Annotated in this window: 59 protein-coding genes, 1 tRNA gene and 2 pseudogenes (1 of these 62 only partly in view); 28 read left to right on the forward strand and 34 right to left on the reverse strand. The window is 66.1% G+C overall.

Going from position 1 to position 55,371, the window contains the following annotated elements:
• The first annotated feature begins 354 nt into the window (after positions 1-354).
• Entirely contained in the window at positions 355-555 is a 201-nt protein-coding gene (locus E3N94_RS15015; RefSeq protein WP_134415885.1) for a hypothetical protein, read from the forward strand.
• A 211-nt stretch (positions 556-766) separates the two neighbouring features.
• Here the strand turns inward: E3N94_RS15015 and E3N94_RS17345 are convergent, their stop codons facing one another.
• The 4 genes from E3N94_RS17345 to E3N94_RS15035 form a co-directional block, all read right to left on the reverse strand.
• Positions 767-1,024 (reverse strand): zinc-ribbon domain-containing protein, encoded by a 258-nt coding sequence (locus E3N94_RS17345; RefSeq protein ID WP_134570515.1) that lies wholly within the window; start codon positions 1,022-1,024, stop codon positions 767-769.
• 386 nt (positions 1,025-1,410) lie between these two features.
• A complete protein-coding gene (locus E3N94_RS15025; RefSeq protein ID WP_174776141.1) occupies positions 1,411-1,875 on the reverse strand; it encodes an SRPBCC family protein in 465 nt (154 codons plus the stop codon).
• A gap of 8 nt (positions 1,876-1,883) precedes the next feature.
• Entirely contained in the window at positions 1,884-3,365 is a 1,482-nt protein-coding gene (locus tag E3N94_RS15030; RefSeq protein WP_134570516.1) for an NAD(P)/FAD-dependent oxidoreductase, read from the reverse strand.
• Between the two features lie 409 nt (positions 3,366-3,774).
• Positions 3,775-4,587, reverse strand: a complete 813-nt coding sequence (locus E3N94_RS15035) for a bile acid:sodium symporter (RefSeq protein WP_241987150.1) — start codon at positions 4,585-4,587, stop codon at positions 3,775-3,777.
• Positions 4,588-4,709: 122 nt separating this feature from the next.
• Here E3N94_RS15035 and E3N94_RS15040 point away from each other — a divergent pair, with 122 nt between their 5' ends.
• The 4 genes and pseudogenes from E3N94_RS15040 to E3N94_RS15055 all read left to right on the forward strand — a co-directional run bounded on the left by E3N94_RS15040 (position 4,710) and on the right by E3N94_RS15055 (position 8,879).
• On the forward strand, positions 4,710-5,096 hold the full coding sequence (locus E3N94_RS15040; protein ID WP_134570518.1) for a metalloregulator ArsR/SmtB family transcription factor: 387 nt from the start codon (positions 4,710-4,712) through the stop codon (positions 5,094-5,096).
• Positions 5,093-7,045: a cation-translocating P-type ATPase gene (locus tag E3N94_RS15045; RefSeq protein WP_134570519.1), complete on the forward strand. Its 1,953-nt coding sequence runs from the start codon at positions 5,093-5,095 to the stop codon at positions 7,043-7,045. The genes E3N94_RS15040 and E3N94_RS15045 overlap by 4 nt, the downstream gene beginning before the upstream one ends.
• Before the next feature lie 212 nt (positions 7,046-7,257).
• Positions 7,258-7,643 (forward strand): annotated as a pseudogene (locus E3N94_RS15050) (metalloregulator ArsR/SmtB family transcription factor).
• Between the two features lie 141 nt (positions 7,644-7,784).
• Entirely contained in the window at positions 7,785-8,879 is a 1,095-nt protein-coding gene (locus E3N94_RS15055) for an MFS transporter (RefSeq protein WP_241987140.1), read from the forward strand.
• Positions 8,880-8,883: 4 nt separating this feature from the next.
• Here the strand turns inward: E3N94_RS15055 and E3N94_RS17350 are convergent, their stop codons facing one another.
• From E3N94_RS17350 to E3N94_RS17360, 3 genes are all read right to left on the reverse strand, one after another.
• On the reverse strand, positions 8,884-9,165 hold the full coding sequence (locus E3N94_RS17350; RefSeq protein WP_233191525.1) for a hypothetical protein: 282 nt from the start codon (positions 9,163-9,165) through the stop codon (positions 8,884-8,886).
• Positions 9,166-9,235: 70 nt separating this feature from the next.
• Entirely contained in the window at positions 9,236-9,424 is a 189-nt protein-coding gene (locus tag E3N94_RS17355) for a hypothetical protein (RefSeq protein WP_241987141.1), read from the reverse strand.
• A gap of 6 nt (positions 9,425-9,430) precedes the next feature.
• Positions 9,431-9,742, reverse strand: a complete 312-nt coding sequence (locus E3N94_RS17360; protein WP_241987142.1) for an FAD-dependent oxidoreductase — start codon at positions 9,740-9,742, stop codon at positions 9,431-9,433.
• Positions 9,743-9,877: 135 nt separating this feature from the next.
• Here E3N94_RS17360 and E3N94_RS17365 point away from each other — a divergent pair.
• The 3 genes and pseudogenes from E3N94_RS17365 to E3N94_RS17370 all read left to right on the forward strand — a co-directional run.
• Positions 9,878-9,970, forward strand: a pseudogene (locus E3N94_RS17365) (MerR family DNA-binding transcriptional regulator); the annotation flags it as partial.
• Between the two features lie 384 nt (positions 9,971-10,354).
• The gene (locus tag E3N94_RS15070) at positions 10,355-11,053 is read left to right on the forward strand and encodes a beta-propeller fold lactonase family protein (protein ID WP_241987143.1); all 699 of its coding nucleotides are present in this window, start codon (positions 10,355-10,357) and stop codon (positions 11,051-11,053) included.
• Positions 11,054-11,151: 98 nt separating this feature from the next.
• Entirely contained in the window at positions 11,152-11,412 is a 261-nt protein-coding gene (locus E3N94_RS17370; protein WP_241986119.1) for a hypothetical protein, read from the forward strand.
• On the opposite strand, the gene E3N94_RS15075 is transcribed toward E3N94_RS17370, so the two are convergent.
• Complete coding sequence (locus E3N94_RS15075; RefSeq protein WP_166785345.1) at positions 11,369-11,695, reverse strand: metal-sensitive transcriptional regulator; 327 nt, start codon at positions 11,693-11,695, stop codon at positions 11,369-11,371. The two genes, E3N94_RS17370 and E3N94_RS15075, sit on opposite strands and share 44 nt — an antisense overlap.
• 343 nt (positions 11,696-12,038) lie before the next feature.
• On the opposite strand from E3N94_RS15075, the gene E3N94_RS15080 reads away from it, so the two are divergent.
• The 5 genes from E3N94_RS15080 to E3N94_RS16680 all read left to right on the forward strand — a co-directional run bounded on the left by E3N94_RS15080 (position 12,039) and on the right by E3N94_RS16680 (position 16,174).
• The gene (locus E3N94_RS15080; RefSeq protein ID WP_134371658.1) at positions 12,039-12,260 is read left to right on the forward strand and encodes a cation transporter; all 222 of its coding nucleotides are present in this window, start codon (positions 12,039-12,041) and stop codon (positions 12,258-12,260) included.
• Positions 12,257-14,548, forward strand: coding sequence for a heavy metal translocating P-type ATPase (locus E3N94_RS15085; RefSeq protein ID WP_134419952.1), 2,292 nt, complete (start codon positions 12,257-12,259; stop codon positions 14,546-14,548). Before E3N94_RS15080 ends, E3N94_RS15085 begins: the two co-directional genes overlap by 4 nt.
• A 99-nt stretch (positions 14,549-14,647) precedes the next feature.
• The gene (locus tag E3N94_RS15090) at positions 14,648-15,109 is read left to right on the forward strand and encodes a hypothetical protein (protein ID WP_104102956.1); all 462 of its coding nucleotides are present in this window, start codon (positions 14,648-14,650) and stop codon (positions 15,107-15,109) included.
• A 95-nt stretch (positions 15,110-15,204) separates the two neighbouring features.
• Positions 15,205-15,810, forward strand: coding sequence for a DUF305 domain-containing protein (locus E3N94_RS15095; protein WP_198416301.1), 606 nt, complete (start codon positions 15,205-15,207; stop codon positions 15,808-15,810).
• 202 nt (positions 15,811-16,012) lie between these two features.
• Positions 16,013-16,174, forward strand: a complete 162-nt coding sequence (locus tag E3N94_RS16680; protein ID WP_158250306.1) for a hypothetical protein — start codon at positions 16,013-16,015, stop codon at positions 16,172-16,174.
• A gap of 56 nt (positions 16,175-16,230) precedes the next feature.
• Here E3N94_RS16680 and E3N94_RS15100 read toward each other — a convergent pair whose 3' ends face one another.
• Positions 16,231-16,428, reverse strand: a complete 198-nt coding sequence (locus E3N94_RS15100) for a hypothetical protein (protein ID WP_134371662.1) — start codon at positions 16,426-16,428, stop codon at positions 16,231-16,233.
• A gap of 83 nt (positions 16,429-16,511) precedes the next feature.
• Here E3N94_RS15100 and E3N94_RS15105 point away from each other — a divergent pair, with 83 nt between their 5' ends.
• The 6 genes from E3N94_RS15105 (at position 16,512) to E3N94_RS15130 (ending at position 20,213) form a co-directional block, all read left to right on the forward strand.
• Entirely contained in the window at positions 16,512-16,973 is a 462-nt protein-coding gene (locus E3N94_RS15105; RefSeq protein ID WP_134419946.1) for a hypothetical protein, read from the forward strand.
• 143 nt (positions 16,974-17,116) lie between these two features.
• Entirely contained in the window at positions 17,117-17,791 is a 675-nt protein-coding gene (locus E3N94_RS15110; protein ID WP_134512164.1) for a redoxin domain-containing protein, read from the forward strand.
• Positions 17,791-18,114, forward strand: a complete 324-nt coding sequence (locus E3N94_RS15115) for a thioredoxin family protein (protein ID WP_134570521.1) — start codon at positions 17,791-17,793, stop codon at positions 18,112-18,114. The genes E3N94_RS15110 and E3N94_RS15115 overlap by 1 nt, the downstream gene beginning before the upstream one ends.
• A 14-nt stretch (positions 18,115-18,128) precedes the next feature.
• Positions 18,129-18,767 carry a DUF3105 domain-containing protein gene (locus E3N94_RS15120; RefSeq protein ID WP_134419942.1) on the forward strand — a complete coding sequence of 213 codons (639 nt, stop codon included), beginning with the start codon at positions 18,129-18,131 and terminating at the stop codon, positions 18,765-18,767.
• 100 nt (positions 18,768-18,867) lie between these two features.
• Complete coding sequence (locus E3N94_RS15125; RefSeq protein ID WP_134419940.1) at positions 18,868-19,248, forward strand: BlaI/MecI/CopY family transcriptional regulator; 381 nt, start codon at positions 18,868-18,870, stop codon at positions 19,246-19,248.
• A complete protein-coding gene (locus E3N94_RS15130) occupies positions 19,245-20,213 on the forward strand; it encodes a M56 family metallopeptidase (protein WP_104102932.1) in 969 nt (322 codons plus the stop codon). Before E3N94_RS15125 ends, E3N94_RS15130 begins: the two co-directional genes overlap by 4 nt.
• 89 nt (positions 20,214-20,302) lie before the next feature.
• On the opposite strand, the gene E3N94_RS15135 is transcribed toward E3N94_RS15130, so the two are convergent.
• The 4 genes from E3N94_RS15135 to E3N94_RS15150 all read right to left on the reverse strand — a co-directional run bounded on the left by E3N94_RS15135 (position 20,303) and on the right by E3N94_RS15150 (position 22,669).
• On the reverse strand, positions 20,303-20,482 hold the full coding sequence (locus E3N94_RS15135; RefSeq protein ID WP_134341793.1) for a hypothetical protein: 180 nt from the start codon (positions 20,480-20,482) through the stop codon (positions 20,303-20,305).
• Positions 20,479-20,808 (reverse strand): hypothetical protein, encoded by a 330-nt coding sequence (locus E3N94_RS15140; RefSeq protein ID WP_104102926.1) that lies wholly within the window; start codon positions 20,806-20,808, stop codon positions 20,479-20,481. The genes E3N94_RS15135 and E3N94_RS15140 overlap by 4 nt, the downstream gene beginning before the upstream one ends.
• A gap of 104 nt (positions 20,809-20,912) precedes the next feature.
• Positions 20,913-22,421, reverse strand: coding sequence for a multicopper oxidase family protein (locus tag E3N94_RS15145; RefSeq protein WP_134570522.1), 1,509 nt, complete (start codon positions 22,419-22,421; stop codon positions 20,913-20,915).
• Positions 22,418-22,669: an SHOCT domain-containing protein gene (locus E3N94_RS15150; RefSeq protein ID WP_134341795.1), complete on the reverse strand. Its 252-nt coding sequence runs from the start codon at positions 22,667-22,669 to the stop codon at positions 22,418-22,420. The genes E3N94_RS15145 and E3N94_RS15150 overlap by 4 nt, the downstream gene beginning before the upstream one ends.
• Before the next feature lie 376 nt (positions 22,670-23,045).
• Here E3N94_RS15150 and E3N94_RS15155 point away from each other — a divergent pair, with 376 nt between their 5' ends.
• Positions 23,046-25,433 (forward strand): heavy metal translocating P-type ATPase, encoded by a 2,388-nt coding sequence (locus E3N94_RS15155; RefSeq protein WP_134570523.1) that lies wholly within the window; start codon positions 23,046-23,048, stop codon positions 25,431-25,433.
• On the opposite strand, the gene E3N94_RS15160 is transcribed toward E3N94_RS15155, so the two are convergent.
• The 5 genes from E3N94_RS15160 to E3N94_RS15185 form a co-directional block, all read right to left on the reverse strand.
• On the reverse strand, positions 25,425-26,543 hold the full coding sequence (locus E3N94_RS15160; protein WP_134570524.1) for a HAMP domain-containing sensor histidine kinase: 1,119 nt from the start codon (positions 26,541-26,543) through the stop codon (positions 25,425-25,427). The genes E3N94_RS15155 and E3N94_RS15160 overlap by 9 nt on opposite strands.
• Positions 26,540-27,232 (reverse strand): response regulator transcription factor, encoded by a 693-nt coding sequence (locus E3N94_RS15165; RefSeq protein WP_104102914.1) that lies wholly within the window; start codon positions 27,230-27,232, stop codon positions 26,540-26,542. Before E3N94_RS15165 ends, E3N94_RS15160 begins: the two co-directional genes overlap by 4 nt.
• A 1,450-nt stretch (positions 27,233-28,682) precedes the next feature.
• Positions 28,683-28,754: transfer RNA gene (locus tag E3N94_RS15175), tRNA-Gln, on the reverse strand.
• A 136-nt stretch (positions 28,755-28,890) separates the two neighbouring features.
• On the reverse strand, positions 28,891-30,411 hold the full coding sequence (gene gltX / locus E3N94_RS15180) for a glutamate--tRNA ligase (RefSeq protein ID WP_104102905.1): 1,521 nt from the start codon (positions 30,409-30,411) through the stop codon (positions 28,891-28,893).
• 11 nt (positions 30,412-30,422) lie between these two features.
• Entirely contained in the window at positions 30,423-31,409 is a 987-nt protein-coding gene (locus tag E3N94_RS15185; protein WP_241987146.1) for a LysR family transcriptional regulator, read from the reverse strand.
• An 81-nt stretch (positions 31,410-31,490) separates the two neighbouring features.
• Here E3N94_RS15185 and E3N94_RS15190 point away from each other — a divergent pair, with 81 nt between their 5' ends.
• The gene (locus E3N94_RS15190; protein ID WP_134570526.1) at positions 31,491-32,591 is read left to right on the forward strand and encodes an aminotransferase class V-fold PLP-dependent enzyme; all 1,101 of its coding nucleotides are present in this window, start codon (positions 31,491-31,493) and stop codon (positions 32,589-32,591) included.
• 61 nt (positions 32,592-32,652) lie between these two features.
• Here E3N94_RS15190 and E3N94_RS15195 read toward each other — a convergent pair whose 3' ends face one another.
• Both E3N94_RS15195 and E3N94_RS15200 read right to left on the reverse strand, forming a co-directional pair.
• The gene (locus E3N94_RS15195) at positions 32,653-33,360 is read right to left on the reverse strand and encodes a type 1 glutamine amidotransferase domain-containing protein (protein ID WP_134419932.1); all 708 of its coding nucleotides are present in this window, start codon (positions 33,358-33,360) and stop codon (positions 32,653-32,655) included.
• A gap of 48 nt (positions 33,361-33,408) precedes the next feature.
• The gene (locus tag E3N94_RS15200; RefSeq protein ID WP_104102898.1) at positions 33,409-34,434 is read right to left on the reverse strand and encodes an NADP-dependent oxidoreductase; all 1,026 of its coding nucleotides are present in this window, start codon (positions 34,432-34,434) and stop codon (positions 33,409-33,411) included.
• A 93-nt stretch (positions 34,435-34,527) separates the two neighbouring features.
• Here E3N94_RS15200 and E3N94_RS15205 point away from each other — a divergent pair, with 93 nt between their 5' ends.
• Positions 34,528-35,145 (forward strand): TetR/AcrR family transcriptional regulator, encoded by a 618-nt coding sequence (locus tag E3N94_RS15205; protein WP_104102896.1) that lies wholly within the window; start codon positions 34,528-34,530, stop codon positions 35,143-35,145.
• A gap of 3 nt (positions 35,146-35,148) precedes the next feature.
• Here the strand turns inward: E3N94_RS15205 and E3N94_RS15210 are convergent, their stop codons facing one another.
• Genes E3N94_RS15210 through E3N94_RS15220 form a run of 3 tightly spaced genes read right to left on the reverse strand, consistent with a single transcriptional unit; the run spans position 35,149 to position 38,131 of the window.
• On the reverse strand, positions 35,149-35,919 hold the full coding sequence (locus E3N94_RS15210) for a fumarylacetoacetate hydrolase family protein (protein ID WP_134341802.1): 771 nt from the start codon (positions 35,917-35,919) through the stop codon (positions 35,149-35,151).
• Positions 35,916-37,061 carry a branched-chain amino acid aminotransferase gene (locus tag E3N94_RS15215; RefSeq protein WP_104102894.1) on the reverse strand — a complete coding sequence of 382 codons (1,146 nt, stop codon included), beginning with the start codon at positions 37,059-37,061 and terminating at the stop codon, positions 35,916-35,918. Before E3N94_RS15215 ends, E3N94_RS15210 begins: the two co-directional genes overlap by 4 nt.
• Positions 37,058-38,131: a 3-isopropylmalate dehydrogenase gene (locus E3N94_RS15220; protein WP_134371684.1), complete on the reverse strand. Its 1,074-nt coding sequence runs from the start codon at positions 38,129-38,131 to the stop codon at positions 37,058-37,060. Before E3N94_RS15220 ends, E3N94_RS15215 begins: the two co-directional genes overlap by 4 nt.
• A 102-nt stretch (positions 38,132-38,233) precedes the next feature.
• Between E3N94_RS15220 and E3N94_RS15225 the strand changes: the two genes are divergently transcribed.
• A complete protein-coding gene (locus E3N94_RS15225) occupies positions 38,234-38,485 on the forward strand; it encodes a DUF6458 family protein (protein ID WP_104102889.1) in 252 nt (83 codons plus the stop codon).
• A gap of 87 nt (positions 38,486-38,572) precedes the next feature.
• Here the strand turns inward: E3N94_RS15225 and E3N94_RS15230 are convergent, their stop codons facing one another.
• Positions 38,573-40,060 carry an MFS transporter gene (locus tag E3N94_RS15230; protein ID WP_233191547.1) on the reverse strand — a complete coding sequence of 496 codons (1,488 nt, stop codon included), beginning with the start codon at positions 40,058-40,060 and terminating at the stop codon, positions 38,573-38,575.
• Between the two features lie 131 nt (positions 40,061-40,191).
• Between E3N94_RS15230 and E3N94_RS15235 the strand changes: the two genes are divergently transcribed.
• Positions 40,192-40,785 (forward strand): TetR/AcrR family transcriptional regulator, encoded by a 594-nt coding sequence (locus E3N94_RS15235; protein WP_104102886.1) that lies wholly within the window; start codon positions 40,192-40,194, stop codon positions 40,783-40,785.
• Here the strand turns inward: E3N94_RS15235 and serA are convergent.
• Entirely contained in the window at positions 40,775-42,367 is a 1,593-nt protein-coding gene (gene serA / locus E3N94_RS15240) for a phosphoglycerate dehydrogenase (protein ID WP_104102883.1), read from the reverse strand. The genes E3N94_RS15235 and serA overlap by 11 nt on opposite strands.
• 97 nt (positions 42,368-42,464) lie before the next feature.
• Here serA and E3N94_RS15245 point away from each other — a divergent pair, with 97 nt between their 5' ends.
• Positions 42,465-42,860 (forward strand): DoxX family membrane protein, encoded by a 396-nt coding sequence (locus E3N94_RS15245; RefSeq protein WP_104102881.1) that lies wholly within the window; start codon positions 42,465-42,467, stop codon positions 42,858-42,860.
• Positions 42,861-42,928: 68 nt separating this feature from the next.
• Positions 42,929-43,072, forward strand: a complete 144-nt coding sequence (locus E3N94_RS16685; RefSeq protein ID WP_166790124.1) for a hypothetical protein — start codon at positions 42,929-42,931, stop codon at positions 43,070-43,072.
• Here the strand turns inward: E3N94_RS16685 and E3N94_RS15250 are convergent.
• From E3N94_RS15250 to E3N94_RS15285, 8 genes are all read right to left on the reverse strand, one after another.
• Positions 43,069-43,437, reverse strand: a complete 369-nt coding sequence (locus E3N94_RS15250; RefSeq protein WP_134570527.1) for a hypothetical protein — start codon at positions 43,435-43,437, stop codon at positions 43,069-43,071. The two genes, E3N94_RS16685 and E3N94_RS15250, sit on opposite strands and share 4 nt — an antisense overlap.
• Positions 43,434-44,036 carry a hypothetical protein gene (locus E3N94_RS15255; protein ID WP_134570528.1) on the reverse strand — a complete coding sequence of 201 codons (603 nt, stop codon included), beginning with the start codon at positions 44,034-44,036 and terminating at the stop codon, positions 43,434-43,436. Before E3N94_RS15255 ends, E3N94_RS15250 begins: the two co-directional genes overlap by 4 nt.
• Entirely contained in the window at positions 44,033-44,350 is a 318-nt protein-coding gene (locus E3N94_RS15260) for a hypothetical protein (RefSeq protein ID WP_104102873.1), read from the reverse strand. The genes E3N94_RS15255 and E3N94_RS15260 overlap by 4 nt, the downstream gene beginning before the upstream one ends.
• A 132-nt stretch (positions 44,351-44,482) precedes the next feature.
• Entirely contained in the window at positions 44,483-45,511 is a 1,029-nt protein-coding gene (ilvC, locus tag E3N94_RS15265; protein WP_134400719.1) for a ketol-acid reductoisomerase, read from the reverse strand.
• Between the two features lie 41 nt (positions 45,512-45,552).
• A complete protein-coding gene (gene ilvN, locus E3N94_RS15270; RefSeq protein ID WP_104102867.1) occupies positions 45,553-46,062 on the reverse strand; it encodes an acetolactate synthase small subunit in 510 nt (169 codons plus the stop codon).
• Between the two features lie 3 nt (positions 46,063-46,065).
• Positions 46,066-47,886, reverse strand: a complete 1,821-nt coding sequence (locus E3N94_RS15275; RefSeq protein WP_134371693.1) for an acetolactate synthase large subunit — start codon at positions 47,884-47,886, stop codon at positions 46,066-46,068.
• 37 nt (positions 47,887-47,923) lie between these two features.
• Entirely contained in the window at positions 47,924-49,618 is a 1,695-nt protein-coding gene (gene ilvD / locus E3N94_RS15280) for a dihydroxy-acid dehydratase (RefSeq protein ID WP_104171612.1), read from the reverse strand.
• Between the two features lie 45 nt (positions 49,619-49,663).
• Positions 49,664-51,856, reverse strand: coding sequence for a bifunctional alpha,alpha-trehalose-phosphate synthase (UDP-forming)/trehalose-phosphatase (locus tag E3N94_RS15285; protein WP_241987147.1), 2,193 nt, complete (start codon positions 51,854-51,856; stop codon positions 49,664-49,666).
• 263 nt (positions 51,857-52,119) lie between these two features.
• On the opposite strand from E3N94_RS15285, the gene E3N94_RS15290 reads away from it, so the two are divergent.
• Both E3N94_RS15290 and E3N94_RS15295 read left to right on the forward strand, forming a co-directional pair.
• Positions 52,120-52,788, forward strand: a complete 669-nt coding sequence (locus tag E3N94_RS15290; RefSeq protein ID WP_134570529.1) for a hypothetical protein — start codon at positions 52,120-52,122, stop codon at positions 52,786-52,788.
• The gene (locus E3N94_RS15295; protein WP_134400717.1) at positions 52,785-53,561 is read left to right on the forward strand and encodes a PspA/IM30 family protein; all 777 of its coding nucleotides are present in this window, start codon (positions 52,785-52,787) and stop codon (positions 53,559-53,561) included. The genes E3N94_RS15290 and E3N94_RS15295 overlap by 4 nt, the downstream gene beginning before the upstream one ends.
• 446 nt (positions 53,562-54,007) lie before the next feature.
• Here the strand turns inward: E3N94_RS15295 and E3N94_RS15300 are convergent, their stop codons facing one another.
• On the reverse strand, positions 54,008-55,371 hold the 3' portion of the coding sequence (locus E3N94_RS15300; RefSeq protein WP_134570530.1) for a YhgE/Pip family protein. 553 nt of this gene lie beyond the right edge of the window; the window shows 1,364 of its 1,917 coding nt (coding positions 554-1,917); its start codon lies off the right edge, out of view; it ends in the stop codon at positions 54,008-54,010.

The raw sequence follows: 55,371 nt of genomic DNA on the forward strand, positions 1-55,371 counted from the left end.
CACGCCGTTTTCCTGCCCCTTGAGTTTCTGTTCCTAGACAGTCAGAAACCTAGACAGGAAGCGGCGTGCGGCCGTTAAGGCGCTCCGAAACACCCACAGATGAAGCAGGAGAGCCAAAAATCCGCCCGAAATGCAGTTTCACACGAGAATCTCCGTCGAATTGGTTCGAGACTGAACTCGGCGCTCCGCGGATGATGAACAGCCTCTCCACCGCCGTCGCGCTCGTGTTCAGTCGGACTGGCCGACGCGAAGACCGGATATTACGCCCGGCAGGACCCCGTCTGGCTGGCCACCTTCCTCAAGGCCGCGCCCGGACGATCCATCAACGACGAGGTCGTCTTCGACCACCTTGACGTGTTCGGATGGAGCGATGGCGAACGGCGAGAGATCGACGACCACCACACCCTTCAGCTGGTCGACGTCGCCACTGCGACCGGGGCGTGGAACACGATGAGGGATGTCGACGCGCCCGCGGCACCAGAAGATCTCAGCAACGCCCTCGACTGCAACCCGATCGCACGTCACTCCCTCGACGCCTTCTCCCCCTCGGCCTGACAGTCGACGTGCCATCCGCGACGAACCAAAAGCAGCGAATAGACGGACCACCATTGCAATGCGGTCGACTCAATCGAACCATTTCCCGAAGGACTTCGGGCGTTGCTCTCCGAACCAGGCCTGTCCGTCGACGATGACCGCGTCCGTGTGATCTGCCAGTGCGCAGCGGCACGGGCTCAGGGCAGACAACTATTCGCTGTTTCGAACTTTCCTAGTCTTCTGCGGCCCGTGATGTCGCCCAATCCAATGAGTGCCGAACCTGGGTGGCGGTGAGTCGTGTGGTGCCACCGCAGTTGGTGCACTCGTTGGCGTACGACCTGGCAAGGGGAAACAATGGCACTAAGAACAGCGTAAACTTCGTCGACTTTTTCACCACCCGCTGCTGGGCCAGAGTCCCACAATATCCGCACACAAACGAGACAACATTTATCACGGCACGATGCGCACGCGTGCCGAAGAGAAGGAACACGATCTACTTCCCCGATTGCGCGGCGGGATCGGACACGGAGTCGGACTTCTTATGTCGAGGCCGGTCGAACTCATCGGCGTCTAAACGATTCGGGATGGTCACTTTTTCGGGTTCCCTGCGGTCATACGGGACTGCGCCGGCAGATGATTGATGACGTTTGACATTGTGGTCCTTCCAGGTGCACATGGAACGGCTCGACTCTCTTCACCGCGGCCGCGGCAGTGCCGTCAATAATATGTTGGCCCGTCCCATCCGAGGGACATGCCGCAGACACCTCACTGGGTAATCTGCTGGCCGAGGCACCCGTGACCCGGCTGTTCCTGTCCGCTCCAGCGTGCTGGGACTGGGACTGGGTCATCTCAATCATGGCCGCGGTACCGGGGTGGTCACGCGTCGGTGAGCGCTCTCGGGCCCCTCTCGGCACCGCCCTCGGCCCGGAAAGCGAGCCGGCGCAAAGTCTCCACGTTTCGCATACTGATGGCCGGGTCGCGCAGGAAGGAGGGCACGAACCGGCCGGGGCCGGCGGTGGCGTCCTCGGTGATGCGCACGACGCATCCGCCACCTCGTGCCTTCACATCGAGGGCCACGTGGGACTTCCCGATCGGCCAGCCACGGGCCGTGAACAACGCGTGCCCGGGTGATTCCCACTCCAGAGCAGAGGTGGAGTCGTCGATCAGAGCCGGCCAGACGCCCACCGAGTGATGGATGGAGCTTCCGGCTGTCGGCCAGGCCGCGTCGACAGCCCGCATGCGGGAGGCTGCGACGACCCAGCTCGGGTACAGCCAGACGTCAGCGAGGACGGCGAAAACGTTCTCGGGCGGACAGCCCATGGTGCGGTAGGTCACGGCCACTGTGTCACCTATTTCTGGTTAGTCGGGGAAAGATCGGGGGCTGTGCGCACCCCGAGGTCGTGTCGAAGAGCGCTCAGGGCCGCGTACCAGCCGGCCAGGCCGTGCACGCCGGGGCCCGGCGGTGTGGATGACGAGCACAGGTACACGCCGCTCAGGGGGGTGCGCCAAGGGTCAGTGGACAGTACCGGGCGGCGCACGAGTTGGGTCAGACTCACCTCGCCGGCCGAGATGTCACCGCCGACGTAGTTGGGATTGAGCTGTTCCATCTCCGTCGCGGTGCGACCGGCGCTGGCCAGGATCGTGTCACGGAAACCCGGGGCATAGCGCTCGATCTGGCGCACGATCGCTTCGGTCTGGTCGATGGTTGAGCCGCGCGGAACATGGGTGTACGCCCAAAGAGTGTGCTGACCGGCCGGCGCGCGACTGGGGTCGGTGCGGCTGGGCTGGGACACGAGAACATACGGCTCCTCGGCGTGTCCGCCACGCGCAACGGTGTTCTCGGCTCGCCGGATCTGAGCCCGAGTGCCGCCCACGTGCACGGTGCCAGCCGCCCGCACCCCGGCAGCCTGCCAGGGCACCGGACCCGAAAGCGCGAAGTCGACCTTGGCGACGCCGTTTCCGTACCGGAAGGCGCGCAACCGTCGCGCGTAGGCGCCGGGAAGCTCGCCCTCGGCGAGTCGCAGGAGCGCACGCGGCGTCAGGTCAAGCATCACCACGCGGGCCGGCGGCAGTTCGCTCAGCCGCCGCACCTCGGTCGACGTGACGATCTCACCGCCATGAGCGAGCAGATCGTCGACCAGCGCGGTCACGATCGCGCCGCTGCCGCCGACCGGTATCGGCCAGCCGCCCGCGTGCGCATACGTGGCGAGGGTGAGGCCCGCACCGGCTGTGACGATGCTCGGCATCGACCTGATCGTATGGGCGCTGACGCCGGAGAGCAGGGCAGGCGCGGCTTCGCCCGAGAAGCGCAGGCCCCAGAGCGGGCTGCCCTGTTCGAGGGAGCGTAAGCCGAAGCGCAGCGCGGTGACCGGATGCTTCGGCAGTCGCAGGAGCTGCGCACCGGTGAACTGAGCGACCTGCTCGGCATGCGCCACGAGGGGCGCAAACAACCGCTGCCAGGCCGCGCCGTCCCTGCCCAGTTCGGCGACGGTGCGCGTCAAGCTGCGGTAGGCGAGGCCGGCGGTGCCGCCCGGCAGCGGGTGGCCGTAAGAAACCTCGGGAATTGCCAGTTCGATCCGATCCGCGAGCCCGAATCGTTGAAAGAACTCCGAAGCCAGCGCGAGTGGGTGCACGGCGGAGCAGACATCGTGGTGGAAGCCCGGCAAGGTCAGTTCTGCGGTCGCGGCGCCGCCACCGACGCCGGCGGACTTCTCGTAGACGCGCACAGAGAATCCGGCCCGGGCGAGGGTGACCGCGGCGGCGAGGCCGTTGGGCCCGGAGCCGACCACGATCGCATCAACTTCCGGCACTCCTCGGCGCGCAGTCACCATGTCACTCTCCACTCGTCATGGGAAGAGTCTTCCCTAGTGCCCTGACGTCGTTCACAGACACCATGCCGACGACAGCGATTGAGTGTCCCCGGTGCGAACAGTGTGACTGGAAATACGCAAATCTCAGGTTTTCATAAAAACTCACGGTAGTGCTGAGGTGCCTGGACTCGAACCCAAACAACTGACAGTAGTCTCGGCCGTGCGGCCCACCCGCTACAGGGGCAAAATGCCGCGGATTTCCGCGGTTTTGATGTGGCAAGTGCACGCGCTGGCACGGACGAATACGGGCCAACTCTGGTCACGCCAAGGGGTCTTCGGCGCGTTTCTGGTCACATCCTCGCGCGTGCCGTACACAGAGTGAAAGGCCTCTCATAGACCGAAGGCGGCACTGGATGCGCCGCCACATCCGTCATCGATGTGCGATTTTGTCGGCGGCTCGACGCTGGCCGGTGAGTCGAGGTACGAGACGCACGAGGATCACCATGACGACCAGCTCCACGAGGGTCTGGGTCACCACGGCCAGTGCGGCCACGGACAGGGACTCCGCTAGCGCAAGCGCCAGAGGGAGCACCACCAGGGAATTGCGGGTGGACCCGCTGAAGACGAGCGCGCGGGTCGCCGGCACGTCCAGGCGTGCGAGTCGACTCGCTGACAACCCGACGACGACCATGATGACCGGGAACGCGATGTACAGCGGCACCACCAGCAGAAGCGAGGCGATCCGCATGTCCACCGCCGCGATCTGGGATCCGATCACCACCGCCAGGGTGGCCATCATCAGCGGCACCGTAATAACCTGCAGGACGGCTTCGATTGCCCGGCCGAACCGGTGCCGACGGCCAACCCATTGAACCGTGACCGCTGCCAGCAGGGGAATCACGATCAGGACGAGGAACGCCTCGAGGAACGGCTCGGTCTCGATCATCGAGACGGTGTTCGGGCCGGCGAACAGCAGCAGGTAGATGGGAAGTAGAACAATCTGCAGAAGCATCAGCAGAGGTGTGGCCGCCAGGAGTCGTTCACGTGCCCCGCCGGCCAGACCGGTGAACCCGATCACATAGTCGACACACGGAGTCAGCAGCACGAGCGGGGCACCGAGGAGCAGTGCCCGGGCGCCGGCAACGAATCGTGACGGGCCGAACGCGACCACCGGAACGACGATGAAGTCGACGGCAATCGCGGTGCCCAGAAAACGGATGTCCACAATCCGCCGGCGCTCCATCCACCGCACGGGTCCCGCCATCGTGTATACGCACAACCCCCTTACCCTCGCGTCGGATGGGCCGATGTCCGACTCCCGGCGGTGAGCGAAGAAGGATCCACCTTGAGCGCTATCATCGTTTAATGACGATCAAATCTTCGGTTCTGTCCGATGGGTGCGAGCAACGCAATCCTGCGGCGGCGCTGTTCCACTCCCTCAGTGACCCAGCCCGGTTGAGCATTGTGAAGCGAATGGCCGGCGGCGAGGTACGGGTCAGTGACCTTACCGACGAGCTGGGCCTCGCCCAGTCCACGGTTTCGGCGCACGTTGCGTGCCTGCGTGAGTGCGGCCTGGTGGAAGGCCGTATGCAGGGCCGCAGCGTGTACTACTCGCTGTCTCGTCAGGAGCTGATTGACATGCTCGCCCAGGCCGAGGTTCTACTCGCCGCAACCGGCAACGCGGTCAGCCTGTGCCCGATCTACGGCACCGGCAGTACCGGCGTCCCCCTGACAAAGAAGCGCACACCATGAGTGCTGCCTGCGGTTGCAGCGACGAGAAAAACGGGACCAAGGCATCCGAAGAGGAGGAGACCGCCAGTTTCTGGCAGGTGAGCGAGATCCGGGCGGCGGCAGCCTCCGGTGCACTTCTCCTTGCCGCGTGGATCGTCTCGCTGACCGGCGGCCCCCAGGGGCTGCTGCTACCGCTGGAAATCATGGCGCTTCTGATTGCCGCCTGGACATTTGTTCCGTCCACCCTCCGACGACTGCTCAAAGGTAAAATCGGGGTCGGTACACTGATGACGATCGCCGCCGCCGGCGCGGTCGCGCTCGGGCAGTTCGAGGAAGCAGCGATGCTGGCATTCCTCTACGCGATCTCGGAAGGGCTTGAGGAATACTCCCTGGCGAAAACCCGCCGCGGTCTGCGCGCACTGCTGGACCTGGTCCCGGTTGAGGCGATCGTCCTGCGCGACGGCGCCGAGGTCACCGTCGCCCTGTCAGCACTCACCCCCGGCGACCGCATGGTCGTCCGGCCCGGGGAACGTCTAGCCACCGACGGGAGGATCATCATCGGCCGCACGTCCTTGGACACCTCTGCGCTCACCGGAGAGTCCGTCCCCGTCGAGGCGGGACCGGGAACCGAGGTCTATGCCGGGTCCATCAACGGCACAGGCCCGCTCGAAGTTGAGGTCACCAGCACCGCTGAGAACAACTCGGTGGCCAGGGTCGTTCAGATCGTGGAGGCCGAGCAGTCCCGCAAGGGGCCCGGTCAGCGGCTGGCCGACTCGATCGCCAGCAAGCTGGTTCCGGGCATCCTGATCGTTGCAGTCCTGATCATCATCTTCGGCTTCATCGTCGGCGAACCACTGCTGTGGTTCGAACGTGCGCTCGTCGTTCTGGTCGCCGCCTCGCCCTGCGCCTTGGCCATCTCTGTCCCGGTCACCGTGGTCGCCTCCGTCGGCGCCGCCAGCCGCATGGGCGTTCTCATCAAGGGCGGGGGTGCCCTGGAAACCCTCGGCCGGATCCGCACCATCGCATTGGACAAGACCGGAACCCTCACCCGCAACAAACCCGCCGTGACCGATGTCGCCACCACCGGATCCGCTTCCAAAGACGATGTCCTCTTCCTCGCGGCCGGTCTGGAATCCCGCAGCGAACACCCCCTCGCCCACGCCATTCTCGCCGCGGCTCCGGACCGGGCGTTTGTCACCGACGTGGATACCGTCCCCGGCGCCGGCCTGGAGGGCCGGGTGGACGGGCGACGTGTACGTCTCGGCCGGCCGGGGTGGATCGATGCCGGCCCCCTGGCCGCCGACGTCCAGCGGATGCAACAGGCCGGCGCCACCGCTGTCCTCATCGAGGACAATGGGCAGGTCATCGGCGCCATCGCAGTCCGTGACGAGCTGCGTCCCGAAACCCGGCAGGTCATAGACCGGCTGAGCGCATCCGGATACACCACGGTCATGCTCACCGGCGACAACCTGGTCACCGCCACCGCCTTGGGGAAGGCTGCGGGCATCACCAAAGTCCACGCCGACCTCCGCCCCGAGGACAAAGCGGAAATCATCCGCACCCTCAAAGCCCGCCAGCCCACAGCCATGGTCGGCGACGGCGTCAACGACGCGCCGGCCCTCGCAACCGCCGACACCGGCGTCGCCATGGGCGCCATGGGCTCCGACGTCGCCATCGAAACAGCCGACATCGCCCTGATGGGCGAAGATCTGAATCACCTACCACAGGTGCTCGACCACGCGCGGAGAACCCGGAGCATCATGCTCCAGAACGTGGGCCTGTCCCTGCTGCTGATCGCCGTGCTCATTCCCCTGGCACTATTCGGCACGCTCGGCCTGGCCGCCGTGGTCCTGATCCACGAACTGGCCGAAATCGTCGTGATCGCCAACGGCGTCCGGGCGGGCCGGCTGAGCCGCACAACCGCGCTGGGAGCCGCGCAGTCCGCCCCAGCACTGGAAGCGGCAGCGTGAACGCCGAAGCCACGCTCTCGCGCGGGGTGGCCCCCGACCTGGGGTTGATCAGCATCCGGCTTCTCTACAACCCCCGCGCGTCCGCCGGGACGGCACGAGGATTCAGCGGAGACGCCAGAAACTTCATCGACCGGCTCGACAGGTGGACACTCGTAGCCTGGCCGTATCAGCCACCGCAACGTGCTCGCCCGTGTGTAACACACTGCGCATGAATGCATGGGGATGGTTGCACACTCGGCCCAGAAAGTGAGTATGTCGAGTTGGCCGTGGAGGTCTTCGCGATGCTCGCCGACGCCACGCGCATCCGGGTCATACTCGCGTTGCGGGACTCGAACTGTCGGTGAACCAACTGGCGAAAATCGTCAACAAGTCCCAGGCCGCCGTATCGCAGCATTTGGCGAAGCTGCGCCTCGCCCGCATCGTGACTACCCGGCGCGAAGGAACCCGGGTGTTCTATCGCCTCGCAAACGAGCACGCCCGCCAGCTTGTCCCCGACGCCATCTTTCAGGCCGAACACGCCCTCTATGGCGTTCCGGCCCACCACCGGCACCCGCACGACACCGCCAGCACAGACCTTGAGGTGGACGCGCATGCGTAACGTGTTGCGGAACACCGCCTACCGAAAACTGTTCAGCGCCCAGGTTGTGGCGCTGATTGGCACCGGCCTGCTCACCGTCGCACTGGGGTTCTCGCCTTCGATCTGGCCGGCGGGGATGCCGGCATCGTCCTGGGCAGCACCTTGACGATCAAGCTGCTCGCCTATGTGGGCGTCGCCCCGGTCGTGTCCGCGCTCACCAGCCACGTCCCCCGCAAGGTCCTGCTGGTGTCCTCAGATGTTCTCCGGGCCGGGGTCGCGATCTCGCTCCCGTTCGTCACCGAGGCCTGGCAGATCTACCTTCTCATTTTTGTGCTGCAGGCCGCTTCCGCGACCTTCACGCCCGCGTTCCAGGCGCTGATCCCGGATGTTCTTCCTAAGGAAAGCGAATACACGCGGGCGTTGTCGCTGTCCCGTCTGGCCTACGACCTGGAATCCCTGCTCAGTCCCATCCTGGCGGCCGCGCTCCTGACCGTGATCAGCTACCATTCCCTGTTCGTGGGAACAGCGCTCGGCTTCGTCGGCTCGGCCACACTCGTGCTCTCCACCACCCTCCCGGCGATGAGATCCACCGCAGCCGCACCGTTCGTCGACCGGCTCACTCGACGCGTGCGCGTGTTCTGGCGCACCCCGCCGCTCCGTGCACTGCTCGCGATGAACCTCGTCGTCGCCGCGTCTACCGCGATGGTGATCGTCAACACCGTCATCCTCATGCAGAACAGCCTCGAACGAACCCAGGTCGATTTCGCGATCACCCTCGCTTGCTACGGACTCGGCTCCATGCTCGTCGCCCTCAACCTGCCGCGGGTGCTGGATCGCTATCCGGATCGACGCGTGATGCTGACCAGATGCGCCATCCTCCCGAGCGGGCCCGTCGCCGTCGCGCTGCTGGTCCTGGCTAAGGACTCCGCGCCGGCCTGGCCCGGCGTGCTCACGGTCTGGTTCGTTCTCGGCGCCGCGACCGCACTGATCCTCACGCCGTCGGCCCGGCTCCTCCGCCGCTACTCCGACGACACCAACCGGCGAGGGGTCTTCGCCATCCAGTTTTCGCTCTCCCACGCCTGCTTCATCATCACCTACCCGCTGGCCGGGATCCTCGGGGCAACGCTCGGACTTGCCCCGACTGCCCTCGTCCTGGCCGCTATCGCCGTACTCGCCGGACTCGCCGGACTCGCCGGGCTCGCGGCGGTCCGGTCGTGGACATCGGCGTCAACACAGCTTCAGAAGGCCAATAGGTGAAGGACTACGGCTTCGTGTGAGTCAACATGCCTGAGACTTCGATCTGCCCTCGTGTCCCGACTGTGACGCCGACCTTGTCGAGGTGCAGGTCCGCGGTGGCGGGTCTACGTACGGTGGCCACGAGGAGCTTGCTGGTCCGGATTGTCTCCTTGCCGGTGGCGCTTGTCACCTCGGCGATCACGTCGCGGGTGCCCTCGGATTCTTCCTGCGACACCAGCCGGGAGCGCACCCGGACGGTCATCTCGCAGCCGAGCGGGGAGAACAGTTGTGCTTGTTCGAGGGCCACGTAGCCCCCCCCCCCCGGACCAGCGATGACTCGGGCGCTTCGTCTAGCTCCATGCGTTCGCCGAGGTCAGCTAGCCCACCTCGGACAACCCCGCAATGGGTGGTGCCCACGGGGCGGAGCCGGTGGCCACAAGGTACTGGTCCGAACGCATGGTTTCCTTGCTGCCGTCGTCCGAGGTGATCTCCAGTAGCGGCTCCTCCGTAGTTCCCGTGGACGTTGCGTCGCCGTGACGGAAGGCCCAATCGTATTCGGCGATCAAGTCCCCCTAATTGCTGGCCCGCATCGTGTTGACCAGAGCGCGCTTACCCTCGATTAGCTTCTTCATATCCACCGGCTCCGCAGAGGCTGCGATGCCGGGGATTCGCCTCGCATCCAAGGCAACATGGCGAGCTTCGGCGGCCGCCAACAAGGCCTTAGACGGCATACATCCCGTATTGACGCAGGTGCCTCCGATAGTTGCACGCTCGACCACTACCACTTGCTTGCCAAGCCTGGTCGCCAGGATCGCGGCCGCGAATGCTGCACCACCGGAACCGATGATCGCCAAGTCAAAGTCGGTCGGCGTGTTTTTACACATGAATCCTCCAAGTGCTTTCAATCGGCAATCGCGCTGCCGCCGCGCAGTGCGGTGTGCACGGACCTCAAGTCTCGACCTTCCTCACGGCTGGAAGGTCAAGCCGGACCACGAGTCCGGTCATGGCAGGAGCACAGGGTGCGCATAGGAGGAACGGCTGATGTGGCCGGGATGACGGCGAAAACGCTGCGCTATGTCGAGGATCGAGGCTTGCTTCCTCCGCCGGACAGGATGCGATCCTGACGAGATCTGCAGCTACCTGAAGACCTCGCGTCGAACACATTGACCGTGCCATGGGCTGCGGGACCAGCGGCATCGGAGAGCATGTGCTCTGACCGCCGGTCGCCGCGACCGCATCAGCAGCCGATGCGCAGGCGCGTTTTTGCTCAGGCCTGTATAGAAAGCAGTATTATCGTAAATAATACAATTCGACAAATCATGGTCTCGCTGAGGGTCCGTCCGAAGAGACAACGGCATGAGTGACGGGAATGCAATGAACGGAAGACGTGCAGTGGCCATGGGCGCGATCCCCCTGGTCATCGTGGCGGCCGCGACGGCAATTCTGATGACCACAACCGATGACCCGGAGGCCCGGGTAGCCATGCATGAGGTCTCGTGACTGGAACGGTCTGGGTCGCCAACGAAGATGGCGCCAGCCTGACAGCCATCGACGCGGCCTCGAACAAGGTCGCAACCACCCTGACCGGTCTTAAGAGCCCACACAATGTGCAGGCGACAGCCGATGGGGAGTCCGTGTGGGCCGTCAGTGGATCCACGTCTATGGCGATCAAGCTCGACGCATCTACGTTGGCTGTGACGGGAATGGTCGCCACCGGCGCCATGCCTGCTCACGTTGTCGTCACTCCGGATCTCACGACGAGTTACACAACCAATAACGCTGACGACACCGTGACGGCAGTCAATGCCTCGACGATGCAGTCGGTGGCCACCATCCCCGTCGGGACAGGCCCACACGGGCTCCGGCCAAGCCCCGATGGAAAATGGATTTACGTCGCCAACATCGGCGGAACGATTCTGGGCGTCGTCGATACCGCAACTAACTCACAGGTCGCAGAGATTGAGGTCGGCGCGGCGCCCGCCCAAGTGGCATTCTCGCCGGACGGACGCTTCGGGTACGCCGCGCTCAGTGGGGAAAATGCCGTTGCCAAGGTAGACGTGGCCACCCGCAAGCTGATCGGAAAGACCGCGGTCGGCTCAAGACCGATCCAGACGTTCGTGAGCCCGGACAACAAGTACCTATTGTTATCAACCAGGGCACCGACGACGAACCATGCACAACAGTCTCGATCCTGAGTGTCGATACATTCAAGGTTGTGAAGAGCGTGAAGACGGGCGACGGCGCCCACGGCGTCGTCATTGACCCCTCCAGCCGACACGCGTACGTCACCAACATGGCTGCAGACACGGTCGCCGTCCTCGATCTGAAGTCGCTCACCGTTGTGGCACGTATCCCGGTCGGATCCACACCAAATGGAATCAGCTTCTCAACGCAAACCGTCGAACCGTCCCCGGAAACAAAGTTGGAGCTTCCGGTGGTTTCTGGCGACTCCTCGACGATGAAGCACCAGGCACTTTCAGGCGCTGACGGCGCAGTGCGCATGGGGGAGGTTAGGAGCGAACCAATCGTGCGATTGCGATTGAAGCTTCCTTGATCTTGGCGTCGCCTTCTTCACCGCCGGCAGCGACAGCGGCAACAACACAGTGGCTCATGTGGTCCTCGAGTAAGCCCAAGGCCACGGACTGCAGAGCGCTGGTCATAGCTGATATCTGCGTCAGAATGTCGATGCAGTACAGCTCATCTGCAACCATTCCCTGCAATCCCCTGGCCTGTCCTTCGATTCGTCGGAGGCGCTTCACATACGCGTCTTTGCTTGATATGTAGCCGTGCGGGCCAGCGTGGGTTGTCATCGCGCTCTTGTCGCTGAAATCACTCATTGGTGTGTGTATCCGATCTGGTCTGCCCCGCGCGATCCTGGTGGCCTGCCGGCGAGTGGTGGCACTTTGAATTTTCCGAGTATACCCCCGGGTGGTATACCTCACACGCGGCGGGGTGACCAACTGTGCGCACCGATCTCATGTTGACCGGGTACCCCCCTGGGGTATACCGTGGATGTATCCCCTGGAAGTACGTCCCGACGGTTGCTTCGATCGCCGGGGAACGAAAGGAATCGCGAATACTATGTCGACGTCGAATAAAAACGACCTTGGTCTTACTGACTCTTCGTGCACGTGCGGGTCGCACGATCACAAATCCGAGCGCACCGCGGAACCTACCGGCATGACCACCACTTTCCAGGTATCGGGAATGACCTGCTCTCACTGTGTGAAGAGCGTGACGGCCGAAGTGGGCAAGGTCGCCGGAGCCGAAGCCGTGGACGTTGACCTTGTTCCGGGCGGCGTCTCCGTGGTCACCGTCTCCAGCTCCAGACCCCTCGATCCCGCCGCTGTGGCCGCCGCCATCGATGAAGCAGGCTACGAACTGGTCACGGCGACACGATGAGTGGAGAGCAGGTCGACCTTCTCGTCGGCGGCATGACCTGCGCCTCCTGCGCGGCGCGAATTGAAAAAAAACTCAACCGGATGCCCGGGGTCGAGGCATCGGTGAACTACGCCACCGAGAAGGCCAGTGTCCTCATCCCTGACGGCACGACGGTTGAGGATGCCATCGCGGTGATTGAGGAGACCGGATACACGGCCGCACGTCCGAAACCGCCTGAGGCTCCGACACTCGATGTGCCCACGGACCAAGACCGCGAAGTGGCCAGCCTGCGCCAGCGGCTGATCCTGTCCGCCGTGCTCGCCACCCCCGTGCTCCTGCTCTCAATGATCCCCCCGCTGCAATTCACCAATTGGCAATGGCTGGCTCTCACCCTTGCCGCCCCGGTCGCCGTCTGGGGAGCATGGCCGTTCCATCGCGCTGCCTGGGTGAATTTGCGCCACGGTGCTGCGACTATGGACACCCTGATCAGTATCGGAGTGCTCGCCGCACTCGGCTGGTCGCTGTACGCCCTCTTCCTGGGAATGGCTGGAGTCCCGGGCATGACCATGGCCTTCAGCTTTACCGCCACCCCGGGAAGCGGTGCCGATGAAATCTACCTGGAGGTCGCATCCGCCGTCACGGTGTTCATCCTGGCCGGCCGTTACTTCGAGGCCCGTGCGAAGAAACAGTCTGGTGCCGCACTGAAGGCGCTGCTCGAACTCGGGGCGAAAGAGACGACCCTTCTGCGGGATGGTGTCGAGACCACCGTCCCCACCGCGTCGCTGGTCGTCGGCGACCAGTTCGTCGTCCGTCCCGGCGAGAAGATCGCCACGGATGGAACCGTTGTAGAAGGTAACTCGGCGATCGACGTCAGCATGCTCACCGGCGAGTCCGTTCCGGTCGAGGTCGGGCCCGGCGCAGCCGTGGTCGGCGCCACCTTGAACTCGGGTGGTCGCCTGGTCGTGCGGGCCACCCGCGTTGGCGCGGACACGCAGCTCGCCCAGCTAGGCCGCTTGGTCGAACAGGCGCAGACCGGTAAGGCCGAGGTACAGCGCCTCGCCGACCGGGTCTCAGCGATCTTCGTCCCGATCGTGATCGGGTTGTCGCTGGCCACCCTTGTGGTCTGGCTGCTGCTCGGAGCAGGGACCGTCGTAGCATTCACCGCGGCCGTGGCAACGCTCATCATCGCGTGCCCGTGCGCGCTCGGCTTGGCGACCCCGACCGCTCTGCTCGTGGGCACCGGGCGTGGTGCGCAGTTGGGCATCCTGATCAAGGGACCCCAGATTCTCGAATCAACCCACCGGGTAGACACCATCGTGCTCGACAAGACCGGCACGGTCACGACCGGCCGGATGACGCTCGTGGCCGCCGTTCCCGTCGCTGGTGGAGACGAGCAGCTCCTGCTTCACCTCGCCGGAGCCGCGGAAACGGGTTCCGAACATCCCATCGCCCAGGCGATTGTGTCTGGTGCCCGGGAACGCGCCGGCGAACTACCGTCACCTGAGTCCTTCGCGTCGACGGACGGTCTCGGCGTTCAAGCCCTGGTCGGCGGTCGGGTCGTTCTCGTGGGACGTCCGCGCTGGCTGACGGAACAGTGGACTATCCCGCTTCCGTCAGAGCTCGAGACGGTGCTGGCCGCCTTCGAGGCACAGGGTCGAACCGCGGTCGCCGTCGCCTGGGACGGCCAGGCCAGGGGTATCCTCGCCGTCTCTGACGTCGTCAAAGACACCAGCGCTGCCGCGATCGCGGAGTTCCGTCGCCTGGGTCTGCAGCCGGTGCTTCTCACCGGCGACAACGAGGCCGTCGCGGCCTTCGTTGCGGCTGAGGTCGGTATCAGCGACGTTCGTGCCGGTGTGCTGCCGGCCGAGAAAGCGCAGATCATCCGGGAGCTGCAGAGCGAGGGTCGCGTTGTTGCCATGGTCGGCGACGGCGTGAACGACGCTGTGGCACTGGCCACCGCGGACCTGGGCATTGCGATGGGGACGGGAACGGATGTCGCCATCGAGGCCAGCGATCTGACCCTGGTCAGAAGCGACCTCATCGCGGCAGCTGATGCGATCCGACTCTCCCGGCGCACCCTGTCGACCATCAAGGCCAACTTGTTCTGGGCCTTCGCCTACAACGTGGCGGCGATCCCGCTGGCCATGCTGGGCTTGCTCAACCCGTTGATCGCCGGCGCGGCCATGGCACTGTCATCTGTTTTCGTGGTGAGCAACAGCCTCCGGCTGCGCGGCTTTCGCGGACTCAACGTGGCGGGTGCCCCGATACCTACCGGAACGCTCACCGCACATCCTGCCACCATCGGGTGACCTGCGAGATCGCATTCACAGGTCGAGCAGTGTGAAAGTCGATACTGTCGAGGGGTATGCGCGGGAACCAACCGCGACAGGAACGGGACCGGAGGCGACATGAAGCTGGATAGCACAGCACACGTGGTTCCCCGCACGAGGCCTGTCCTCCTGTCTGGTTTGGTGGCGTTGGTCGCCATGGCCGGACTCCTGTTCGGTGTGCTGGCCATGAACTCCACGCATGCCAGTCACGAGACGGGTGGGACCGCGGTTGCATCTGACCCCACCGCGCAGGTCGGTGTCTCCCCCGTTGTCACGGCGGGCGCTGTCTCGGCGGTTTCCGTCATCGCACACACCGGTCTTGGAGTCGTGGATTGTTCCGATTGCATGTTGGACTGTGCGATCCTAGCGATGACCTGCACCATCCTGCTGGTGCTCGCTTCGCTGATCCTGCTGGCTCGGTTACCGTCAACGTACCGCAGGCTGTTCGACGCGGGCGGGCACATCGCTCGGCTCTCTCACCGCCTCGTCCTGGATATTCACAGGCCGAATCTGACCATTCTTTCCATCAGTCGCATTTAGACCGAACCGCCGCCGACGCGCCCTCATGGACGCGTGGCCTCCTCGAGCGCGCCGGCGCCTCGGTTTCTCAAGTCTGACTAATGAATGGAAAAACAATGCTCAAATCACGTAAGTACCTTCTGACGGGGGCGGCCCTTGCCGCCGTGCTCACGCTCAGCGCCTGCACCAACGGGACAACCCCCGACAGTTCGTCCGGGTCGTCCAGCACCTCCACTGCGTCCGCTTCTTTCGGGTCGGCTGATGTGACTTTCGCACAGATGATGATCCCCCACCACGAGCAAGCTGTCGAGATGAGCGAGGACATCCTCGCCAAGGACGAGGTCGACGTGCGCATCACCGACCTCGCCACGCAGATCAAAGCCGCCCAAGAACCGGAAATAGAGCAACTCAGAGACTGGCTCGCCGAGTGGGGCACCGATGAGACCAGCACCGGCGGCATGGATGGGATGTCGGGGATGGGTGACGGTTCCGACGGAATGATGTCCGACGACGACATGATGGCCCTCGAAAATGCGTCGGGCCCGCAGGCCGGCGAGCTATACCTGGAACAGATGATCGTCCACCATCAGGGCGCGATCATGACGGCGGAGCTGGAACTGGATGAAGGTCGAAACGAGGACGCCAAGGCCATGGCGTCGAACATCGTCACGAGCCAGACCGATGAGATCGATGTCATGAAGGACATCCTCTCCACCCCGTAGGACCCCTCACCTTTCCCGGCGGTAAAGCCTATCGAGACCCGTCGCCGTCTGCGGGCGGCAGAAAAACACCAGCGTCATCGGCAGCCCCGCAGGCTGGCACGCAAATCGCGCCGACAACAGTCCGACCGACCGGCTCCGCCACCAGTGCGGCGGCGATTGTTCGGCGTCGTGGCGATGGCCTTCGTCGCGCTTTTCGCCGTCAGTGTCTCGCTCCCCGCTCTCGCTCGCAAAACCCGGCCCGGCCGCGGCGAATCCACAGAGCCAACTGGCCGCTGACGCGCCCCAGGTCGTGCCCATCAACGAAGCAGACACCGTCAGCGTCCTGCGCGACGTTTTCACCGTGGGACGAGTGCAGAAGCCGTAGCCAGGCGCCTATAACCAAAGGTCGGGCAGCTATGTCAAGGACGTGACTTCGCCAGTTCAGCGGCCGTTCACAGTCGGGGTCTTCATCACGACGGACTGCGGTCCGCGCGTGCCGTCCTGCGACCGCTGCTCGAGCTTCAACAAGGGCCTGGACATGAATCCCGGCGTGAACACTCCCAGCCAGGCAGTCGCGGACGGCATCGTGAAGGACGTCTCGGCAACCGACGCCAGCGGACTCGGCGTGTGCGCCATCATCGAGCACATGATCGACGGCCGCCTGGTCTCGCGATGGTGGCAGTGGGCGTTGCCACCCTGGGGGCTGGAAAATGATGCTACCGATGCCCTCCGGGCGCGGCGGCGGAACGAGCATCGGCTCGGTGTACGGACTCGGAGTGTTCTCCGGTGCCGCCAGCGCGTGCTGCGCCCCAGTCCTCGCCGATGTGGCGGCGCTCTCCGGTGCCGCTTCGTCTTTCCCGGCCGCCGCCGCAGTGGGCGTCGCCTACGTATTCGGGATGGTCGCGCCCCTGTGCGCCTTGGCGTTGGCGTGGGACAGAAAAAACTGGGGAGCAAGTCGCCTGCTCGCGGCCACGACCATTCCGATCGGGCCCGGGGCCCGGTGGCGGTTGCCCGTGGGAACAGTGCTCTCAAGCGGGTTGATGATCGCCATTGGCGTGCTCACCGTCGTCCTCGCGGTGCAGGGACCGGGCATGGCACCGGACGGGTGGCAGGTTGAACTTGCCGCAGCACTGGGGCACTGGGCCGCCGTCATCCAGCAGTTTCTGGCCTTCATTCCAGGGTGAATCTCGACGCTCGCCGTCTTCGCCGCTCTCGGCGCTTTGGTCTGGACGGCGCTCCGCAGCCGAAAGCACGCAGCCACGCCGACCGCCTCCGGCAACCGACCCGACCAGGCGCATACGCGCGCCCAGACAGAGGAGTCACAGTAATGGCATCACGGAAGAAAGGCCGTCCGGGCATACGCCCGCAGTCACGCGCCAGGAGCACCGGGTTGCGCCGGGCAACGATGGTCGTGGGCATCTTGGCGGTTGCGGCAGCCATCCTGGTAGTCATGGAAAGCACTTGGAACGGGACCCCCACGGCTGTGGAAAACACCGCCTCCATCAATTACGCCGTGGGTGCTCCCGGCCCGGGCGCGGAAGCCCCCGACTTTTCTCTCGCTTCCACGGCCGGGGGGACGGTCAATCTCAGCGACTACCGTGGCGAGTCCGTTCTGCTCTTTTTCCATGAGGGGATCGGGTGTCAGCCGTGCTGCGACCAAATCCGCGGTCTGGACGCCGCCCAGACCGAGCTGCAGTCTGTCGGCGTCGATCAGCTCCTCACCATCACCAGCGGGCCGGTGGACCTGATCGCCCAGAAAATGGCCGACGACAAACTGACGGCGGACGCTTTGGCCGACACCCGTCTGGATGTCTCCCTGACTAACCAGACCAACAAGGACGGAATGATGGGTGAATCCCGCAACGGACACAGCTTCATCCTGGTTGGGCCGACGGGGGAAATTGAGTGGCGCGCCGACTACGGCGGCCCGCCTAACTACACCATGTACGTGCCGGTAGACGAGATCCTCACCCAGATGCAGGCTCTCCGGACCGACGCCTGATGCGAATCACCGTACTGACGCAAGCCTCGTGCCACGCCTGCGATCAAGCCAAGCTGGTAGTGTCCCGACTCTCCGCGGACTACTCCTTTCAGGTCGAGGCGATCGGCCTGGACACCGATGAAGGCCGGGCTCTGGCCGCTCGGAACGGCATCATCTTTGCCCCCGGCATCCTGATCGACGACGTCATGTTCAGCTACGGGAGGCTATCGGAGAAGAAGCTGCGGCTCCAGCTGTCCCGCCCCGACGTAGCCGCCCAGGGGCAGCCGGGCTCGAACGGCAGCTCACAGAACGTTGCCGTACACCACACTGCACATCAGCAATAGAGAGGACCGTCCAAATGGAACACCCGAACACAGAGGACAGAGCACATCGGCAGGCGATCGTTGCGGCCGCACGAGCACAGCTGAAGCGGGGCGAGCGGCGTCGGAGCTTCTGGATCTACGGCTTGGGCACCGTCGTCGCAATCACCCTCGTGGCGACCGTTGTCTCCATCTTCGTCGTCAACCAGAAAGACCAGGACGCGGCGAGATCGGCAGCAGACAAGCCAATCAGTGGCGTGGAGAGTTCTGATGGATTGAGCCGCGACCACGTGGTCAACGAGGTTGCGTTTCCGACGCTTCCCCCCGTCGGCGGAGATCATTCGGCCGAGCTGACAAACTGCGGCGTGTACACGAAGCCGGTAGACACCTGGCGGGCCGTGCACTCGCTCGAGCATGGCGCGGTGTGGGTCACCTACCGATCCGATCTGCCGCAAGAGCAGATCGACACTCTGACGGCTGATGCGGCGTCGAACCCATACGAACTCTTGAGCCCGTATCCTGACCTCCCCGCCCCGATTGTCGCCAGCGCCTGGGGAAAACAACTGCAACTGGACAACGTGGATGACCCCCGCCTGCAGTTGTTCCTGCAGACCTACCTACAGGGCCCACAGACACCCGAACCCGGCGCACCCTGCTCTGGTGGCGTCCAGGGCTGATCGGCACGGGATCCCGCGGGCGCAGCAGGGACCGTACGTTACTATGGAAGGTAGTTGATTAGGGTTTTCGTTTCCATTAGAGCGTAGAAGGGAACAACCCATGGTGCGCCCACTCGGCACGCTGGAACAGCACGTCATGGATCGCATCTGGTCCTGGGGGCGCCCGGTCGCCGTTCGCGAGGTGCTGGAGGATCTCCAACGCGAGCGCACACTCGCCTACACAACGGTAATGACAGTTATGGACAACCTGCGCCGCAAAGGCTTTCTGACTCGGGAGAAGGACGGCCGTGCGTATCTTTACCGACCTGCGCAGACTCGTGAGCAGCACACTGCCGCGTTCATGGGGGAAGTCCTTGCCGGAGGAGCTGACACTTCGGTGACATTTTTGCACTTCCTCGACCATATTCCGCCAGAGGAAGTCGCCAGCCTCCGTCTTGCCCTTGACGAGCACCTTCAGGGTCGCACAAGCACCACGCCATGATTGCTCCAGCCGTTTTGGCGGTCCTCGCCGTGATTCTGGCCGTCCTGGGGCCGACCCTATTGCGCCGGATGTCGTGGCTCGAGCGGTCTCCCCGGATCGGGATCACTGCGTGGCAAACGCTGAGCGTCTCAATTGTTTTGGCGGTGCTGCTTGCCGGTTCGAGCCTGGCCATCCCCGCGATTCCCTGGACCATCAACCTCGCCGACTGGATCCGTACCTGCGCGATGGCCCTCCTCGCGCAATACTCCACGCCAGGCGGTGCCGTGGTCAGCGCCACCGGCGCTGCCGCCGCAAGTGCCATCCTCGTCCGGGTCGCCTATTGCCTGGCCGCGGACCGGGCAATCGCAGCCCGTAACAGGAAAGTACAACTGGACGCCCTGGCCCTCATTGCGCGACCCCACCTCCGATACGACGCTCTCGTCGTCGACCATCCGGCCGCCGCCGCGTACTGCCTACCAGGCAGGGTCCGTCAGGTCGTCTTGACCAGTGCCGCCCTGTCGGCGTTGGATCACAATCAGCTCCTCGCCGTTCTGGCCCACGAACGGGCCCACCTGCGGGGACGTCACGACCTCATCCTCGCGGCGGCCGACGCGCTACAGCATGCATTCCCCCGTGTCCCAGCATTTCGAACCGCACGCAGAGAACTGGGCCGGCTCGTCGAGATGCTCGCCGATGACAGTGCGGCCCGTCATAGTGACCGGACCACAGTCGCCACCGCCTTGGTGCGCCTGGCTGAACACGGGCTGACCCCCGCGGCGGCCCTCGGTGCTGGCGGAGAATCAGCTCCCAGCCGAGTCAGGAGACTTATTTCACCGACTCGGCCCCTCGGCGCCGGGAAGACAACCGTCGCTGCTTTGGCTATGGGATTGTTGATCGCCTTGCCCTTGTTCCTCGCCATCGCCCCCGCATCCGCAGCGGGAACAATGGACCCGTGCCCGGAGGACGAGCAGTCCTTGACGATGTGATCGACGCTGCGCATTCCCCCGGAAGCCCGGATCTCACACTGCAACCGCACTGACGGCCATCGAACAGGTGTTGAGGCTGAATAAGAACCTCAATTCGGCAGATGCAGCGTGTCCACCTCCGGGCGCAGTGTGGTCAACTCCATTTCATCGGCCGCCGACAGCGACTTCGGCGCATCAGCTGTCGTCTTCCCTCGCATCATGAACCACATCATCAAGCCCATAGCCGCTGGGCAGGCCAGGAGGGCCAGACCATAGAGCGCCGTACTCACCGTGACGCCTCCAGGCTTTTATTGCCAGCCTCCGACGAAGCGTCGCCAGCCGGGTGATGGGCCATCATCTGCTCGTGCATTTTCGCCATGCCGGGTGCACCGGCCGTCATATCAGCCGTGTCGGACATCCCGGCCATCATCTGTTCGTGCATTTTCACCAGGCCAGGTGCTCTGTGCATCGCGGCCATGTGTCCGCGGGCGCTATCCTCGGCCTGACCCGCCGGGGCCGGAGGGCTGCTGCCCTCGGCCGCGTAGGCCGGAGCGACGGTGCCTGCTGCAAGCAACGCTCCAGCGGCCAGGGAGATGATCCAGATTCGTGAGCGCATGAGCGCCTCCTTCTTTGTCTACTATCTTTCATAGTAGTAGCCGAAGTTGGCTCCCGTCGCAGTGAACCGCGGTCACACAGGAAAGCCCCTGTCAGGAGTCGTTGTTACTTTGCTTCAATGACGCCCATCATCCCGTTGTCCTCGTGATCGAGGATGTGGCAGTGATAGACAGTCCGTCCGGCGAAGTCGTCGAAGGCGATGCGGACCTTCACTCGTCCCCCTGCCGGAACATTGACAACGTCTTGCCGAACCACCAACTCGACCGCCCTGCCATTTTCCTCAACGAGCTGCATTGGCCAAACGTGCAGGTGCAGGGGGTGGTCCATCTGGCTGGTGTTTGTCAGGGTCCATTCTTCGATGCTGTCGGCCTGAACCGTGGTGTCTGTTCTGTCCGCATCGAACACCTCTTTATTAATGGTGAAACTCATCATCGAGCCGCCCCTCATCCCGCCCATTCCCATCCCGAACGTGAGCTCGCGACGCGCCGTCACGGGCCGCGAACGAAGATCTGGGGGCACGGCCTGCTCGGGGACTGCGGACAGGGCGGTCATCGCATCACCGGACACCGTTAGTGTCGCCACTGAAAAGCCGCGAGGGTTGCTCTGAGCGTCCTGCCCGCTTGGTCCAGCGCCGCCGCCCATCATCCCGCCCATCATTCCGTTCGGGCCGCCGCGGTCGTAGGGCAGGGTCTGGAAGATGGATGTCCCTGAGACAGCGGTAACCAGGAGGTCCGCTCGGTTGCCGGGTAACAGCACTACCTCATCGACGTCGCCGGGGGTCTGGAACCGTCCCGAGTCGATGCCGAGGAGTTGTAGTTCCTGCCCGTCGAGACGCAGCCGCAGGTACCGGGACACACAGGCGTTGACGATGCGCCAACGTTCGCGTTCCCCCGGACGGGCGGTCATCACCGGATTCACCTGCCCGTTGACCAGAACGAGTTGTCCTTCCCGTCCCGCCATCTGTTCCGACGGCGTGACGGGAGGGATGCGGCCCAGGCTGTCCAGTGTGATGTCTGAGATGACGAGCACGCGCTCTCGCGTTGCCCTGATGGGAGCGGGGTCCTCGACAATGATGGCCCCGTAAAGGCCGCCGAAGACCTGATCGGCGACGAACCCGTGGTGGTGCGGGTGATACCAGTACACTCCCGGCGGGTGATCAGGCGGCAGCTGATATTCGTAGTCGAATGACTCTCCGGCCTTCACGGTCACGAACATGTTGTCGCCGTTGTCCGACGGAGAAACATGCAATCCGTGCACGTGCAGGTTGCTCGGATCGTTGAGGCCGTTGTGCAGGCTCACATTGAGCGTGTCGCCCGCCTGAACGCGTAGGGTAGGCCCCGGCACGCCCCCGTTATAGCTCAGCACGGTGGCACCGCGACCGGAAATCTTCACGTCCCCCGGTGCAGCATCCAGGCGTACCTTGAGGCGGCCATCGGCGCTACGCAGCTCGGGCGGCTGAACCAGTGGATCCCCGGAGGGCGCCCCAAAGCCTGAGCTGGTGGCCGAAGGCGATGCTGTCTGCTGGCTCCAGAGAAGTCCCGCTCCCCCGGCAACCGTGCTCGCCAGCCCGAGGCCACCGAGCGTGAGAGCGCTTCGACGGCTGAGAGGCTTCACCGCTTATCCTCGCCCAAGACTGCGCGCTGTTCGCGGTACTGCTCTGCGGTCAGCTCACCCCTGGCGAAACGTTCATCCAGTATCTGGCGCGCGCGGCCTAGCCCAACCTCTCCCCCTTGTTTCCGCCCAACACTACGATCGCCAGAAAACAGCCGAACCATGAGCACGACCAGCAACGAGATACCGACAATTGTCAGCAGCCCGAAGAGCCAGTACAGCCCCATACTTCCTCCATAGCCCCACATCATGATCCGACTCCTTCGACTCATATTTCGAGAATAGACACTGCCGCAAGCATACCCCTTGGGGTATTTTGGACAATCAAACGGCGTGCACCACTCCCCCTTTTCAGGCGGTGCATCCTCCCGGAAGGGGTGGTCGTTCAGTGCGCCTCAAGCCGTCACGGCGAGCAGCGAACGACAAGTGAGCCGTGAGCCGGTAGAAGCATTCCGGAATACTATCTATCCTAGTAGCGTTGCCTGATTAACGACCCAGAGGCCCTACGACAGCCTCCCACCGACGAGGTGGATCGCCCCGATCGTATACCCCCCATGGGTATAGGCTGAGAGGGTTCGACACGGAGATTGTCGCTGTGAGGCCGATTCTTCAGAATGGAAGATTCACATGACTCAGGAAGCCGAAACTACTGTCCTCGAAGTGCAGGGCGTTCAATGGGCATCCTCGCGAGCGATCGTCGAGTCGGTGCTCGCCCGCCGCCCCGGCGTGTTGAGCGTTGATGCGAATCCGGTAGCGCAAACCGCGAGCGTGACCTTCGATCCCAGGCAGACCTCCGTCACTGATCTGGCGGCATGGGTCCGGGAATGCGGTTACCACTGCGCTGGACGCTCCGTGCCCGATCACATCTGCGATCCGGTGGCGTCATCCGTCACCGACCACACCGAACATGAAATGAAGACCGGACAACCGCCTCGAACCATGCAGGAGACCATGGGGCATGGTGGCGCGCACGGCGACATGTCCATGGCCGGCATGATCCGGGACATGCGCAACCGGTTCATGGTGGCGGTGATCCTGTCGGTTCCGATCACCCTGTGGTCGCCGATCGGCCGCGACGTTTTCGGTTTCGCGGTTCCTGCCCCGTTCGGGCTGCGGGATGACGTTTTCGCGTTGATCCTGTCTCTGCCGGTCATTTTCTATTCGGCTTGGATCTTTTTCGATGGGGCCTTCCGGGCGCTGCGGGCTCGAACCCTGGACATGATGGTTCTGGTAGCCGTCGGTGTCGGAGCGGGCTGGCTCTATAGCCTGTCTGTCACCCTTACCGGTGGTGGGGAAGTTTTCTACGAGGCTGCGACCGTTCTGACCAGCTTCGTCCTCCTGGGCCACTGGTTTGAAATGCGTGCCAGGGGCGGCGCAAACGACGCCATCCGCACGCTGCTCGAGTTGGCACCGTCGATGGCATTCGTCATCCGAGACGGGGAACCGGTTGAGGTCCCGACCGCGGAGGTTGTCCCGGGCGACCTCCTCCTGGTTCGGCCCGGAGCAAAAGTTCCAACTGACGCCGTCGTAGAAGACGGTGAGTCCGACATCGACGAATCCATGGTCACCGGGGAGAGCCTTCCCGTCGCCAAGAGCATCGGATCCAACGTGATCGGCGCCACAGTGAACACCACCGGAACCCTTCGCGTGCGGGCGACCAAAGTCGGCGCCGATACCGCACTCGCGCAGATCGTGGCCCTGGTTCAGGAAGCACAGAACTCCAAGGCCCCCGGACAACGGCTAGCCGACCGCGCGGCCTTCTGGCTTGTGCTCGTAGCCCTCATTGGCGGCAGCGCCACCCTGGGTGCGTGGCTCTTGGCCGGCGCGAGCCTTCCTACCGCGATCCTCTTTGCGATCACCGTCGTCGTCATCACCTGCCCGGATGCGTTGGGCCTGGCGACACCGACCGCCATCATGGTCGGCACCGGCCTGGGCGCCAAACGCGGTGTCCTCTTTAAAACTGCGACCGCGTTGGAGACTTCAGCTCGAATCGACACGGTCGTCCTGGACAAGACGGGAACTCTGACCCGGGGCGAACCAGAGGTGACGGACTTCATTGCTGTTGGGATGGATGAGGTCGAGTTGTTGGCCCTTGTCGCTGCAGTGGAACGGGAGTCCGAGCATCCGCTCGCCGCAGCCGTCGTCAGTTACGCCGTCGGGCGCGGCGCGACTGCGTTGGAAGCATCTGCGTTCCGCAATGTTCCGGGACATGGTGCCGGCGCAACAGTCGCAGGACGCCAGGTGTTCGTCGGCAACCGCAAACTCATGGTCGCCCAGGGCATCGATATTGATCCGGTGTCCGCCCAGCGTCAGACGTTGGCCGCCACCGGACGGACGGCGGTCCTCGTCGCCGTCGACGGGAAGGCCGCTGGGGTCATCGCCTTGGCTGACGCCGTTCGAGAGACCGCGGCGGGCGCCGTTGTCGCTCTTCACGAAGCGGGAATCGAGGTCGTCATGCTCACCGGCGACAATGAGGCGACCGCGCAGCGGATCGCATCCATGCTCCAGATCGATGTTGTGATCGCCGAGGTGCTCCCGGAAGACAAGGCCGCGAAAATCAAAGAGCTGCAGGCGTCCGGCAAGCGAGTCGCGATGGTCGGCGACGGAGTCAACGACGCTCCGGCCTTGGCACAGGCGGACCTGGGCATCGCCATCGGGGCGGGGACGGACGTCGCCATCGACACGGCGGACGTAGTCCTGATGCGGTCAGACCCCCTCGACGTCCCCATCGCCCTGCGCATCGGGAAAGGCACCGTGCGCAAAATGCGCCAAAACCTCGGCTGGGCGGTCGGCTACAACGCGATCGCGCTCCCCATTGCCGCCGGCGTTTTCTTTCCGACGTTCGGCATCCGGCTCAGTCCGGAAATCGCCGCCATCTCCATGTCCGGCTCCAGCGTCATCGTCGCGGTCAACGCGCTGCTGCTCAAGCGGCTGCGCCTCCCGCGACAGCCCGAGAGCACGACGGCCACCACATCGGCTGACGGAGCAGGGAATGACGTCGGAGTTTCAGCCTGATCTGGCGCCGGCCCGCAGGGGTACCACGACCGCGAATCTGGCTCCCTGCCCTGTCCCTCCCGACGAGGCCGTCACGTCCCCGCCGTGCGCACGCGCTATTTCCCGGGCGATCGTGAGACCGATCCCTGATCCGGCGGAGCGGCGGGCCTGTCCGGGCACACGGTAGAACCGCTCGAAAACACGGTCTGTGTCCTCCTCGGCCAGGCCCACTCCCGTGTCGATCACGACGACCTCACCACGGCCGTCGGCGCCGTGCGTCGTGATGGTGACCGCACCGCCCGCCGGGGTGGCGAGCAGGGCGTTGCCGAAAAGGTTGGTCAGAATCTGGGTGATCCGGTCCGGGTCCACGTGCACGGGCAGCGGCGTGGCGACGTTGAGTGTCAACGTCACGCCCGAATCTTCGAATTGCGGAGCGAGCCGGTTGGCCGTGCGGCGAGCAAGATCGGCCAGGTCGGCATCGACTGGATGCAGGTCGAGCCGCTGTTCTTGAGCGCGCGACAGGCTGGACAGGTCATCGGAGAGGCGATGCAGGCGGCGCAGTTCCTCGCTGAGGGAGGCGAATGTGTCGGGGCTGGCGGTGAACACGCCATCGATCAGCCCCTCGACGTAGCCGTCCAGAACGGTCAGTGGGGTTCGCATTTCATGCGCAACCTCCCCGAGCAGCCGGGTTCGCCGTGACTCGGTATCGGCCAGGGCCTGGGCCAGCGTGTTGACGTCTGTGGCCAGCGCTGCGAGTTCCGGCTCGGAGGGGACGGGGACCCTGCCTCCGTATTTTCCGGCAGCGATCAGTTTGGTCGCGGCCCGCACAGCGTTGAGGGGGCGAAGTAGGCGCCCCGTGACTGCCGCGGCGACGAAACCTGCGGCGATGACGCTGGCCAGTACCCCGACGATCAGCGAGGTCGTGAGCGCGGATAGGAAGGCGGAGCGCACGCTGGTCGCGTCCATGGCCCCCATCGACATTCCGGTGCCCTCACTGTCCATCATCATCTCCAGCCGGTCTTCGAACAGTCGAGGAGCGAGCAGCGAGATCGTCAGATAAGCCACCATGCCGCCGACCACGGCAATAGCGGCATAGGAGATGAACAGGCGCAGCGAGAGGCGCATCTTCATCTGGGCCCGGCCACAAACTTGTAGCCCACGCCCCGCACCGTGGCGATCAGGTGTGGATCGCCGGCATCGTCGCCGAGTCGTGCGCGCAAACTGCGGATGTGAACATCGACGACCCGTTCGTCGCCGTAGAAATCGTAGCCCCAGACTTTTTTAAGCAGTTGTGCCCGGGAAAACACCCGCCCGGGCTCGGTTGCGAGTGCGGTGAGAAGATCAAACTCCAGGCTCGACAACCCCACGGAGACTCCATTCGCCTCAACCTCTCGGTGGGCGGGTTTGATGGACAAGCCATCGAAGCGAAGCAGGGCGTCTCTGTCGGTTCGCTCATCCCGATTGTCACGACGGAGCATTGCCTTCACTCGAGCCGTCACCTCGCGCGGGCTGAATGGCTTGGTCACATAGTCATCCGCACCCACACCGAGCCCCACGAGCTTGTCGACCTCCTCCGCCCTGGCCGTGACGAGGATCACGTACGCGTCGCTGAAGCCTCGCAACTGCCGGAGAACCTCCAGCCCGTCGATCCCCGGCAGCATTACATCCAGCAGCACGAGAGCGGGAGGGTCCTTATGGAGTACCGCAAGCGCCTCGGCGCCGTCCGCGGCCTCCGCTACGTCATAACCTTCCGCTTCCAGGTAGCCGCGCAGGACCGTCCTGATCTGCGCCTCGTCGTCGACAACCAGGACCTTCTGCATCGCTCACCCCTTTTCTTCTGATTATCGCCGTCCGGCGGCACGGACTCTGCACTGCGCCCCAGGGACTCGGCGAGGGAGGACCAACTCAGGCCTTACCTCTCGAGCACCTGCAACCGTTCTCGGTATTCCGTTTCATTCAATTCACCCTTCGCGAAGCGATCATCGAGTATTTGACGCGCTGGACTGCGCTCGCCTTGTCCGCGGCTCAGCGGAGTAGTCCCGCGGAACCCTCCGCGTTCAGTTCCGTCAGCAAAAGCCCGCACAACCCAGACAACAAGGAGGATGACTGCGACGAGCATGAGCAGCCCTACCGGCCATCCCCACGTCATGTTGTATCCGTTTCCCCACATCATTTCTTCTGCTCCTTCAGTTTGTGTTTATTTTCGTACATCCAGGCAGCCCGTGGACCGGTCCGCCTGTTCAGGAGACGGTCAGGTCCGCGCCATCCCCAAGCCCATCCCTACGCCCATCCCTGCGCCCGAGTGCATACCGACTCCCGAACCCATGCCCATCCCCTCACCTGGGGTGTGGGTCGCGTTCAGCATCGGGTCAATGCGGCTCCTCATCTGTTCTACGGCTGCCTGCCTGTCATCAGATGACAGAGTGCTGTCGGAGTCGAGAGTGGTCCTCTGCTGCGAGAGAATTGCGTCTTTGAGCCCAGAAACCGATTTGCCCTGGGCTTCAGCGACATCCGCGAGGGACTCACCCGACTGGACCCGGTCCTGCAGCTCCGTCCGACTCAAGCCGAGGTAGCTCGCGATCGCGACCATGGGCGAACTCTGCCCGAATGCCATGCCGGCCAAGTGGCCTGACCGGTGCTCGCCAACTGACGACGAGGTCGTCGATGGTGGCTGGGAAATAGCCCCATCACCGGTAGATGCCTGCGCCGCGGCAACACCGCCCGTGACAAGCGCTCCGACAAGCCCGAGTCCCGCAACACCAGCGGTCATGTTCTTCCGATTGAATTTCATCAGTCTCAACACCTTTCGCGTTCAGCCACCAAGTTGGTGTCTACACACCAGCATGCAGACCGCGCATGAAGCTCCAGCCCCCGAGCATGTGAAGGTTTGATGAAACGCGCTGGCCAGGCTCATACCAATCCGCAAAGCGCATGCCGACGGTCGTTATGCGTCGATTCCTGACACCGACGGCGCAGCAACCAACCGTCAACTGTTCGAGTCATCGTCTGAAAACCAGATTGTCCACCGCATCCCGACAAGCCGGGAAAGACATCGCAGTGTGCACCTTGGCGCTGCGGGCTGAACGCCGAACGGCGCCGAGTGTCGGCCCGGTTGCGTCGTTACGAAAGCGAATCAACCCGGGCGGCGAAACGCCGCTGCAGCCCCGCACGGCGCTTGTGATAGTGGTTCTAAACACCGAGGCGGACCCGGGCCAAGGGGAGAGGATGGGCGATGGGTGATATCGCCGCGAAATCCTGCACCTGTTACTGCTGGGGTACCTGGACTCGAACCAAGAACAACTGAACCAGAATCAGTCGTGTTGCCAATTACACCATACCCCACTGCCTGTTCCTCAGAACGGACCGACTCGTAACTCTAACCCACTCAGAGTGCCGGGACAAACCCAGAGCCGAAATCATCGCCGGCTCGAGCCGATTGCCGGGGCAGACCCCGAGGGGCCCGACACCGCGCGGCCAGTCACTCGAGAGTGGTGGCAGCCAGACGTGCAAGACGCAGCACGGACTCCGCCTTGCCCAGGATCTCCATCGATTCGAACAGCGGCGGCGAGATGCGCCGGCCGGAGACCGCGACCCGCAGGGGGCCGAAGGCCACGCGCGGCTTGAGCGCGAGCCCGTCGATCAGCGTCTCGGTCAGGGTGGTGTGCACGCGGTCGTGCGTCCATTCCGCTTCGGGAATGTCGAGCAGCGCTGCCGTGGACGTGGCGAGGATCTCGCGCGTGTTCTGCGGGAGCGAGGCGAGGGCATCCGGCTGGTAGGCCAGCGAGTCGCCGCCGATGAACAGGAAACCGAGCATGCCGGGTGCCTCGCCGAGCAGGGCGATGCGTTCCTGCACTAGCGGTGCGGCGGCCTCGAGAATAGCCTGCTGCACCTCGCTGAGTGGTTCGGTCACGTCGCCGGCGGCCACCAGGTACGGGATGACCCGGGCGGCGAAATCGGCCGGGTCGAGCAGCCGGATGTGGTCGCCGTTGAGCGACTCGGCCTTCTTGAGGTCGAAGCGGGCCGGGTTCGGCAGCACGTCGACGACGTCGAACGCGGCGATCATCTCATCGATCGTGAACACGTCGCGGTCGCTGGAGAGGGACCAGCCGAGCAGCGACAGGTAGTTGACCAGTCCCTCGGGAACGAAGCCGCGGGCGCGGTGGTGGAACAGGTTGGACTCGGGGTCGCGCTTGGAGAGCTTTTTGTTGCCCTCGCCCATGACGTAGGGCATGTGCCCGAAACGCGGCACGAACGTGGCCAGTCCGATGTCGATCAGCGCGTGGTACAGGGCGATCTGGCGCGGCGTGGAGGAGAGCAGGTCTTCGCCGCGCAGCACGTGGGTGACGCCCATCATGGCGTCGTCGACCGGGTTCACGAACGGGTACAACGGATGCCCGTTGGGCCGCACGACGACGAAGTCGCTGAACGAGCCGGCCGGGAAGGTGATCTCGCCGCGAACCAGGTCGTCGAAGGAGATGTCCGTGTCGGGCACCTTGAGGCGGAGCGCCGGCGAGCGGCCCTCTGCACGGAAGGCCGCCTTCTTCTCATCGCTGAGGTCGCGCTCGAAGTTGTCGTATCCGGCCTTGGGGTCGCGGCCGAGGGCGACGTTTCGCACCTCGATCTCCTCGCCGGTGGCGAAGCTCTCGTAAATGTGACCGGACGCCTTGAGCTGCTCGATCACGTCACGATAGATATCGTAGCGCTCGGACTGGCGGTAGGGAGCGTGCGGTCCGCCGACCTCGACGCCCTCGTCCCAGTCCAGGCGCAGCCAGTGCAGCGCGTCGAGGAGCTGCACGAAGCTCTCCTCGGTATCGCGGGCCGGATCGGTGTCTTCGATCCGGAAGATGAACGTGCCGCCGGTGTGCCGGGCGTAAGCCCAGTTGAAGAGCGCCGTGCGGATCAGACCGACGTGCGGCGTTCCGGTCGGCGAGGGGCAGAACCGAACGCGAACGTCGGTGCCGGTGGCAGTGGAAAACGGGTGCGCAATTGTCTCAGACATCACCCACGATTCTAGTTGCCTCCGGGTGAGGGCGCGGGTGGGGATACGGGTGGCGCCGCGGGTGGCGCGTCCGGTCCGGCCAGCGCGGCGAGCCGGCGCAGGGTGACGGCAATGGCCGCCACGCCCGCGGACCCAGTGACCGTGACCGTGTGCAGGGTGCGGTGGTCGCGGCCGCGGGTGGGCCGGATGGCGACGAGAGGCTGCGCGCCGACGGAGTCGAGGGCAAGCGCGGGCAGCATCGCCACCCCGATGCCGGCCGCCACGAGGCCGAGCACGGCGGCCGCGTTGTCGGTCTCGTAAGAGATGCGGGGCGTGAAACCGTTGTGACCGCAAAGCTCCAGCAGGTGGCCGCGGCACCGAGGGCATCCGCCGATCCAATTCTCCCCGGCCAGGTCGCCGAGGTCGACTGCGCTGTTTTTGGCCAGGGCGTGTCCGGCCGGCAGCACGAGCATCATCTCGTCCCGGCGGAGCCGGGTCACGACGAGGCCCTCGGCGCTGTCCCGGTGAGGGTCGACCCGGTCGCCGGGGTAGCTGAACGTGATCGCCAGATCGGCTTGGTTCTGGCGCACCAGAGCCACGGCTTCGGGCGGCTCGGCCTCAAGGTAGGTGACGCTGACTCCCGGATGGCGGCGCTGCAGGTCAGCGAGCAGGCGCGGCACAATGGTCGCCGAGGCGGAGGGGAACGCCGCCAGACGCACCCGGCCCGCGCGCAGGCCGCGCAGCTCGGACAACTCCCCCGCGGCGGCGTCCAGGGCCCCGCTCACGATGGCGGCGTGCCGGGCGAGCAGCCGTCCGGTCTCGGTGAGCCGCACGCCGCGGCCGATGCGTTCGATCACGGCCATCCCGATGCGCTGCTCGAGCCGTCTAAGCTGCTGGCTCACGGCGGGCTGGCTGTAGCCGAGCGCCGCCGCGGCCGCCGTGATCGAGCCGCAGTCGGCGAGCGCACCCACGACGCGCAGCATGGTGGAGTCGAGTTCGGGCTGGACGATGGCGGGCACGAAGTGATCATAACTGATGCTTATGGATTGCCTCAGCTACTGGTTATTGTCAAATGAATAGGCTGGTCGCATGCTGGAGAAATGATCCAGAGCGACTCTTCCGCGTCCCGCTCGACGCTGCCGGCCCGCATCGGCGTGCGCGAGGCGCGCGAGCGGTTCCGGGGCGGCCGCGGCTATCTGGCGGCCTGCACGCTCGGGCTGCCGACCCGGGAAACGGAAGCGGCCCTGCGCCTGGACGCCGACGCCTGGGCGCTGGGCACCGCGTCGGCGGCGGGGTACGCCGCCGTGGTCGAACGGGTCCGGCACGCGTATGCCAGACTCGTCGCTGTTCCGGTGAGCCGGGTCGCGATCGGGTCTCAGGCATCCGTGCTGGCCGGCCTGCTCGCCGCGAGCGTTCCCGACGGCGCCGAGGTGCTCTGCGTCGATGGCGATTTCAGCTCGATGGTGTTCCCGTTCCTCAGCCAGGCGCACCGCGGGGTCACCGTGCGGCACCTGCCTCTGGCCGAGCTGGCCGTCGGGATCACCGCCGACACCTGGCTTGTGGCGTTCTCGCTCGTGCAGTCCGCCACCGGTGCCGTCGCCGACACCGCGGGGATCGTGGCCGCCGCCCGTGCTCACGGGTGCTTCACCCTCTGCGACACGACGCAGGCCGCCGGGTGGATGCCGGTGGACGCATCCGTCTTCGACGCCTCTATCTGCCACAGTTACAAGTGGCTCTGCGCCCCGCGCGGCGTGGCCTTCCTGACCGTGGCCGAGCGGCTGGCCGTACTGCTGCACCCGGTGCAGGCGGGCTGGTATGCCGGCCGGGACCCGTGGGCCTCCTGTTACGGACCGGACATGAACCTTGCGGCTGATGCGCGCCGATTCGACGTCTCCCCGGCCTGGAACGCCTGGGTGGGCGCCGAACCCGCACTGGAGCTGTTCGGGCGGCTCGACCTGTCGACGGTGCGCGACCACGCGGTGGCGCTGGGCGACGCGCTCTGCGCCGGGCTCGGGCTCGCCCCGGCCGGGCAGTCGATCGTGACCTGGCCGGATGCCGACGGCACCGACCTTGACCGCCTCACCCGGGCAGGTCTCACCGCGTCGCGCAGGGCCGGGCGGGCCCGCGTCGCCTTCCACCTGTGGAACGACGAGGACGACGTCGCCGACGCCCTGCGCGCCCTGCGCGCCCTGCGTCCGTAGCCGGGTCACGACGGGCGCGACCGCAGGGCCTGCTCGGCCAGAGGGCCTCGCGGCGACTCGACTACTTCTGTGCGGTGACGGCGGTGATGATCGCGCCGGCGAGAGCAGCGGAGGAAGCCGGATTCTGGCCGGTGTACAGGTTGCGGTCGATCTCCATGTGCTCGGCCCAGGCTGCGCCGGCGACGAAGTCGGCGCCCAGCGCGACCAGGCGGCTCTGCACGAGCCACGGCGCCTTGGGGGCGAGGCCACCGAGAGTCTCCTCCTCATCGGTGAAGCCGGTCATGCGGTAGCCGGTGAAGGGCCAGCTGCCGTCGGCTCGCTGGGCGGCGAGCATGGCGGCCGGGGCGTGGCAGAGCACGCCGAGAATCGTTCCGGAGTCGAGGGCCTCGGTCATGATACGTCCGGAGTCGGCGTCGACGGCCAGGTCCTCCATCGGGGCGTGGCCGCCGGGGTAGAAGACGACGTCGTAGTCGGCGACCGTGATGTCACTGATCGAGCGGGGCTCGTCGAGTTCACTGCCGATGGTGTCGAGGTAGGCGACGATGGCCGCGGCCCGGTCTTCCCCGCCGGCCGCCTGGGGTGCCAGGCTTCCCGCATCGATGGTGGGGGCGACGCCGCCGGGCGTCGCGATGGTGATCCGCCAGCCGGCCTCGGTGAACAGGCGGTGCGGTTCGGCGAGCTCTTCGGCCCAGTAGCCGGTGGGGTGCAGGCTGCCGTCGTTGAGGGTCCAGTGATCGGCGGCGCTGACAACAAAAAGTACGGAATTCATGGGTTCTCCAGAGTGTGTGATCGTGTGAAATGGATGCTGTCGGGAAAGTCAGACGTTCGTGCGGACGACCATCTTGCCGGTGTTCTCGCCACGCATGAGGCCGAGGAAGGCGTCGACCGCGTGGTCGATCCCGTCGACCACGGTCTCGTCGAAGACGACGTCGCCCGCGGCGAGCCAGCCGGCCATGTCGGCCGAGAACGCGGGGAAATGCTGCACGTAGTTGCCCACGATGAAGCCCTTGAGGGTCAGCCCGCGACCGATCATGTTCGCCAGGTTGCGCGGGCCGCCGGTCGCCTCGGTGTTGTTGTAGACGGAGATCGCACCACAGAGGGCGGCGCGTCCGCCGTCGTTGAAGCTGGCCAGTGCCGCCTCGAGGTGCTCGCCGCCGACGTTGTCGAAGTAGACGTCGATGCCGTCCGGAGCCGCGGCGGCGAGCTGCTTGGCGATGTCGCCGTCCTTGTAGTTGAAGGCGGCGTCGAAGCCGTACTTCTCGGTCAGCAGGGCAACCTTCTCGGCCGACCCGGCGGAACCGATCACGCGCTTCGCGCCCTTGAGACGGGCGATCTGGCCGACCATGCTGCCTACGGCCCCGGCCGCGCCGGAAACGAAAACGGTGTCGCCTTCCGTGAGCCCGGCCACCTCGAGCAGGCCCACGTAGGCGGTGAGTGCGGTCATGCCCAGCACGCCGAGGTAGGCGGAGAGAGGCACGCCGGGGATTTCCGGGACGACGCGGAAGCCGGAGGCCTCCTCCTGTACCAGGTCGCGCCAGCCGAACTGGTGCACGACCACGTCGCCGACGGCAACCGCGTCAGAGGCGGATGCGACGACGCGGCCGACGGCCCCGCCCGTCATCGTCTCGTTGAGAGCGTAGGGGGCGGAGTAGGACTTGGCGTCGTTCATCCGGCCGCGCATGTAGGGGTCGACCGAGACGAACTCGTTGGCCACGCGAACCTGACCGGGGGTCAGCTCGGGCAGGTCGATGCGGATGGTGCCGAAGTCGGCATCCGTTGGCCAGCCGGTGGGGCGGGCGACAAGCTGGATCTGGGTGCTGGTGATGGTGATGGACGAGGCCATGGCGGCTCCTCTGCTTCTTTGTAACGAATGTTTTAATATATTGTGTACTGAGCGATACACAAAACCACTCACAGCGAAAACGGAGGAAACACCATGGGGCGGCTGCAGAGTTTCGAGCGCACGACCGTCGTCCAGGCGGCCAGGGACCTGTTCTGGGACAAGGGCTTCGAGGCTACCTCGCTCGCCGACCTCGAAGATGCGACCGGTCTCCGGCGATCCAGCCTCTACCATGCCTTCGGCAGCAAGCGTGGCCTGTTCGACGCCGCCGTCGAGGACTACCAGGCCTCCGTCATCCGCCCGAGATTGCGGACCCTGACCGGGCCGGGGATCGGCCGGGCCTCGCTGCTGGCCTACTTCAGCGAACTCAGGTCGGCGGTCTCCGCCCTGCCGGAGGACTCCCCGCGCCGCGGCTGCCTGCTGGTGAACTGCGCCGCAGGCCTCGCCGGGCACGACGACTTGGCCCGCCAGGTCGTGGAGGGCTACCGGTCCGAGCTGACGGACACCCTTCAGGACGCCCTCCGGGCGGCCGGGACCGCGGCCGGAGGAAGCGCGCCGGACCGCGCGCCGGAACGCGCCCGCACCCTGGCTTCGCTCGGCATGAGCGCCATGCTGCTCGCCCGGGTCAACGCGACCGAATCGGTGGCGTTGCTGGATACGGCGACGGAGCAGATCCGGTCCTGGTTTCCCGTGCACGCCGCAACCGACGCCTGACGATCAGGCGCGCCGCACCGGATTCGTCAGCACGCCGATGCCGGCGATCTCCACCTGCACGGCGTCACCATGCACGACGGAGGCGGACCGGTCTGGGGCACCCGTCAGAATGACGTCGCCCGGCAGCAGGGTGAACACGCTGGAGACGAAGGAGATCATCTCAGCAACGGTGTACTTGAGCAGCGTCGCATTGCCCTTCTGGAAGACCTCGCCGTTGATGCGGGACTCGATGGTCAACGCGGTCCAATCGTATTCGGTGTCGATGACCGGTCCGAGCGGGCAGAACGAGTCGAAGCTTTTGGCCCGTGTGAGGTCGCCGTCGCGCTCCTGCAGATCGCGGGCGGTGACATCGTTTGCTACCGTGTAGCCCCAGATGGAGTCCTCGGCGGCGTCGACGGACACGTTGCGGGTGATCTTGCCGATCACGATCGCGAGCTCGCCCTCGACGTGCACGTTGTCCGTGGACACCGGCACGGTGATCGGGTCGCCGGGGCCGACGACGCAGGTGTTCGGTTTGAGGAAAAACCTGGGCTCACCGGGCGAGCGGGCCGCGGTGGACTGCTCGGCCGCGTCGGTGAAGTAGGACCACGCCATGCCCACGATCTTCGACCGCGGGATCACCGGGGCGAGCAGCTTCACGTCGCGCAGGGCCACGCGCTCCCCGGACGGGTCGTAGCCCGCGAACATCGGGTCGCCCTTTAAAACGACGATCTCGTCGTCGTCGACGATGCCGAACGAGATGCGTCCCTCGTGACTGAACCGTGCGATTTTCACGCGGGTCCCACCGGGGCGTCGAGCCGGGTGAGCCAGCCGTGGCGGTCGGGCAGGCGGCCGTACTGAATGTCGGTCAGCTCCTGGCGGAGCGCCATCGTGATCTGGCCGGCCGGACCATCCGGGTCGCCGATGGAGAGGTTCGGGCCCTTGAGCTGCGAGATCGGGGTGACGACGGCGGCCGTGCCGCAGGCGAACACCTCGGTGATGGCACCGGATGCGACACCGTCCTGCCATTCGCCGAGGGTCACGTCGCGCTCCTCCACGGTCAGGCCTCGGTCCCGGGCGAGCTGGATGATGCTGTCGCGGGTAACGCCCTCGAGGATCGCGCCGGTCAAGCGCGGGGTGACGAGCGTGTCGGTGCCGTGAACGAAGAACACGTTCATGCCGCCGAGTTCGTCGATGCGGCTGCTGGTCTCCCCGTCGAGGAAGAGCACCTGGGCGCAGCCGTTGTCATAAGCCTGCATCTGAGGCAGCAGGCTGGCGGCGTAGTTGCCGCCGCATTTGGCCGCGCCGGTGCCGCCGCGGCCGGCGCGGGAGTACTCGGTCGAGAGCCAGATCTTGATCGGGGCCACACCGTCTGCGAAGTAGGCGCCGGCCGGGCTGGCGATCACGTAGTAACCGACCTGGTGCGCGGCACGCACGCCGAGGAAGCTCTCGTTGGCGATCATGAACGGGCGCAGGTAGAGGCTGGTCTCCGCAGCGGAGGGCACCCAGTCGCCGTCTACGGCCACGAGCTGCCGGATCGATTCGATGAAGTCGGCCTCGGAGAGTTCCGGCAGTGCCAGGCGGCGTGCGGAGCGCTGCAGGCGCTCTGCATTCTTCTCCGGGCGGAAGGTCCAGATCGACCCGTCGGCGTGACGGTAGGCCTTCAGCCCCTCGAAAATCTCCTGGCCGTAGTGCAGCACCGAGGAGGCCGGGTCGAGGTGCAGCGGACCGTAGGGCATGACCCGGGCGTTGTGCCAGCCCGCGTCGAGGGTCCAGTCGATGGCGACCATGTGGTCGGTGAACTTCTTGCCGAAGCCGGGATCGACGAGGATCTCTTCGCGCTCGATCTTCGTGCGGGCCGCGGTCGACGGCGTCAGGCTGAATTTCAGCGGGAAGGTGGCGGTTCCGGATGTCGTCGGGGGCGCTGGCTGGCTCATTGGATTCCCTTGTCTGTCAGTCGAGTCACGATGGCGTCGCCCACGGCGCTGGTGCTCCGGGGTATGTCGAGAGCCGCCCGGGCCACGATGTCGGCGGTCACGGCGGCAGTCACCCGGGCCGCGGCATCCGTGAGTCCGAAGTGCTCCAGGAGTAGCGCCACCGACAGGATGGCCGCCGTGGGGTCAGCCAGTTGTTTGCCCGCGATGTCCGGTGCCGAACCGTGAACCGGCTCGAACATGCTGGGGAACCTGCCCTCAGGGTTAATGTTCCCGGAGGCCGCAAGGCCGATGCCGCCGCTGATTGCCGCCGCGAGATCGGTGAGGATGTCGCCGAAGAGGTTGTCCGTGACGATGACGTCAAATCTACTCGGATTTGAGACCAGGAAAATCGTGGCCGCGTCGACGTGCAGGTAGTCGACGGTCACCTCGGGGTATTCGGCTGCGACGGCGGTGACGATCCGCTGCCACAGACTGCCCGCGAAGACGAGCACATTGGTCTTGTGCACGAGTGTGAGGTGGCGACGGGGCCGACCCTGGGCCTGGGCGAAGGCGTAGCGCACCACGCGTTCGACGCCGAAGGCCGTGTTGACGGAGACCTCGTTGGCCACCTCGTGCGCGGTACCCTGGCGGATCGCTCCGCCGTTGCCCACGTAGGGACCCTCTGTGCCCTCGCGCACGACGACGAAGTCGACGGTGCCCGGAGACGCCAGCGGGCTGGGCACGCCGTGGTAGAGAACGCTCGGGCGCAGGTTCACGTAGTGGTCGAGCGAGAAGCGTAACTTGAGCAGCAGGCCGCGCTCGATATTCGCGTTGGCGAGGCGGGGGTCCCCCGGCACGCCGCCGACGGCGCCGAGCAGGATGGCGTCGTGGCCGGCGATCGCCGCGAGGTCGTCATCGGTCAGCACATCGCCGGTTTCCAGGAACCGTGCGGCGCCGAGGGAGAACCAGGTTGCGTCGAAGGTGACGTCGTCGGCAGACGTGGCCGCCTCGAGAACCTTGACCGCTTCGGCGACGACCTCGGGGCCGATCCCGTCGCCGGGAATGACAGCAAGCTTGATGAGAGGGGACATTCGACTCCGTATGTCTGAAAGTTGGCTGTAGATAAACCCTACTGCGACGCAACGAGTGTCTAAGCTGGTCAACTCCTGACAACCAATAGAAAGCAGTTTCGCATGAGTCTCGGATTGGGAATCTTCCTTCTTGTCGTCGGCGCCATCATGGTGTTCGCCCTGAACGTGACCGTCGAGTGGATGGACATCGAGCTGGTCGGCTACATCCTGATGGGCGCCGGTGCTGTCATCATGGTCATCGGCATCGTCTTGCTGACCCGCAAGCGCAGCAGCATCACCACGACCCGCAGCGCCGTCGACCAAGCGAGCGGGGAACAGGTCACGTCGCAGAAGCGTTCCGTCGACGACGTCTAGGTCGACGTCCGTCGTGCCGGGGCCCGTGTCGAGGTCGATGTCGACACGCGCCCCGGCACCGGCCTGCGCCGGCGGCGGCCCAGGTGATCAGGTCGCCTTACGCAGGGTGACCAGCGCCACCAACGCCGCCGCCAGCACGAGAATGGTACCGATCCAGGCCGTGGGCCCAATTCCGCTGGTGAAGGCATCGCGGGCCGACGAGAGCAGCACGTTTGCCAGGCCGGAGGGCAGCCCGTCGGCCACCGCCACCGCACCACCGAGGGTCTCCGCCGCCGCCGCGCTCTGCGCCGCGGTGAGGGCCTCCGGCAACACGACCGCACTGCGGTACGACGCCGTCAGGATGGTACCGAGGATGGTCGTGCCGAGCACGGCGCCCAGTTCATAGGCCGTCTCGCCGACAGCGGATGCCGCCCCCATCTTGGCCGCCGGGGCGTTCGCCACGATCAGTTCGTTCGAGACCGTCTCGGCCGCGCCGATCCCGATCCCGAGGGCCACGAAGACGAGCGCGATGCCGACCGCGTCGAGGTCTCCCCCGCCCAGGGCGGCGGCCGCGTAGCCGACGGCCGAGATCAGCAGTGCCACCGGAACGACGATCGACGGCCGCACGCGCCGGGCGATGGGCACGATGACGAGGCCGGACACGATCATCGCCGCCAGTCCCGGCACGAGCACCAGACCCGCCTCCAGAGGCGAGAGGGCCAGTACGAGCTGCAGGTACTGGGAGACGAAGAACAGGCCGCCGACGAGAGCCACGACGCTCAGCAGGTTGACGCCGATCGCCCCGCTGAAGGCCCCCTGGCGGAACAGCCCGAGGTCGATCATCGGGTGCGTCAGCCGGGGCTGGCGGCGCACGAAGACCACGCCTGCGGCGAGTCCGAGCACGATCGGGCCGAGCGAGAAGGGCGTGGGTCCGTGCTCCGCCAGGGCCTTGATCCCGTAGACGACCGGCAGCATGGTCGCCAGCGAGAGCGCGATGCTCGGCGCGTCGATGCGTCCGGGGTTCGGGTCGCGGGACTCCGGCACGAGCAGGGGCCCGAGAACCAGCAGCGGCAGGAGCAGCGGCACCGCGAGCAGGAAGACCGAGCCCCAGGCGAAGTGCTCCAGCAGCACGCCGCCCACCACGGGGCCGAGCGCGCTGCCTGCGGCGAAACCGCTCGCCCAGATCGCGATCGCCAGCCGCCGCTGGTTGCGGTCGGTGAAGACGGAGCGGAGCAGCGACAGCGTCGGCGGCATCAGCATGGCGCCGAAGAAGCCCAGCACGGCGCGGTCGATGATCAACCACTCGACGCTTGGGGCGAAGGCGGCCACCACGGAAACGGCGCCGAACCCGGCGGAGCCGATCAGCAGCAGCCGGCGGCGCCCGATCCGGTCACCGAGGCTGCCCATGGCCACTAGGAGGCCGGCGAGCATGAGCGGGTAGATGTCGATTACCCAGAGCAGCTGCGTGCCGGTCGGCCGCAGGTCCTCGGAAATGGCCGGCAGGGCGAGGTTGAGCACCGTGTTGTCGATCGAGACCAGGAGCACGGGCAGCATGAGCACGACGAGCGCCCACCACCGGCGGCGGGGGCTGAGCACACGGCTGACGGCGATGACGGGGGTGGTCTCTCGGACGGTATTCGACACGGGAACGACTTCTTTCGGCTCCAGGGACGGATGCTGCACCGTCCAGACGGTACAGTAAACCGTCCAGACGGTATAGTAGCACCATGAGCTCTAAAACCGCAGCCCCGGCCCGGAACGTGCCCCGCCTCTCCCCCACGCGCGATCGCATCCTGGACGCGTTCGCGCACCTCCTGATCGACCAGGGCGAGCGGGCGGCCACCCTCGAGGCGGTGGCGGTGGCGGCTGGCCTTTCCAAGGGCGGCCTGCTCTACCACTTCGGGTCGAAAGACGCGCTCGTGGAGGGACTCCTGGCCCGGCTCGACGCGCTCGTCGCCGACGATGTCGAACAAATTCGAGCGGCCTCGGCCGGAGCGGTCGACTACCTGATCCGCACGTCGATGAGCGAGGGGACCGTGCTCGACCAGTCGATCGGTGCGGCCGTCAGGCTCGCGCAGGGGGCACATCCATTGGCCAATGCGGCCCTGGCCGCAACTCGACGCCAGTGGCTGAGCGTCATCGAGGAGGCGGTGGGAGACCCGGACGTGGCCGAGGTGATCATGCTCGTCAGTGACGGGCTGTACTACGAATCCACCCTCGCGAGCCCCGGCCAGCCTGCCGTCGATGACACATCGACGACGAGGTTGGACCGGTTGCTCGCGGTGATCGGGCGGATGACCGACGGAACTGCTATTCGGTGATGGAGATTTCGATCATGGCCTCGGCCGAGATCGCGTCGCGCACCGTGGCCAGCAGGCTCGCCGGAACGGGCGAGTCGACCGTCAGTACGCTCAGGGCCTTGCCGCCAGCCACGTGGCGGGCGATCTGCATGCCCGCGATGTTGATCTGGGCGTCGCCGAACTCGCGGCCGTAGACGGCCACGATTCCCGGACGGTCCGTGTAGAGCATCACGATCAGGTGGTCGTCGAACGGAACCTCGACGTCGTAGCCGTTGATCTCGACGATCTTCTCGATTTGCTTGGTGCCGGTCAGGGTGCCGGACACCGATACCTGCGAGCCGTCCGCGAGGGCGCCACGCAGCGTGATGACGTTGCGGTACTCCGGCGACTCCTTGTCTGTGATCATGCGCACCGCGACGCCGCGCTGCTCGGCGAGCAACGGCGCGTTGACGTAGGACACGGTCTCGCTGACGACATTGGTGAAAATGCCCTTGAGCGCGGCGAGCCGGAGCACGCTCACGTCATAGTCGGCGAGCTCGCCGCGCACCTCGACGTCGACGCTGGTCAGCGGGCTGTGGGCGCCGAGACCGGAGAAGACCTGGCCGAGCTTCTCCACCAGCGGGATGCCGGGGCGCACGTAGGGGTCGATAACGCCTCCGGCGACGTTGACCGCGTCGGGGACGAGCTCCCCCGACAGGGCGAGGCGAACCGACTTGGCGACGGAGACGCCTGCCTTTTCCTGGGCTTCGTCCGTGGAGGCGCCGAGGTGAGGCGTGGTGATGATGTTGTTGAGGCCGAGCAGCTTCGACCCGGTCGGCGGCTCGTTGACGAACACATCGAGGCCGGCGCCGGCGATCGTGCCGGCCGTGAGGGCGTCGTAGAGGTCGTTCTCGTTGATGAGGCCGCCGCGGGCCACGTTCACGACGAACGCGGTGGGCTTCATCAGCTTGAACTGTTCGGCGCCGATCATGCCGTTGGTTTCGGGCGTCTTGGGCATGTGGATGGTGATGAAGTCCGACTGTGCAAGGAGCTCATCGAGGCTGACCGGAACCACGCCGAGCTGCTGGGCGCGGGCGGAGGTGATGTAGGGGTCATAGGCGATGATGTTCGTGCCGAAGGCCTGCATCCGCGCCGCGATGAGGGCGCCGATGCGGCCGAGGCCGATGATGCCGATGGTCTTTTCGTAGAGCTCGACGCCGGTGTACTTGGAGCGCTTCCACTGCCCCTGCGCCAGCGCGCCGTGGGCGGCCGGGATGTGACGGGCCAGGCTGATGATGTGCCCGACGGTCAGTTCTGCGGCGGAAATAATGTTGGAGGTCGGGGCATTGACGACCATGACGCCCGCAGCCGTGGCCGCTTTAATGTCGACGTTGTCGAGGCCGACGCCCGCGCGGGCGATGACCTTCAGTAACGGTGCGGCGGCGATTGCCTCCGCGTCCACCTTCGTGGCGGAGCGCACCAGAACGGCATGCGCCGTGGCCAGTCCGGCGAGTAGCGCGACCCGGTCAGTGCCGTCTACGGAGCGGACCTCGAAGTCGGGCCCGAGGGCGTCGACGGTGGCAGGCGATAATTCTTCAGCGATTAGGACAACAGGTTTTGACACGAAAACGGATCCTCCGATTGCAGCAGAAAAGCATGGCTTGCGCCGCGACCGTGGGGCGCCAGATATGAAATCACTCTATCGGCTGGAGAATAGGGCCATGAGCAGCGTTACATTCCCCGACCTCCAGTTCGCCGTGCGCATCGTGCTGGCGGTGGTCTTCATCGGCGCCGGCATCGCACATTTCGTGCCGGGTGTGGCGCGCACGATGAGGGCGATGATCCCGCCACGGCTGCGAACGACCGGGATGCTTCGCCCCGGCAACCTCGTCATCCTCACCGGAGTCTGCGAGATCGCGGGCGGGCTCGGACTGCTGTATCCACCCACGATCGTGACGGCCGGCGTCTGCCTGATCGTGTTCTTGGCGGCGATCTTCCCCGCCAACGCCTTCGCCGCGCGCTACCCGGACCGCTTCGGCGTGGCCGCGATCCCCCTCGTGCCGCGGCTGACCGGGCAGCTTGTGCTGATGGGGCTGATCGTCGTCGCGATCGCCTGAGCGCTAGGCGACGCCGTGCACCACAGGCGGAGCGCCCTGCCCGGTGTCGAACCAATTCGACGGAGATTTTGGGTCAAACACCCGTTTTTGAACCCAAACGCGCTGTTGAGAGCAACATCTCCGTCGAATTCGTTCGGGACACCGAGCGGCAGGGCCAGGCGAGCAAGCAGGGCCAGGCGAGCAAGCAGGGCCAGGCGAGCAAGCAGGGCTAGGCGAGCAGGCTGCCCGCGCCGAGGGTGAAGATGTTGGCGGCGATCGCGGCGTTCAGACCCAGGCCGGCCAGGAACAGGGCAGCCTGCGCGGCGGGTCCGCGCGAACGCCCGATCCATGCGGCAAGCACGAAGACGAGGAGCGGGCCCAGGATGCCGACGAGGAGCACGAAAATACCGGGTCCGCTCAGCTGGGTGTCGAGGCTTTGAGCCAGGATGTTGAGGCCGACCAGGTTGCCGACGCCCTCCCAGATGTCGTAGGCATAGCAAAGGCCGAACAGGATCGCGATGCCCGTCGACAGCCAGCGCGGGGTGCGCCGCCGGGATGAGGGGACGGTCGCGGGCGTGGTCACCGGTGAATCGGTCATGCGATGACCCCCGGTCCGGAGATGAACGGCAGCGGGGCGAGCAGAACGACTCCGAGGAGTAGCCAGCCGATCCGGGCTCGGGGATGCGTTCTGGTCAGCCAGAACGTCACCGCGAACCAGACCGCTGGAGCGGCCACGGCCAGCCAGAGACCGAGGGAGAACATGAACTCGGACAACTCGTCGGCGGGCGGGGTCTGGATGCGGCCCACGCCGATGAACCAGCCCACCGTGTAGAGCAGATATATTCCGCCGAAGATTCCGAGCGAGACGAGCGCCAGGGAACTCGTGGCCGTGCGGGTCAGGGCGGCGTCGGCCGCCGCCTTCGCCGCGACAGCGGATGCCGGACCGGCCACGGTCCATCCCTCCGGCGGCGCGACGGAACCGGTCTCGGTACCGGCCGCGGTGCCGGCCGCGGTGCCGGTGTCGGTTTCAGAGCCGGAGCCGGAACCGTCGCCGGTCGTGACGAAAGCGCCCGAATCCGGCTCGGCGGGCCGTGCGGTCGCGCCAGACTCGTCGCCGGAGACGAGCGTGGGGTCGTCGTCGCCGGCCCAGCCCAGAGCGTCGTCCCGGTTGTCGTCACCGGAGTGTCCAGAAGTCATGAGACCAGCGTACCGAGGCGCCGCCCGGGCGGCGCACACTTCCGGCTGATCACGACTTTCAGTGCCTTGGTTTCCGCCGCGCGGGAGAAGGTGTCGTACGCCTCGAGGATCTGGTCCATCCGGAACCGATGCGTGGTCAGCTTGTCGGCTGGGATCTTCTTCTGCGCGACGAGCCGGAAGACGGTGTCCGGGGCCGAGGCGCGCTCGAGCTTCGCGGCCGTGACCGTCTCCCCCGCCGGGCCGTCGGGGATGCCATGAACCGGCTGCGAATGGGGGTCGTGTCCTGTGCGAACCGGCAGGCCGGGTTCATCCACGGGCATCAATGGTGACCACCCGGACCGGACGTGGCAAGCACCCCCGAAGGCATCCTCGGGCAATCAGCGCCGTTGACGCGGCAGCGGGGCCAATCCAGTGGATTGGCCCCGCTGCCGATGCGAGCTCGGGTGTTAGCGCGCGGCTTCGCCGTCAGTGTAGTCGTCGTCGGCGGAGGCGTTCCAGGCGAACAGCTTGCGCAGCTCACGGCCGGTGGCTTCGATGGGGTGCTCTTCGCCCTTCTTGCGCAGAGCAAGGAACTCCGGTGCTCCGGCGTCCTGGTCCGCGATGAAGCGGGCCGCGAAGGCGCCGTTCTGGATGTCGGCGAGAACGGCCTTCATATTCTCCTTGACGTGGGCGTCGATGACGCGTGGGCCGGAGACGTAGTCGCCGTACTCGGCGGTGTCGGAGACGCTCCAACGCTGCTTGGCGATGCCCCCCTCCCACATCAGGTCGACGATGAGCTTGAGCTCGTGCAGCACCTCGAAGTAGGCGACCTGCGGCTGGTAGCCGGCCTCGGTGAGAACCTCGAAGCCGTACTGGATCAGCTGCGACGCGCCACCACAGAGCACGGCCTGCTCGCCGAACAGGTCGGTTTCGGTCTCTTCGGTGAAGGTGGTCTTGATGCCGGCGGCGCGCAGCCCACCGATCGCCTTGGCGTAGCTGAGGGTGAGCGGCCAGGCCGCGCCCGAGGCATCCTTCTCGACGGCGACGATCACGGGAACGCCGCGGCCGGCCTCATACTCGCGGCGAACGGTGTGGCCCGGTCCCTTGGGGGCGACCATGGTGACGTCGATGCCTTCGGGGGCCTTGATGTAGCCGAAACGGATGTTGAAGCCGTGTCCGAAGACAAGGGCCTTGCCCGCAGCGAGGTTCGGCAGCACGTCGTCGGCGAACAGGTGACGCTGCACCTGGTCGGGCGCCAGGATGACGATGACGTCGGCCCAGGCGGATGCCTCGGCGGTGCTGAGAACGGTGAAGCCGGCCTCTTCGGCCTTGGCCTTGGACTTCGAGCCGTCCTTGAGGCCGATGACGACCTCGACACCCGAGTCGCGCAGGTTCTGCGCGTGGGCGTGACCCTGCGAGCCATAGCCGATGACGGCTACCTTCTTGCCCTGGATGATCGACAGGTCGGCGTCTTTGTCGTAGTAAATCTCAGACACGAGTAAATGTTCTCCTTGTTGTTGTAGTCGGTGGTCGAGCTCTAGTTTTTGAAGACGCGCTCGCTGATCGATTTCGACCCGCGGCCGATGGCGAGCAGGCCGGACTGGGCGATTTCCTTGATCCCGTAGGGCTCGAGCACGCGCAGCAGCGCCTGCGTTTTGCCGGAGTCCCCGGTGACCTCGATCACGACCGCGTCGACGGACACGTCGACGACCCGAGCCCGGAACAGGGTCACGGCTTCGAGCACCATCGACCGGGTCGTGTTGTCGGCGCGCACCTTCACCAGCAGGTGTTCGCGCTGCACCGACTGGGCCGGGTCGAGTTCGACGATCTTGATGACGTTGATCAGCTTGTTCAGCTGCTTGGTCACTTGCTCCAGCGGTGCGTCTTCGACGTCGACGAGGATCGTGATGCGGGAGAGCCCGGGGATTTCGGTGTGGCCGACGGCGAGGCTCTCGATGTTGAAACCGCGGCGGGCGAAGAGGCCGGCGACCCGGGTGAGCAGGCCGGGCTTGTCCTCGACGAGGAGGCTCAGAACGTGGGTGCTCACGGGTTATTCCTCTTCCCAGGTCGGTGCGTGCTCTTTGGCATACTGCACGTAGCTGTTGCTGACACCCTGCGGCACCATCGGCCAGACCATGGCGTCCCGGCTCACGATGAAGTCGATCACCACGGGCCGGTCGTTGGTCGCCAACGCCAGCTTGATGGCGTCGTCGACCTGGTCGGGGCTGGTGACCCGGATGGCGAGGGCACCGTAGGCCTCCGACAGCTTCACGAAGTCCGGCACCATGGCGGACCCGTGCCCGGTGTGCAGATCGGTGAAGGAGTGCCGTCCGTCGTAGAACAGGGTCTGCCACTGGCGCACCATGCCCAGCGAGGAGTTGTTGATGATGGCGACCTTGATCGGAATGTTGTTGATCGTGCAGGTGGCCAGTTCCTGGTTGGTCATCTGGAAGCATCCGTCGCCGTCGATCGACCAGACCACCCGGTCGGGCTCGGCCACCTTGGCACCCATCGCTGCGGGGATGGAGTAGCCCATCGTGCCGGCGCCCCCGGAGTTCAGCCAGGAATTGGGCCGCTCGTACTTGATGAACTGGGCCGCCCACATCTGGTGCTGGCCGACACCGGCCGCATAGACGGCTTCCGGCCCGGTCAGCTCGCCGATGCGCTGGATCACGAACTGCGGGCTCATGAGGCCGTCGGTCGGCTCGGAATAGCCCAGCGGGAACTCCTCCCGCAGACCCTTGAGGTAGGTCCACCAAACGCTGACGTCGGGCGTCGTCGTGGTGATGGCGGCCGCGTAGGCGATGGTGAGTTCGGTGATGACCTCCTTGGCATCACCGACGATGGGAACGTCGGCGGCGCGGATCTTACCGATCTCCGCGGGGTCGATGTCGACGTGCACGATCGTGGCGTGCGGCGCAAACTCGGAGACCTTGCCGGTGACCCGGTCGTCGAAGCGGGAGCCGAGCGCGATGATCAGGTCGGCCTCCTGCAGCGCGAGCACCGCGGACACGGTGCCGTGCATCCCGGGCATGCCCAGGTGCTGGTCGTGCGAGTCCGGGAACGCGCCGCGCGCCATCAACGTGGTGACGACGGGCGTCTTGCTGAGTTCGGCGAAGGCGAGCAGTTCTTCCGACGCGCGGGCACGGATGACACCGCCACCCACATAGAGGACGGGCTTCTTGGCCTCGGCAAGCAGCTGGGCCGCAGCCTGCACCTGTTTGCCGTGGGCCTTGGTGACCGGCCGGTAGCCGGGCAGGTCGAGCTTGGGCGGCCAGATGAACGGGGCGCTCTTCTGCTGGGCATCCTTGGTGATGTCCACCAGGACCGGGCCGGGCCGGCCGGTGGAGGCGATCAGGTGAGCCGACGCGATAGCCGCGGGGATGTCCTCGGGACGCTTGACCAGGAAGGAGTGCTTCGTGATCGGCATGGTGATGCCGACGATGTCGGCCTCCTGGAAGGCATCCGTGCCCATCAGAGTGGAGAAGACCTGGCCGGTGATGCAAAGGATCGGCACCGAGTCCATGTAAGCGTCGGCGATGGCGGTGACAAGGTTGGTGGCGCCGGGCCCGGAGGTGGCGATGGCCACCCCGACGCGGTTGCTCGCCGAGGCGTAGCCCTCCGCGGCGTGGCCGGCACCCTGCTCGTGCCGCACCAGGATGTGCCGGATCACGGTTTGGCTCATCAGCTCGTCGTAGAGCGGAATGACGGCGCCGCCCGGTAGACCGAAGACGTCGGTGACGCCCAGCAGCTCCAGCGAGCGGATGATCGCACCGGAACCGGTGAGGATTTCCGGTGCCCCCGAGTCGGGCGCCCCGGCGGCCGCGGCAGACGAGGGCGACGGTGATGGCACGGGTGTTTCCGCGGTCATGTGATCAGTTCCCTAGTTCGATGACGAATAGTGAGTTCTAGCCCGTGACGGCGCCGACGGCCGCAGACTGGACAAGCTTCGAGTACTTTGCGAGAACGCCCCGGGTGTAGCGCGGAGGCAGAGGTGCCCAGCCAACACTCCGGGCGGTCAGCTCATCAGGGTCGACCAGTAGGTCGAGCGTGCGAGCTGCGATATCGACCCGTATCAGATCACCATCGCGCACGAAGGCGATTGGACCTTCGTCCACCGCTTCGGGTGCTATATGGCCGATGCACAGTCCGGTTGTGCCGCCTGAGAATCGACCGTCCGTTAAGAGTAGTACATCGGCGCCGAGCCCGGCGCCCTTGATGGCGGCGGTGATCGAGAGCATCTCCCGCATTCCGGGCCCGCCCTTGGGTCCCTCGTAGCGGATGACGACGACGTCTCCCTTCTGGATCTCCCCCGCAGTGAGAGCGTCCATGGCGGCGCGCTCACGCTCAAACACGCGCGCGGGTCCCTCGAAGATGTCGGAGTCAAAGCCGGCGGTTTTGACGACGGCACCCTCGGGGGCGATAGAGCCCTTGAGGATGGTGATTCCGCCGCTGGCGTGAATCGGGTTGTCGAGGGTGCGCAGCACCTCGCCGTCCAGTTCGGGCGGGTCGATCTCGGCAAGGTTCTCGGCCACGGTCTTGCCGGTCACGGTGAGCGCGTCGCCGTGGATGAGGCCGGCCTCGAGCAGGGCCCGCATCACGGCCGGCACGCCGCCGTGACGGTCGACGTCGTTCATGACGTACTTGCCGAACGGCTTCAGGTCGCCGATGTGCGGAACCTTGTCGCCGATGCGGTTGAAGTCGTCGAGGGTGAGCTCGACCTCGGCCTCGTTCGCGATGGCCAGCAGGTGCAGAACCACGTTGGTGGAGCCGCCGAACGCCATCGCCACGGCGATCGCGTTCTCGAAGGCCTTGCGGGTCAGGATGTCCCTGGCCGTGATCCCCAGACGCAGCAGGTTGACGACGGCCTCGCCGGAGCGGTGCGCGTAGTAGTCGCGGCGGCGGTCGGCGGAGGCCGGGGAGGCCGATCCCGGCAGGCTCATGCCGAGAGCCTCGGCCACGCTGGCCATGGTGTTGGCGGTGTACATGCCGCCGCAGGCACCCTCGCCGGGAGCGAAGGCGCACTCGATGCGCTTGGCGTCGGCCACGGACATCCGCCCGGCCTTGACGGCGCCCACCGCCTCGAAGGAGTCGATGATGGTGATGTCTTTTTCGGTGCCGTCGGAAAGCTTGACCCAGCCGGGAGCGATCGATCCTGCGTAGAGGAAAACGCTGGCCAGGTCGAGGCGGGCCGCGGCCATCAGCATCCCGGGCAGCGACTTGTCGCAGCCCGCCAGCAGCACGGAGCCGTCGAGGCGCTCGGCCTGCATGACAACCTCGACCGAGTCGGCGATGACCTCGCGGGAGACGAGGGAGAAGTGCATGCCCTCATGGCCCATCGAGATGCCATCGGAGACGGAGATGGTGCCGAACTGCAGCGGGTAGCCGCCGCCGCCGTGCACACCTTCTTTGGCGGCCTGCGCGAGGCGATCCAGGGAGAGGTTGCAGGGCGTGATCTCGTTCCACGAACTTGCGATGCCGATCTGGGGTTTCTCCCAGTCGGCGTCGCCCATACCGACGGCCCGGAGCATCCCCCGCGAGGTGGTGGCTTCGATTCCATCGGTGACGTCCCGGCTGCGAGGCTTCATATCGATCTCAGTCATGCACTGAGTCTAAACGTCCACTGAGGGCGGAACGTCGCCCGGGGGTCATGCTCCGGCGGCGGCCTCACGCTCCGTGGCGACGGCCGCGCGGGCATCGGCGATCAGGCCCAGCACCAGCGGCACGTCTTCGGGGCCGCGCACCCGGTAGCCGGCGAGCGAGTCGCCTGCCCCGATCTTGAGGCCGACGTCGCCGGGTCGCAGCACGGCGAAGGCATCTTCGTCGGTGGTGTCGTCGCCGGCGTAGAAGACCCGGTCGGCCCCCGCGTGCCGGCGCAACCGCTCAAGGGCGTCGCCCTTGGTGCTGGCACGCACCGCGAATTCGATCACGTCCTTGCCGTCCCGCACGGTCAGGCCGGGCAGCAGCGTGCCCAGCTCCTCGCGTGCGGCCTTCAGGGCGGCCGCCGCTTTCCGAGGCGTCGCCAGCCGGGTGTGCAGGGCCAGACCGGCCGGCTTGCGTTCGATCCAGGTTCCGTCGATGCTGCCGGAGATGCGCTCAAGCACCCGGGCGAGGGCGTCGAGCTGCTCGAGTTCCTCGGTGACGAGGTCGAGTTCGATCTCGGGGGTGTCCAGCTGCACCTCGATCCCGTGCGAGCCGGCGAGGAGCACATCGGTCTGCGGCTGCGACACGTGCCGCAGGCTGACCAGGGCCCGGCCGGAGACGAACGCGACCCGCACCCCGTCGAGGTCGAGCAGGCGCTGCACGGCCTCGCGAGTGCCTGCCACTGCGCGCGCGTCTTCGGGCTTGTCGACGTGCGGGGCAAGCGTCCCGTCGAAATCGAGGGCCACGAGGATGTTGTCGGCGCGGCTGAGATCCTTCAGCGCACTGGCGAGGGTGTCGGGGATCCCGGGACGCACGGCGGCTCCTTCGGTCAAGGTTCGGAGGAAGGAAGAGGACCAAGCGTCGACGTCGTTGTCGAAGACCTTGCGGCGGAGCGCGCGCATGCGTCGCAGCCGTTCCTGGCGGGGCATCGCGACGGCCCTGAGGATGGCGGCCTTCACGCCGTCGATGTCATGCGGGTTGATCAGCACGGCCTGTTTGAGCTCGTCGGCGGCGCCGGCGAACTCGCTCAGAACGAGCACGCCGTCGCGGTCGAAGCGCACGGCCACGTATTCCTTGGCGACGAGGTTCATGCCGTCGCGGAGCGCGGTCACGAGCATCACGTCGGCCGCGAGGTAGAGCGCCACCATCTCCTCGCGCGGGTAGCCGTGATGGTGGTAACTGATGGCGGTGTGGCTGATGGTGGAAAAGTCGCCGTTGAGGCGGCCGACGGCCAGTTCGATCTCGTCGCGCAGGGCGATGTACGGGCCGACGCGTTCCCGGGAGGGGCTGGCGACCTGCACCAGGGTGACATCCTCCACGCTCAGGCTGCCGTCGGCGAGCAGCTCGCCGAACGCCTTGATGCGGTGGGCGATGCCCTTGGTGTAGTCGAGCCGGTCCACGCCCAGCATGATCGTCTGGGGGTTGCCGAGGTCTTCGCGGATCTGGCGCGCCCGCTCCTGGATCTCGGGGCGCCGCGCCAGTTCCTCGTAGGCGGCGGCGTCGATGGAGATCGGGAAGTGCTTGGCGATCACCCGGCGATGCTTGCCCTCGGGTGCGGGCACATCGATGGCGACGCCGCGGGTCGGATAGCCGTAGAGGCGGCGCACGGCTCGGGAGAAGTTACCGGCGTCGGCGAGACGCTGGAAACCGATCAGGTCGGCGCCGAGCAGTCCGTCGAGGATCTGCTTGCGCCAGGGTAGCTGGGCGTAGATCCCGTATGGCGGAAAAGGGATGTGGTTGAAGAACCCGATCACGAGGTCGGGCCGCGCGTCGCGCAGCATCCGTGGCACGAGCTGCAACTGGTAGTCGTGCACCCACACCGTGGCGCCGGGCGCAGCGGCGGATGCGGCGGCGTCGGCGAAGCGGCGGTTCACCCGAACGTAGGCCTCCCACCATTCGCGGTGGTAGCGCGGCGGCGCGATCACGTCGTGGTAAAGCGGCCAGATCGTGTCGTTGGAGAAGCCCTCGTAGTAATCCTCCAACTCCGACTCGCTGAGCCGCACCGGCACGATGGAGATACCGTCGTTCTCGAACGGGTCGAACGAGCGGTCGGCGATGCCGGGCCAGCCCACCCAGGCGCCGTCGGAGCTGCGCATCATGGGCTCGAGGGCGGTGACCAGGCCGCCGGGCGAGGTGCGCCAGCCCTCGGTTCCGTCTTCGGAAACCTCGATCTCGATCGGGAGGCGGTTGGAGACCACGACCAGCGAATAGGTTGAGTCCGGGGCGGCGGATGCCGTGGGTTCGGCTGCAGAGGTAATGGGATCGTCCGTTCCGGCGGGCGCAGAGCGACGCCTTGGTGGTCTCCCAAGGCTACCAGTGGGCCGAAAGCGGTGGCCGGGCTGGCCACTCGGCCACGGTCGCCCGACATGGGGACAACTTTGAGGTAGCGCGCGTACTTTAACCCGTGGATCGTGTCCGGGTTTGGCGCGACCCCGACTGACTGTTTGAAAGAGGCGGACCCATGGACCTGAATTCACTGCTGAGCTGGGTGTCGATCTCACTCGCGACCATCAGCCTCGTTGTCTTCGTCTCATTCTTCGTTCTGGTGCGGAGGCTGTACCGGCGCATTCGCCGTAGCCGCAGGCTGACCGGCGCGGTGTTGCGTTCTCGCACCATCCTGAGTCGGGGCCCGCAACACGAGGTTCTGAAGCTGCAGTTGCGGCTGAGGGAATCTCTCGACAGTGGTCAGGCAGCCGTCGACCTGGCCCGGAGCAGCCAGGGCCCGCTCGGCGAGCTTCCGCGACTTTTCCGTCGCATTCAGGGCGAAAGCGTCACGCTGCAATCGCAGCTGCGGCTGCTGACGAGCGAGGCCGATCCTGTCGTGCTCGCCGAGGCGCTGTCGGTGGCCGGCCGCCGTGTCGACCAAGTGGCCGGGTTGGTGCGCCGGCTGCGCTCGGCCGTCGCTGCCGGTCTCGGAGAGCTCACCGATGACACCCTCACGGCCCTTCGCTCCGAGGTCGACCGCGAGGTGGCCGCGCTCCGGGCTGGGGTCGATGAGTTGCGCTCCCTCAACGGCCGCTCGCTCAACAGCTGCTCTCTCGACGGCCACTCCCATAACGGCAACGACGGGTTCTCCGATCCGCGCCGGCCCCTGCCCATGAATACTTTCAACAGAAGGACTGAATCATGAGCCTCACCTCGCGGCTGCGCGTCATCCTCCGCAGCAAGTCAAACCAGGCCCTGACCCGGATCGAAGACCCCCGCGAGGCCCTCGACGACAGCTACGAGCAGCAGGTGAAGTCGCTCCAGCAGGTGCGCCTTGGGCTGGCCGAGGTCGCAACGGCAAAGAAGCGAATTGAGTTGCAGGGGCAGGACATGGGCGGCCGCTACCAGCGGCTGGCCGACCAGGCCCAGGAGGCGCTGAACCAGGGCCGGGAAGATCTGGCCCGCACGGCGCTGGAACGCCGGTCGCTCCTCGAGGGCCAGGTGGCAGCCATCCGTGACCAGTACCTCGTTTTGGCGCAGCAGCAGGCGCAACTGCAGGACAACGAACGACGCCTCGCCGAACGGGTCGCCGCCTTCCGCATGGAGAAGGAGACCCTCAAGGCCACCTACGCTGCCTCCGAGGCTCGGGTCAAGGCCAACGAGGCCGCGTCCGGCATCGGCTCGCAACTGGGCACGGTCGGTGCCGACCTCGACCGGGCCAAGGACCGGGTCACCCAGATGCAGGCCCGCGCCGCCGCCACCGACGAGCTGCTCTCCAGCGGCGCTCTGAACGATGTCACGGCCCCGCTCGACGCGGACCTCGAGCGGCAGCTCTCGGCTGGGGCGACCAGAGCGGCTGTCGACCGCCAGCTTCAAGCGATGAAGGAGGCCCGCGCCACGAACCGAGGCCCCGGCCCGAACGCTCGCGGAGGAACCGACGCCTGGTTGAGTATCGGCCAGGGCCCGTCTCTCCCCTGATCCTGGTCGTCGACCAACTCTGAGCCAGGTCGTCGAACCAATTCGACGGAGATTTTGGCGGAAACGCTACTTTCCGGGGCATCCTGGACCGATCTTGGCAAAATCTCCGTCGAATTCGTTCGGGCTGCGGGGCAGAACAAAGCGCGAGGTGCACGCCCGAACCGCACAGGCACTTCGGCGCATCAGGCGGGAGGTGTGGCCACCTCAGGAGATCCGGCCGGGCCGAGCCGGGTATCCGCACCTGTTCCGCACTGGTCCGCGCCGACTGGAGAATTTAGGCGACGGATGTCCTGAGTCAGCCCCACACGCAAGCTCGCCTGAGCCTGAACCTGAACCTGAACCACGGTTGCTCGGGTGAGCCAAAATCTCCGGCGAATTCGTGCGGCGCACGGGGCGCAACCTCACGCGGGCGGGCACACGTTCCCTCCGGGAACAGATACCCCGCATCAGCTGCGGGCCTGCGCCAGGCCGAACGAGCGGGCGCCGCGCCGGCTGGCGACGGTCCAATACGAGGCCAGAACGCTCACCAGTGCGAAGATCAGCAGGATGGCCGCGGGCCCGCCGGCGCTGCCGCCTCCCCCGGAGACAATGGCCTGCATGCCCCGCACCGCCCAGGTGAGCGGCAGGAACGGGCTGATCATCTGGAACGGCGCCGACACCAGCTCAATCGGGTAGAGCCCACCCACCGCGGTGAGCTGCAGCGCGAGCAGTACCAGGGAGACCACGATTCCGACCCGGCCGAACGCCGCCGTGAGGAAGTGGTGCACCGCCGCGAACACGAAGGCGAGGAACACCGCGAAGGCCAGGGTCGACGGCAGGATCGACCACGAGACGCCGAGCGTGCTGTGCAGCAACAACACCACGACCACGGCCTGCGCTGCGGCGATTCCGAACGCACGGCCGAGGCTGCGGGCCACGAGGTTGCCGGTCGACGCGGTCGACGCGAGCGCGAGCGCGGACAGCGGCTTCATCACCAGGAAGATCGCCAGGGCACCGATCCACAGGCCGATCGGCACGAAGACCATGCCGATGACCGGGCCGATCGACGCGAAGGCGTTGTCGCGCTCCGCGGTGATGCCGACCGGTTCGGAGACGACCGCCGCGGTCGTCACCGGGTCGGTGTCGGTGAGAAGGGCCGCGCTGTCCGCGCCGTCCTGCAGCCCGCTGGCGAGTTCGACCGCGCCCGATTCGAGCAGGCGGGCGCCCGCCGCGGCATCCGTTGTTCCGGTGGCCAGCTGCGAGAGGCCGGTGGCGATGCCGGCAACGCCGGTGGCGAGGTCGCTGGCACCGCCGCGGAGGTCGCTGCCGCCGCCGGAGAGCAGGCTCGCACCGTTGGCGCTCTGAGACACCCCATCGAGCACGCCTTCGAGGCCCGGACCGGCCTGGCCGATGCCGGTGCTCTGCGCGGCGAGGGCGTCGAATCCGCCCTGGAGCTGCAGCAGGGCCGGCGCGTAGTCGGCGACCCGCGGGTCGCTCTGCATGGCCGCGTTCAGCTGCCTGAAACCGTCGGCGTTTGACTGCACCCCGGCCGCGTAGGCCGGTAGGCCGGTCGCGAGCGGAGCCAGCCCGGCCGCGCCCGTGCTCAGCCGGGTCAGGCCGTCGCTCAGTCCGGTGACGCCCTGGGTGTACTCGGCCACGCCGGAGGAGAAGCTGGCGGCGCCGGTCGCGGCGGACGAGGCCCCGGATGCCGCGGCGGCCGTGCCGCCGGCCAGCGAATCGAGTCCGGTGGCCACGCCGGTGACCCCGGTCGAAACCTGCGCGGCGCCATCCGCCGCCTGCGTGAGGGACTCGCCCAGCACAGCCAGGCTGG

Origin of the sequence: Cryobacterium sp. Sr3 (genome assembly GCF_004402835.1) — a bacterium.
Lineage (GTDB): Bacteria > Actinomycetota > Actinomycetes > Actinomycetales > Microbacteriaceae > Cryobacterium > Cryobacterium sandaracinum.

Bases quoted from the DNA above. Each gene is read 5' to 3' on its own strand.
- E3N94_RS15030 (WP_134570516.1), bottom strand. From the start codon at position 3,365: ATGGTGACTGCGCGCCGAGGAGTGCCGGAAGTTGATGCGATCGTGGTC.
- E3N94_RS15035 (WP_241987150.1), bottom strand. From the start codon at position 4,587: ATGGAGCGCCGGCGGATTGTGGACATCCGTTTTCTGGGCACCGCGATT.
- E3N94_RS15040 (WP_134570518.1), top strand. From the start codon at position 4,710: ATGACGATCAAATCTTCGGTTCTGTCCGATGGGTGCGAGCAACGCAAT.
- E3N94_RS15045 (WP_134570519.1), top strand. From the start codon at position 5,093: ATGAGTGCTGCCTGCGGTTGCAGCGACGAGAAAAACGGGACCAAGGCA.
- E3N94_RS17360 (WP_241987142.1), bottom strand. From the start codon at position 9,742: ATGTGTAAAAACACGCCGACCGACTTTGACTTGGCGATCATCGGTTCC.
- E3N94_RS17370 (WP_241986119.1), top strand. From the start codon at position 11,152: ATGGCTGCAGACACGGTCGCCGTCCTCGATCTGAAGTCGCTCACCGTT.
- E3N94_RS15075 (WP_166785345.1), bottom strand. From the start codon at position 11,695: ATGAGTGATTTCAGCGACAAGAGCGCGATGACAACCCACGCTGGCCCG.
- E3N94_RS15080 (WP_134371658.1), top strand. From the start codon at position 12,039: ATGACCACCACTTTCCAGGTATCGGGAATGACCTGCTCTCACTGTGTG.
- E3N94_RS15085 (WP_134419952.1), top strand. From the start codon at position 12,257: ATGAGTGGAGAGCAGGTCGACCTTCTCGTCGGCGGCATGACCTGCGCC.
- E3N94_RS15090 (WP_104102956.1), top strand. From the start codon at position 14,648: ATGAAGCTGGATAGCACAGCACACGTGGTTCCCCGCACGAGGCCTGTC.
- E3N94_RS15095 (WP_198416301.1), top strand. From the start codon at position 15,205: ATGCTCAAATCACGTAAGTACCTTCTGACGGGGGCGGCCCTTGCCGCC.
- E3N94_RS15100 (WP_134371662.1), bottom strand. From the start codon at position 16,428: ATGATGGCGCACACGCCGAGTCCGCTGGCGTCGGTTGCCGAGACGTCC.
- E3N94_RS15105 (WP_134419946.1), top strand. From the start codon at position 16,512: ATGCCCTCCGGGCGCGGCGGCGGAACGAGCATCGGCTCGGTGTACGGA.
- E3N94_RS15110 (WP_134512164.1), top strand. From the start codon at position 17,117: ATGGCATCACGGAAGAAAGGCCGTCCGGGCATACGCCCGCAGTCACGC.
- E3N94_RS15115 (WP_134570521.1), top strand. From the start codon at position 17,791: ATGCGAATCACCGTACTGACGCAAGCCTCGTGCCACGCCTGCGATCAA.
- E3N94_RS15120 (WP_134419942.1), top strand. From the start codon at position 18,129: ATGGAACACCCGAACACAGAGGACAGAGCACATCGGCAGGCGATCGTT.
- E3N94_RS15125 (WP_134419940.1), top strand. From the start codon at position 18,868: ATGGTGCGCCCACTCGGCACGCTGGAACAGCACGTCATGGATCGCATC.
- E3N94_RS15130 (WP_104102932.1), top strand. From the start codon at position 19,245: ATGATTGCTCCAGCCGTTTTGGCGGTCCTCGCCGTGATTCTGGCCGTC.
- E3N94_RS15140 (WP_104102926.1), bottom strand. From the start codon at position 20,808: ATGCGCTCACGAATCTGGATCATCTCCCTGGCCGCTGGAGCGTTGCTT.
- E3N94_RS15150 (WP_134341795.1), bottom strand. From the start codon at position 22,669: ATGATGTGGGGCTATGGAGGAAGTATGGGGCTGTACTGGCTCTTCGGG.
- E3N94_RS15155 (WP_134570523.1), top strand. From the start codon at position 23,046: ATGACTCAGGAAGCCGAAACTACTGTCCTCGAAGTGCAGGGCGTTCAA.
- E3N94_RS15160 (WP_134570524.1), bottom strand. From the start codon at position 26,543: ATGAAGATGCGCCTCTCGCTGCGCCTGTTCATCTCCTATGCCGCTATT.
- E3N94_RS15165 (WP_104102914.1), bottom strand. From the start codon at position 27,232: ATGCAGAAGGTCCTGGTTGTCGACGACGAGGCGCAGATCAGGACGGTC.
- gltX (WP_104102905.1), bottom strand. From the start codon at position 30,411: ATGTCTGAGACAATTGCGCACCCGTTTTCCACTGCCACCGGCACCGAC.
- E3N94_RS15190 (WP_134570526.1), top strand. From the start codon at position 31,491: ATGATCCAGAGCGACTCTTCCGCGTCCCGCTCGACGCTGCCGGCCCGC.
- E3N94_RS15195 (WP_134419932.1), bottom strand. From the start codon at position 33,360: ATGAATTCCGTACTTTTTGTTGTCAGCGCCGCCGATCACTGGACCCTC.
- E3N94_RS15200 (WP_104102898.1), bottom strand. From the start codon at position 34,434: ATGGCCTCGTCCATCACCATCACCAGCACCCAGATCCAGCTTGTCGCC.
- E3N94_RS15205 (WP_104102896.1), top strand. From the start codon at position 34,528: ATGGGGCGGCTGCAGAGTTTCGAGCGCACGACCGTCGTCCAGGCGGCC.
- E3N94_RS15215 (WP_104102894.1), bottom strand. From the start codon at position 37,061: ATGAGCCAGCCAGCGCCCCCGACGACATCCGGAACCGCCACCTTCCCG.
- E3N94_RS15220 (WP_134371684.1), bottom strand. From the start codon at position 38,131: ATGTCCCCTCTCATCAAGCTTGCTGTCATTCCCGGCGACGGGATCGGC.
- E3N94_RS15225 (WP_104102889.1), top strand. From the start codon at position 38,234: ATGAGTCTCGGATTGGGAATCTTCCTTCTTGTCGTCGGCGCCATCATG.
- E3N94_RS15235 (WP_104102886.1), top strand. From the start codon at position 40,192: ATGAGCTCTAAAACCGCAGCCCCGGCCCGGAACGTGCCCCGCCTCTCC.
- E3N94_RS15245 (WP_104102881.1), top strand. From the start codon at position 42,465: ATGAGCAGCGTTACATTCCCCGACCTCCAGTTCGCCGTGCGCATCGTG.
- E3N94_RS15250 (WP_134570527.1), bottom strand. From the start codon at position 43,437: ATGACCGATTCACCGGTGACCACGCCCGCGACCGTCCCCTCATCCCGG.
- E3N94_RS15255 (WP_134570528.1), bottom strand. From the start codon at position 44,036: ATGACTTCTGGACACTCCGGTGACGACAACCGGGACGACGCTCTGGGC.
- E3N94_RS15275 (WP_134371693.1), bottom strand. From the start codon at position 47,886: ATGACCGCGGAAACACCCGTGCCATCACCGTCGCCCTCGTCTGCCGCG.
- ilvD (WP_104171612.1), bottom strand. From the start codon at position 49,618: ATGACTGAGATCGATATGAAGCCTCGCAGCCGGGACGTCACCGATGGA.
- E3N94_RS15290 (WP_134570529.1), top strand. From the start codon at position 52,120: ATGGACCTGAATTCACTGCTGAGCTGGGTGTCGATCTCACTCGCGACC.
- E3N94_RS15295 (WP_134400717.1), top strand. From the start codon at position 52,785: ATGAGCCTCACCTCGCGGCTGCGCGTCATCCTCCGCAGCAAGTCAAAC.